Source organism: Delftia sp. ASV31 (assembly GCF_016428765.1).
Taxonomy (GTDB): Bacteria; Pseudomonadota; Gammaproteobacteria; order Burkholderiales; family Burkholderiaceae_C; genus Comamonas; species Comamonas acidovorans.
Genome location: NZ_JAELTK010000019.1, coordinates 1 through 56,152, shown reverse-complemented (window position 1 = coordinate 56,152; position 56,152 = coordinate 1). Strand labels below are relative to the sequence as shown.

Annotated in this window: 49 protein-coding genes and 1 tRNA gene (1 of these 50 cut by a window edge); 23 read left to right on the top strand and 27 right to left on the bottom strand. The window is 67.7% G+C overall.

The genetic code is table 11. The annotated features are described in order from the left end of the window. Together JHD82_RS09420 and JHD82_RS09415 are read left to right on the top strand one after the other, a co-directional pair. On the top strand, positions 1–472 hold the end of the coding sequence (locus JHD82_RS09420; protein WP_199136170.1) for a DUF3426 domain-containing protein. 929 nt of this gene lie to the left of the window's left edge; 472 of the gene's 1,401 nt are visible here — the last part of the coding sequence; its start codon lies off the left edge, out of view; the stop codon is at positions 470–472. Positions 473–507: 35 nt separating this feature from the next. Beyond that, a complete protein-coding gene (locus tag JHD82_RS09415) occupies positions 508–1,410 on the top strand; it encodes a carbohydrate kinase family protein (RefSeq protein ID WP_199136168.1) in 903 nt (300 codons plus the stop codon). A 182-nt stretch (positions 1,411–1,592) separates the two neighbouring features. On the opposite strand, the gene JHD82_RS09410 is transcribed toward JHD82_RS09415, so the two are convergent. From JHD82_RS09410 to JHD82_RS09365, 10 genes are all read right to left on the bottom strand, one after another. After that, positions 1,593–2,585: a hypothetical protein gene (locus JHD82_RS09410; protein WP_199136166.1), complete on the bottom strand. Its 993-nt coding sequence runs from the start codon at positions 2,583–2,585 to the stop codon at positions 1,593–1,595. A 177-nt stretch (positions 2,586–2,762) separates the two neighbouring features. Then, entirely contained in the window at positions 2,763–3,854 is a 1,092-nt protein-coding gene (locus JHD82_RS09405) for a ribonucleotide-diphosphate reductase subunit beta (RefSeq protein WP_012203430.1), read from the bottom strand. A 206-nt stretch (positions 3,855–4,060) separates the two neighbouring features. Continuing rightward, complete coding sequence (locus JHD82_RS09400) at positions 4,061–6,982, bottom strand: ribonucleoside-diphosphate reductase subunit alpha (protein ID WP_199136164.1); 2,922 nt, start codon at positions 6,980–6,982, stop codon at positions 4,061–4,063. A 530-nt stretch (positions 6,983–7,512) separates the two neighbouring features. Continuing rightward, the gene (ampD, locus tag JHD82_RS09395) at positions 7,513–8,148 is read right to left on the bottom strand and encodes a 1,6-anhydro-N-acetylmuramyl-L-alanine amidase AmpD (RefSeq protein ID WP_199136162.1); all 636 of its coding nucleotides are present in this window, start codon (positions 8,146–8,148) and stop codon (positions 7,513–7,515) included. Continuing rightward, positions 8,135–9,682, bottom strand: coding sequence for a sigma-54 dependent transcriptional regulator (locus JHD82_RS09390; protein WP_199136160.1), 1,548 nt, complete (start codon positions 9,680–9,682; stop codon positions 8,135–8,137). The genes ampD and JHD82_RS09390 overlap by 14 nt, the downstream gene beginning before the upstream one ends. Continuing rightward, entirely contained in the window at positions 9,682–11,445 is a 1,764-nt protein-coding gene (locus tag JHD82_RS09385; protein WP_063327208.1) for a PAS domain-containing sensor histidine kinase, read from the bottom strand. The genes JHD82_RS09390 and JHD82_RS09385 overlap by 1 nt, the downstream gene beginning before the upstream one ends. A 2-nt stretch (positions 11,446–11,447) precedes the next feature. Further along, positions 11,448–11,708, bottom strand: a complete 261-nt coding sequence (locus tag JHD82_RS09380) for a PP0621 family protein (protein WP_012203435.1) — start codon at positions 11,706–11,708, stop codon at positions 11,448–11,450. Continuing rightward, positions 11,705–12,520, bottom strand: coding sequence for an inner membrane protein YpjD (locus JHD82_RS09375; protein ID WP_012203436.1), 816 nt, complete (start codon positions 12,518–12,520; stop codon positions 11,705–11,707). Before JHD82_RS09375 ends, JHD82_RS09380 begins: the two co-directional genes overlap by 4 nt. An 83-nt stretch (positions 12,521–12,603) precedes the next feature. Continuing rightward, a complete protein-coding gene (locus JHD82_RS09370; RefSeq protein WP_199136158.1) occupies positions 12,604–13,530 on the bottom strand; it encodes a diguanylate cyclase domain-containing protein in 927 nt (308 codons plus the stop codon). Next, positions 13,523–17,362, bottom strand: coding sequence for a response regulator (locus tag JHD82_RS09365; RefSeq protein ID WP_199136156.1), 3,840 nt, complete (start codon positions 17,360–17,362; stop codon positions 13,523–13,525). The genes JHD82_RS09370 and JHD82_RS09365 overlap by 8 nt, the downstream gene beginning before the upstream one ends. Positions 17,363–17,619: 257 nt before the next feature. Between JHD82_RS09365 and ffh the strand changes: the two genes are divergently transcribed. The 3 genes from ffh (at position 17,620) to JHD82_RS09350 (ending at position 20,142) form a co-directional block, all read left to right on the top strand. Then, positions 17,620–19,014: a signal recognition particle protein gene (gene ffh / locus JHD82_RS09360; RefSeq protein WP_012203439.1), complete on the top strand. Its 1,395-nt coding sequence runs from the start codon at positions 17,620–17,622 to the stop codon at positions 19,012–19,014. A 106-nt stretch (positions 19,015–19,120) separates the two neighbouring features. Further along, positions 19,121–19,675, top strand: a complete 555-nt coding sequence (locus JHD82_RS09355; protein ID WP_199136154.1) for a C40 family peptidase — start codon at positions 19,121–19,123, stop codon at positions 19,673–19,675. A gap of 62 nt (positions 19,676–19,737) precedes the next feature. After that, a complete protein-coding gene (locus JHD82_RS09350; protein ID WP_199136152.1) occupies positions 19,738–20,142 on the top strand; it encodes a helix-turn-helix domain-containing protein in 405 nt (134 codons plus the stop codon). A gap of 48 nt (positions 20,143–20,190) precedes the next feature. Here JHD82_RS09350 and JHD82_RS09345 read toward each other — a convergent pair whose 3' ends face one another. From JHD82_RS09345 to modA, 9 genes are all read right to left on the bottom strand, one after another. Next, positions 20,191–20,865, bottom strand: coding sequence for a DUF1266 domain-containing protein (locus JHD82_RS09345; protein WP_199136150.1), 675 nt, complete (start codon positions 20,863–20,865; stop codon positions 20,191–20,193). After that, entirely contained in the window at positions 20,862–22,082 is a 1,221-nt protein-coding gene (locus tag JHD82_RS09340; RefSeq protein WP_199136182.1) for a hypothetical protein, read from the bottom strand. The genes JHD82_RS09345 and JHD82_RS09340 overlap by 4 nt, the downstream gene beginning before the upstream one ends. After that, the gene (locus JHD82_RS09335) at positions 22,079–24,367 is read right to left on the bottom strand and encodes a hypothetical protein (protein WP_199136148.1); all 2,289 of its coding nucleotides are present in this window, start codon (positions 24,365–24,367) and stop codon (positions 22,079–22,081) included. Before JHD82_RS09335 ends, JHD82_RS09340 begins: the two co-directional genes overlap by 4 nt. Before the next feature lie 203 nt (positions 24,368–24,570). Further along, positions 24,571–25,899: a tRNA (N6-isopentenyl adenosine(37)-C2)-methylthiotransferase MiaB gene (gene miaB / locus JHD82_RS09330; RefSeq protein WP_199136146.1), complete on the bottom strand. Its 1,329-nt coding sequence runs from the start codon at positions 25,897–25,899 to the stop codon at positions 24,571–24,573. Positions 25,900–26,066: 167 nt separating this feature from the next. Continuing rightward, positions 26,067–26,465, bottom strand: coding sequence for a hypothetical protein (locus tag JHD82_RS09325; protein ID WP_043783237.1), 399 nt, complete (start codon positions 26,463–26,465; stop codon positions 26,067–26,069). A 73-nt stretch (positions 26,466–26,538) separates the two neighbouring features. Further along, the gene (gene fdhD, locus JHD82_RS09320; protein ID WP_199136144.1) at positions 26,539–27,477 is read right to left on the bottom strand and encodes a formate dehydrogenase accessory sulfurtransferase FdhD; all 939 of its coding nucleotides are present in this window, start codon (positions 27,475–27,477) and stop codon (positions 26,539–26,541) included. A 52-nt stretch (positions 27,478–27,529) separates the two neighbouring features. Next, the gene (gene modC / locus JHD82_RS09315) at positions 27,530–28,660 is read right to left on the bottom strand and encodes a molybdenum ABC transporter ATP-binding protein (protein WP_199136142.1); all 1,131 of its coding nucleotides are present in this window, start codon (positions 28,658–28,660) and stop codon (positions 27,530–27,532) included. Next, complete coding sequence (gene modB, locus JHD82_RS09310) at positions 28,657–29,337, bottom strand: molybdate ABC transporter permease subunit (RefSeq protein ID WP_013804076.1); 681 nt, start codon at positions 29,335–29,337, stop codon at positions 28,657–28,659. Before modB ends, modC begins: the two co-directional genes overlap by 4 nt. Positions 29,338–29,488: 151 nt before the next feature. Then, positions 29,489–30,250: a molybdate ABC transporter substrate-binding protein gene (gene modA / locus JHD82_RS09305; protein ID WP_199136140.1), complete on the bottom strand. Its 762-nt coding sequence runs from the start codon at positions 30,248–30,250 to the stop codon at positions 29,489–29,491. A 103-nt stretch (positions 30,251–30,353) separates the two neighbouring features. Between modA and JHD82_RS09300 the strand changes: the two genes are divergently transcribed. From JHD82_RS09300 to JHD82_RS09290, 3 genes are all read left to right on the top strand, one after another. Further along, positions 30,354–31,181, top strand: coding sequence for a TOBE domain-containing protein (locus tag JHD82_RS09300; protein WP_099734613.1), 828 nt, complete (start codon positions 30,354–30,356; stop codon positions 31,179–31,181). Between the two features lie 190 nt (positions 31,182–31,371). After that, positions 31,372–31,647, top strand: a complete 276-nt coding sequence (locus tag JHD82_RS09295; protein WP_034390552.1) for a hypothetical protein — start codon at positions 31,372–31,374, stop codon at positions 31,645–31,647. Positions 31,648–31,745: 98 nt separating this feature from the next. After that, positions 31,746–32,156 carry a hypothetical protein gene (locus JHD82_RS09290; protein WP_123693103.1) on the top strand — a complete coding sequence of 137 codons (411 nt, stop codon included), beginning with the start codon at positions 31,746–31,748 and terminating at the stop codon, positions 32,154–32,156. Between the two features lie 94 nt (positions 32,157–32,250). On the opposite strand, the gene JHD82_RS09285 is transcribed toward JHD82_RS09290, so the two are convergent. Next, complete coding sequence (locus JHD82_RS09285) at positions 32,251–33,408, bottom strand: MFS transporter (RefSeq protein ID WP_224986381.1); 1,158 nt, start codon at positions 33,406–33,408, stop codon at positions 32,251–32,253. Positions 33,409–34,135: 727 nt separating this feature from the next. On the opposite strand from JHD82_RS09285, the gene JHD82_RS09280 reads away from it, so the two are divergent. The 4 genes from JHD82_RS09280 to JHD82_RS09265 all read left to right on the top strand — a co-directional run bounded on the left by JHD82_RS09280 (position 34,136) and on the right by JHD82_RS09265 (position 39,216). Then, positions 34,136–35,332 carry an imelysin family protein gene (locus JHD82_RS09280; RefSeq protein ID WP_071954426.1) on the top strand — a complete coding sequence of 399 codons (1,197 nt, stop codon included), beginning with the start codon at positions 34,136–34,138 and terminating at the stop codon, positions 35,330–35,332. A 104-nt stretch (positions 35,333–35,436) separates the two neighbouring features. Further along, the gene (locus JHD82_RS09275) at positions 35,437–36,936 is read left to right on the top strand and encodes a di-heme oxidoredictase family protein (protein ID WP_199136138.1); all 1,500 of its coding nucleotides are present in this window, start codon (positions 35,437–35,439) and stop codon (positions 36,934–36,936) included. Next, complete coding sequence (locus tag JHD82_RS09270) at positions 36,936–38,030, top strand: imelysin family protein (RefSeq protein ID WP_199136136.1); 1,095 nt, start codon at positions 36,936–36,938, stop codon at positions 38,028–38,030. Before JHD82_RS09275 ends, JHD82_RS09270 begins: the two co-directional genes overlap by 1 nt. Continuing rightward, the gene (locus JHD82_RS09265) at positions 38,014–39,216 is read left to right on the top strand and encodes a DUF1513 domain-containing protein (RefSeq protein WP_141830178.1); all 1,203 of its coding nucleotides are present in this window, start codon (positions 38,014–38,016) and stop codon (positions 39,214–39,216) included. Before JHD82_RS09270 ends, JHD82_RS09265 begins: the two co-directional genes overlap by 17 nt. A gap of 94 nt (positions 39,217–39,310) precedes the next feature. Here JHD82_RS09265 and JHD82_RS09260 read toward each other — a convergent pair. The 5 genes from JHD82_RS09260 to JHD82_RS09240 all read right to left on the bottom strand — a co-directional run bounded on the left by JHD82_RS09260 (position 39,311) and on the right by JHD82_RS09240 (position 44,435). Next, positions 39,311–39,387, bottom strand: a tRNA-Met gene (locus tag JHD82_RS09260). A 130-nt stretch (positions 39,388–39,517) separates the two neighbouring features. Continuing rightward, positions 39,518–40,297: an enoyl-CoA hydratase gene (locus JHD82_RS09255; RefSeq protein WP_012203459.1), complete on the bottom strand. Its 780-nt coding sequence runs from the start codon at positions 40,295–40,297 to the stop codon at positions 39,518–39,520. A 74-nt stretch (positions 40,298–40,371) separates the two neighbouring features. Beyond that, positions 40,372–42,297: a M61 family metallopeptidase gene (locus JHD82_RS09250; RefSeq protein WP_199136134.1), complete on the bottom strand. Its 1,926-nt coding sequence runs from the start codon at positions 42,295–42,297 to the stop codon at positions 40,372–40,374. Between the two features lie 129 nt (positions 42,298–42,426). Then, positions 42,427–43,143: a DsbC family protein gene (locus JHD82_RS09245; RefSeq protein ID WP_034390564.1), complete on the bottom strand. Its 717-nt coding sequence runs from the start codon at positions 43,141–43,143 to the stop codon at positions 42,427–42,429. Positions 43,144–43,289: 146 nt separating this feature from the next. Further along, a complete protein-coding gene (locus JHD82_RS09240; protein WP_170962085.1) occupies positions 43,290–44,435 on the bottom strand; it encodes an FAD-dependent monooxygenase in 1,146 nt (381 codons plus the stop codon). Positions 44,436–44,609: 174 nt separating this feature from the next. On the opposite strand from JHD82_RS09240, the gene JHD82_RS09235 reads away from it, so the two are divergent. From JHD82_RS09235 to JHD82_RS09195, 10 genes are all read left to right on the top strand, one after another. Continuing rightward, the gene (locus JHD82_RS09235) at positions 44,610–45,476 is read left to right on the top strand and encodes an MOSC domain-containing protein (RefSeq protein WP_199136132.1); all 867 of its coding nucleotides are present in this window, start codon (positions 44,610–44,612) and stop codon (positions 45,474–45,476) included. Between the two features lie 69 nt (positions 45,477–45,545). Then, a complete protein-coding gene (ychF, locus tag JHD82_RS09230; protein ID WP_012203464.1) occupies positions 45,546–46,640 on the top strand; it encodes a redox-regulated ATPase YchF in 1,095 nt (364 codons plus the stop codon). 159 nt (positions 46,641–46,799) lie between these two features. Then, on the top strand, positions 46,800–47,342 hold the full coding sequence (locus JHD82_RS09225) for a CbrC family protein (RefSeq protein WP_199136130.1): 543 nt from the start codon (positions 46,800–46,802) through the stop codon (positions 47,340–47,342). Further along, positions 47,339–47,461, top strand: a complete 123-nt coding sequence (locus JHD82_RS30285) for a hypothetical protein (RefSeq protein WP_269848137.1) — start codon at positions 47,339–47,341, stop codon at positions 47,459–47,461. The genes JHD82_RS09225 and JHD82_RS30285 overlap by 4 nt, the downstream gene beginning before the upstream one ends. Before the next feature lie 27 nt (positions 47,462–47,488). Then, complete coding sequence (locus JHD82_RS09220; protein WP_233174678.1) at positions 47,489–48,226, top strand: SMI1/KNR4 family protein; 738 nt, start codon at positions 47,489–47,491, stop codon at positions 48,224–48,226. A gap of 288 nt (positions 48,227–48,514) precedes the next feature. Continuing rightward, positions 48,515–48,661, top strand: coding sequence for a hypothetical protein (locus tag JHD82_RS09215; RefSeq protein ID WP_199136128.1), 147 nt, complete (start codon positions 48,515–48,517; stop codon positions 48,659–48,661). Next, complete coding sequence (locus JHD82_RS09210; protein WP_012203469.1) at positions 48,658–49,806, top strand: YhcG family protein; 1,149 nt, start codon at positions 48,658–48,660, stop codon at positions 49,804–49,806. Before JHD82_RS09215 ends, JHD82_RS09210 begins: the two co-directional genes overlap by 4 nt. A 198-nt stretch (positions 49,807–50,004) precedes the next feature. Continuing rightward, positions 50,005–50,955: a membrane protein gene (locus tag JHD82_RS09205; RefSeq protein ID WP_034390572.1), complete on the top strand. Its 951-nt coding sequence runs from the start codon at positions 50,005–50,007 to the stop codon at positions 50,953–50,955. A gap of 124 nt (positions 50,956–51,079) precedes the next feature. Then, on the top strand, positions 51,080–51,961 hold the full coding sequence (gene nadC / locus JHD82_RS09200; RefSeq protein ID WP_199136126.1) for a carboxylating nicotinate-nucleotide diphosphorylase: 882 nt from the start codon (positions 51,080–51,082) through the stop codon (positions 51,959–51,961). A 10-nt stretch (positions 51,962–51,971) separates the two neighbouring features. Continuing rightward, positions 51,972–52,967, top strand: a complete 996-nt coding sequence (locus JHD82_RS09195) for a tripartite tricarboxylate transporter substrate-binding protein (protein ID WP_199136124.1) — start codon at positions 51,972–51,974, stop codon at positions 52,965–52,967. 48 nt (positions 52,968–53,015) lie between these two features. Here the strand turns inward: JHD82_RS09195 and JHD82_RS09190 are convergent, their stop codons facing one another. Further along, the gene (locus JHD82_RS09190; RefSeq protein ID WP_012203473.1) at positions 53,016–53,798 is read right to left on the bottom strand and encodes a 3-hydroxybutyrate dehydrogenase; all 783 of its coding nucleotides are present in this window, start codon (positions 53,796–53,798) and stop codon (positions 53,016–53,018) included. 178 nt (positions 53,799–53,976) lie between these two features. Then, a complete protein-coding gene (locus JHD82_RS09185; protein ID WP_199136122.1) occupies positions 53,977–54,906 on the bottom strand; it encodes a LysR family transcriptional regulator in 930 nt (309 codons plus the stop codon). 130 nt (positions 54,907–55,036) lie between these two features. On the opposite strand from JHD82_RS09185, the gene mdlC reads away from it, so the two are divergent. Beyond that, on the top strand, positions 55,037–56,152 hold a 1,116-nt coding region (mdlC, locus tag JHD82_RS09180), incomplete at its 3' end, for a benzoylformate decarboxylase (RefSeq protein WP_269848136.1).

The window sequence follows — 56,152 nt, the reverse complement described above, 5'->3', positions numbered from 1 at the left end:
CCGGCCTGCTGTGCGCGTGGCGCTTGTGCTGGGCAGCCTGCTGGGCGTGGGCGCCTTGGCAGGCCAGGTCATGTGGGGCCAGCGCGATGCGCTGGCCGTGCAGCATCCTTCGCTGGCGCCCGCGCTGCAGGCCCTGTGCGCCATGGCGGGCTGCGAGCTGCAGCCACGCCGCCAGATCGGCGACGTGGTGATCGGCAGTTCGGGCTTTCGGCAGTTGCCGCGCAGCGGCCAGTACCAGTGGAGCCTGAGCCTGGAGAACCGTTCCGACTTCCCCGTGGCCATGCCCGCTGTCGAACTCACGCTCACCGATGCCCAGGACAAGCTGCTGCTGCGGCGCGTGATCCGGCTTGACCAGTTCGGCGCGCCCGCGCAGATCGAGGGCCATGGCGAGTGGAGCGTGACGGCCCCGGTCGAAGTGCAAGGCCTGGAGGCGGCCGTGGCCGGCTATCGCGCCCTGGTTTTTTATCCCTGAATCCCCCTGACTTTTCAAGAAAGCCGAGACACACCATGGCCGCTCTCATCTGCGGATCGCTTGCGTTCGACAACATCATGACCTTCGAGGGAAGGTTTGCCGACCAGATCCTGCCTGACCAGTTGCACATCCTCAATGTGTCCTTCCTGGTGCCCACGCTGCGCCGCGATTTCGGCGGCTGCGCCGGCAACATCGCCTACGCCCTGCGCTTGCTGGGCGGCGATGCCTGGCCCATGGCCATGGTGGGCAGCGACGGCGCCGACTATGTGCAGCGCCTCGACGAACTGGGCGTGCAGACCGCGCACATCGGCCAGCTGCAGGACACGCACACGGCCCAGTGCATGATCATGACGGACCGTGACAACAACCAGATCACGGCCTTCCACCCGGGCGCCATGATGCAGGCCCACGGCAACCGCATCACGCCAGAGCTCAAGGAGCAGGTGCGCGTGGGCATCATCGCGCCCGATGGCCGCCAGGCCATGCTCGAGCATGCCCAGCAGTTCAAGGCGGCCGGCATTCCCTTTGTGTTCGATCCGGGCCAGGGCCTGCCCATGTTCGATGGCCAGGAGCTGCGCAGCTTCATCGAGCAGGCTGACTGGGTGGCCGTGAACGACTACGAGGCCCGCATGCTCAGCGAGCGCACGGGCTGGAGCCTGGAGCAGATTTCCAGGCAGGTGCAAGGCCTGGTGGTGACGCTGGGGGCAGAGGGCTGCGAGGTCTGGGTGCAAGGCGCCAAGACCCTGGTGGCGCCGGTGCAGCCCGCCGCCGTGGTCGATCCCACGGGATGTGGCGACGCATGGCGTGGCGCCATGCTGTTCGGCCTGGAGCGTGGCTGGGACCTGGTGCGTTGCGCCGAACTGGGCAACCGCCTGGGCGCGCTCAAGATTGCCAGCCGTGGCCCGCAGAACTACGTGCTGGACTTCGCCCAGCCCTGAAGCCGGGATCGCCAGGCGGCGGCGCAGCCGCCGTCTTCACAATGAAAGATGGCCCCCACGCTTGCCTCGCTGCGCAAGGACCGCTGCCCCCCGAGGGGGCACTTTTCATCTTGGGGCGGCCCGGCGATGAAAAAAGCCCGACTCCAAAGAGCCGGGCTTTTTGCTTTGAGACCGGAAAAGTCTCAGGGCTTGTTGCCTGTGGGGAAGGGCCATGCGGCTTGGGGAGCCAGGCGGGTTTGCGCGATGGGCGCGGGTGCGGCAGCGGGAGCTGCAGGCGCGGCAGCGGCGGGAGCTGCTGCGGCCTTCTTGGGGGCAGCGGCCTTCTTCGGGGCTGCAGCCTTCTTGGCGGGAGCGGCAGGAGCTGCTGCGGCCTTGGCGGGCGCTGCGGCAGGCTTGGCAGCTGCAGCGGGCTTCTTGGCAGCATTCTTGGCAGCAGCAGGAGCGGCAGCCTTCTTGGCGGGAGCAGCGGCCTTCTTCGCGGCAGGTGCAGCAGCCTTTGTGGCAGCGGGAGCAGCGGCCTTCTTGGCAGCAGGAGCAGCAGCCTTCTTGGCAGGAGCAGCGGCCTTCTTTGCGGCAGGTGCAGCAGCCTTCTTGGCGGGAGCGGCAGCCTTCTTGGCAGCAGGTGCAGCAGCCTTCTTGGCGGGAGCGGCAGCCTTCTTTGCAGCAGGAGCAGCAGCCTTCTTGGCAGGAGCAGCAGCCTTCTTGGCGGGAGCGGCAGCCTTCTTTGCAGCAGGAGCAGCAGCCTTCTTGGCAGGAGCGGCAGCCTTCTTCGCAGCAGGAGCAGCAGCCTTCTTGGCGGGAGCGGCAGCCTTCTTCGCAGCAGGAGCAGCAGCCTTCTTGGCGGGAGCGGCAGCCTTCTTCGCAGCAGGAGCAGCAGCCTTCTTGGCAGGAGCGGCAGCCTTCTTCGCAGCAGGAGCAGCAGCCTTCTTGGCAGGAGCGGCAGCCTTCTTGGCAGCAGGTGCAGCAGCCTTCTTGGCAGCAGGTGCAGCAGCCTTCTTGGCAGCAGGAGCTGCAGCCTTCTTCACAGCAGGTGCAGCAGCCTTCTTGACGGGTGCTGCCTTGGCAGTGGCCGTGGTTTTCTTCACGGTTTCAGCCTTGGGAGCAGCCGCCTTTTTGGCAGTGGTTTTCTTGTCGGTGGGGGCCTTGGTGGAGGCCGTCTTCTTCGCAGTTGCCATCATCTTCTCCTTCGTTGATTTGCACAAAACACTTCGGGGTACGGGGCTCCGAAGCGATCCAAAGCGATGTGGAGTGACGCATCGCAATGAACACGGAGACGCCCCACGCCGCAACACCATCGGTATTGCAAAAGCGTGAAGCGCGTCATGGTTCGCATTGTGCCTGCAGAGAAGCGATTAATCCCAGGAAAGTGCGCCGCCGGTTTGATACTCGATGACGCGTGTCTCAAAGAAGTTACGTTCCTTCTTCAAATCGATCATCTCGCTCATCCAGGGGAACGGGTTTTCCTCGTTGGGGAACAGGGCCTCAAGGCCGATCTGCGTGGCGCGGCGGTTGGCGATGTAGCGCAGGTAGCCCTTGAACATCGATGCGTTCATTCCGAGCACGCCGCGCGGCATGGTGTCCTCTGCGTAGCGGTATTCCAGCTCGACGGCCTTGACGAAAAGCGCCGTGATTTCTTCCTTGAATTCGGGTGTCCACAGCTGTGGATTTTCGAGCTTGAGCTGGTTGATCAGGTCGATGCCGAAGTTGCAGTGCATGGACTCGTCGCGCAGGATGTATTGGTACTGCTCGGCGGCGCCGGTCATCTTGTTTTGGCGGCCCAGCGCAAGGATCTGCGTGAAGCCCACGTAGAAGAACAGGCCCTCCATCAGGCAGGCGAAAACGATCAGCGACTTGAGCAGGGTCTGGTCGGTTTCGAAGGTGCCGGTCTTGAAGGCGGGGTCCATGATCGCTTCGATGAAGGGGATCAGGAATTCGTCCTTGTCGCGGATGGAGGGGACTTCGAGATAGGCGTTGAAGATCTCGCCCTCATCCAGGCCCAGCGACTCCACGATGTACTGGTAGGCGTGGGTGTGGATGGCTTCCTCGAAGGCCTGGCGCAGCAGGAACTGGCGGCATTCGGGCGCCGTGATGTGGCGGTAGGTGCCCAGCACGATGTTGTTGGCGGCCAGCGAATCGGCCGTCACGAAGAAGCCCAGGTTGCGCTTGATGATGCGGCGCTCGTCCTCGGTCAGGCCGTTGGGGTCCTTCCACAGGGCGATGTCGCGGTTCATGTTCACTTCCTGCGGCATCCAGTGGTTGGCGCAGGTGGCCAGGTACTTTTCCCAGGCCCACTTGTACTTGAACGGCACCAGCTGATTGACGTCGGTCTTGGCATTGATGATGCGCTTGTCGGCGGCATTCACGCGCTTGTGTGTGGTGCTCGGCGCAGCCTCCGCGCCGCTGGGCGTGTTCGAGAGGGTGGCGTCGTCGTCAAAGGTCAGCATTGCAATTTTCTCCGGCATGCCCTGGGGCATATGTTCAGTTCATTCGGTGCGAAAGAGTCCTCTCTTTCTGCTCCGGTCAATGTAGGACCATGGGTGGCCTGGCGTGTTGAGCAGGCCCAAGGTCCATGGCGAAGATCCTGCGCATGGCGCTGGCTGGCGGGCAGGGCGCGGGGCCTGCGCCGTGGCGAGGCCCCGCGCTGCGCGGCTTACTGGCAGGCTTCGCAGCCGGGATCGTCGATGGCGCAGAACTTGATGTCCGTCGCCGGTGCCTGGGCGCGCGCGGCGGCTGCCGCGGCTTCCAGGGCGCTGGAGGTGTTCACGGCGGCAGGCTGTGCGGCGGCGGCCGAGGGCACGGCGTTGAGCACGCGGCTTTGCACCGTGGACTTCTCGATGTTGGTGGCGCTGGTGGTGCGCAGGTAGTAGGTGGTCTTCAGACCGCGCAGCCAGGCCAGCTTGTAGGTGTCGTCCAGCTTCTTGCCCGATGCACCGGCCATGTAGATGTTCAGGCTCTGGGCTTGGTCGATCCACTTCTGGCGGCGCGCAGCGGCCTCGACCAGCCAGGTGGGCTCGACCTCGAAGGCGGTGGCGTACAGGCTCTTGACGTCCTGGGGCACGCGGTCGATGGGGCGCAGCGAGCCGTCGAAGTGCTTGAGGTCCATGACCATCACGTCGTCCCACAGGCCCAGGCGCTTCAGGTCACGCACCAGGTACTGGTTGATGACGGTGAACTCGCCGGACAGGTTGGACTTGACCGACAGGTTGCCGAACGAGGGCTCGATGGAGGCATCGACGCCGACGATGTTGGAGATGGTCGCCGTGGGCGCGATGGCCACGCAGTTGGAGTTGCGCATGCCGTGCTGGCCGATCTTGGCGCGCAGGGCATCCCAGTCCAGGCGCGAGGAGCGGTCCACTTCCACATAGCCGCCGCGTGCCTTCTCCAGCAGGTTCAGCGTGTCCAGCGGCAGGATGCCCTGGTCCCACAGCGAGCCCTTGTAGCTGGAGTACTGGCCGCGTTCCTTGGCCAGCTCGGTGGAGGCCCAGTAGGCGTAGTAGCAGATGGCTTCCATCGACTGGTCGGCGAACTCGACGGCCGCGTCGCTGGCGTAGGCGATGCGCATTTCATAGAGCGCATCCTGGAAGCCCATCAGGCCCAGGCCCACGGGGCGGTGGCGCAGGTTGGAGTCCTTGGCCTTCTGCACGGCGTAGTAGTTGATGTCGATCACGTTGTCCAGCATGCGCATGGCCGTGGTGATGGTCTTGCGCAGCTTGCCGTGGTCGATGGCGCCATCGACGATGTGGCGCGCCAGGTTGACCGAGCCCAGGTTGCAGACGGCGGTCTCGGTGTCGCTGGTGTTCAGCGTGATCTCGGTGCACAGGTTGGACGAGTGCACCACGCCGGCGTGCTGCTGGGGCGAGCGCACGTTGCAGGGGTCCTTGAAGGTGACCCAGGGGTGGCCGGTCTCGAACAGCATGGACAGCATCTTGCGCCACAGGTCCATGGCCGGGATGCGCTTGAACAGCTTGAGTTCGCCGTTGTCGGCCTTGGTTTCGTAGGCCTTGTAGGCGTGCTCGAAGGCGGCGCCGAAGAGGTCGTGCAGGTCGCCGACATCGGAGGGCGAGAACAGGGTCCAGTGGCCCTTTTCCATGACGCGCTTCATGAACAGGTCGGGAATCCAGTTCGCCGTGTTCATGTCGTGCGTGCGGCGGCGGTCGTCGCCGGTGTTCTTGCGCAGTTCGAGGAATTCCTCGATGTCCAGGTGCCAGGTCTCCAGGTAGGTGCAGACGGCGCCCTTGCGCTTGCCGCCCTGGTTCACGGCCACGGCCGTGTCGTTGACCACCTTGAGGAAGGGCACCACGCCCTGCGACTCGCCGTTCGTGCCCTTGATGCGCGAACCCAGGGCGCGCACGCGCGTCCAGTCGTTGCCCAGGCCGCCGGCGAACTTGGACAGCAGGGCGTTTTCCTTGATGGACTCATAGATGCCGTCCAGATCGTCGGGCACCGTGGTCAGGTAGCAGGAAGACAGCTGCGAGCGCAGCGTGCCGCTGTTGAACAGCGTGGGCGTGCTGCTCATGAAGTCGAAGGACGACAGCAGTTCGTAGAACTCGATGGCGCGTGCATTGCGGTCCTCTTCCTGCAGCGCCAGGCCCATGGCCACGCGCATGAAGAAGGACTGGGGCAGCTCGATGCGCGTCTTGCGCACGTGCAGGAAGTAGCGGTCGTACAGGGTCTGCAGGCCCAGGTAGTCGAACTGCTCGTCGCGCTCGGCCTTGATGGCGGCAGCCAGGCGGGGCAGGTCGTAGTTCAGCAGCTCGGGGTTGAGCAGCTCGTTGTCCACGCCCTTGCGGATGAAGCCGGGGAAGTACTCTGCGTAGGCCGCCTGGATGTCGGCCGGCTGCACGTCGCGGCCCATGACCTCGCGCACGATCGTGTGCAGCAGCAGGCGGGCGGTGACGTAGGTGTAGTCGGGGTCTTTTTCGATCAGCGTGCGAGCGGCCAGGATGGAGGCCTTGAAGACTTCTTCGATCGGCACGCCGTCGTACAGGTTGCGCAGCGTCTCGGCGACGATGGGGGCGGCCTGGATATCGGCGTTGAGGTTGCGGCAGGACGCCTCGATCAGCGCCAGCAGGCGGGCCTGGTCCAGCGGCACGCGCTGGCCGTTGTCGGTCACATGCAGCACGGGCGCCGGTGCGGCGGCGGCGGCCGCTGCGGCCTCGGCGGCCTTCTTTTGCTCGGCACGTTCCTGGTTGCGGCGGTCGCGGTACAGCACGTAGGCGCGTGCCACGTCGTGGTGGCCGCCGCGCATCAGGCCCAGTTCGACCTGGTCCTGCACATCTTCAATATGGAAGGTGCCGCCGCCCGGACGCGAGCGCAGCAGTGCGCGAACCACGGCCTGGGTCAGCTCGTCCACGGTCTCGCGCACGCTGGCGGAGGCCGCACCTTGGGCACCGCGCACGGCCAGGAAGGCCTTGGTCAGCGCGACGGCGATCTTTTGCGGCGTGAAGGGCACCACATCGCCGCTGCGGCGGATGATCTGGTAGCCGTCCTGCACGGACAGGTGATGGGCGGAGGAAGGATTGGCAGCATCACCGTGCGCAGCGGGAGCCAAAGAATTCAGTGCTTCTTGCATGAGTTTCCTCAACGGGTGTTTGTGGATAGAACGGACGCGGACCTGCACTGGGGGCAGGCTTGCTGGGAGATGGAATCGATGGCCGGATGTGCACACCGTTTTCACAGGGTGTGCACAGCTTTTGAACACTAGATATGGTGTCCGGCGTGCTCTCAGGCACTACCTGTAGTGTATCGCCGTCTCATGTACACGGGGTACTCACGGCCGGAAAACCGCTGTTTGCGCTGCGCCAAACGGGTGCGCAACATACAAGCCAGTAGCAGCAAAGGCCCGCTGCGCCGTGGCTTGCGGGCGATGGCCCGTCGCAAGCCGCGGCAGCCTTGGCCCTGCGCCGGTCGGACCGCTGAAAGCCCCATGGACAGTGGGGCTGCGACACATGCGTGAATTTGTAAAAAATGATCAGGCAGTCGGTGCGTGCGCCCGGCGCGCCACATCGGTTGCTTTCTGGATTGACAGAGCCTTTGTCCTCTGCCTGTGGACAAGCGGGATTTTGCGCAAGACCTGGCGGTGCCTGCGATGAGGGTGTGCGCTTACGTGGAGGGCTGGCCCGCGCCGGGCGGCAACTGCCAGTTCGCCGTGGCGGGGTGATGGGCCAGCAGCCCGCGCAGCCGGTGCCAGTCGAAGCCTGCGCCCGGATCGCATTTGCGGCCCGGCGCGATGTGCTCATGGCCTGCGAGATGGGCCACGGGGTAGCGCGCCGCGATGGCGTTGCACAGGGCATCGAGCGCCGCGTACTGGGCCGGCTCGAACCGCAGGCCCTCCAGGCCTTCGAGTTCTATGCCGATGGAGTCGTCGTTGCAGCGGTCGCGGCCCCGCCAGCAGGAAGCGCCTGCATGCCAGGCGCGCGCATCGCAGTCCACAAACTGCCAGACCTCGCCCTGGCGCGTGATGAAGAAATGCGCCGACACCTCCAGGCCGCGTATCCCCTGGTAGTAAGGATGGGCGTCCCAGTCGAGCTTGTTGGTGAACAGTTGCTGGACCGCACCCGTGCCGTACTCGCCCGGGGGCAGGCTGATGGAGTGCACGACGACCAGATCGATCAGCGCCTGGGCCGGGCGCTCGCCAAAGTTGGGCGAGGGCAGGTGGCGGGCCTGCTGCAGCCAGCCGCCTTGCCAGGTCCAGGCCGGGGCCTGGGTGGCTTGCGCCTGTGGATCAGGACTCGCCATGGCCGCCTCCGTCCGCCTCGGCGCTGGCATCGCCGGGCAGGGCGATGTTCAGCCGGTCGATGCGGTAGCGGATCTGGCGCAGGCTCAGCCCCAGGCGCGCGGCGGTGGCCGTGCGGTTGAAGCCGTTTTCCTGCAGCGCCTGCACCAGGATGCCGCGCTCGCGCTCGTCCAGCCAGGCCTGCAGGTCACGGGGCAGCTCGGCATCGGCTGGCTCTGGCGATAGCGGGCCGCCTGGCGGCACGGGGCGCGAAGGCGAGAGCGAAGGAGAGGGCGAGGCGGATGCGGGCGGTGCGGGCGGTGCAGGCGGAGTGCCGCAGGGCAGCTGCATCTCGGGATCTATGCGCAGCGGCCCGTCCTCGCCCAGCGTGATGGCGCGGTGCAGCAGGTTCTCCAGTTCACGCACATTGCCGGGCAGGGGCAGGCGGGCGATCTGCTGCACTGAAAGCTCGTCGATCTCGGGCATGGGCAGGCCGGATTCCTGCGACAGCCGTGCCAGCAGGGCGCGGCACAGGGCAGGCAGGTCTTCGCGGCGCTCGCGCAGCGGGGGCAGCAGTACCTCGATGACATTGAGGCGGTAGTACAGGTCCTGCCGGAAGCGCCCCTGCCGCACATCGGCAGCCAGGTCGCGGTGGGTGGCGCTGACGATGCGTACATCGGCCGCTTCCTCCTGTGCGGAGCCCAGGGGGCGCACGCGGCGCTCCTGGATGGCGCGCAGCAGCTTGGCCTGCATGGCCAGGGGCAGGTCGCCGATCTCGTCCAGAAACAAGGTGCCGCCGCGCGCAGCCTGGAAGTAGCCGTCGCGGTCCTGGGTGGCGCCGGTATAGGAGCCCTTGCGCGCGCCGAAGAACTCGGCCTCCAGCAGGTTTTCGGGAATGGCACCGCAGTTCACGGCCACCATGGGGCCATGGGCGCGCTGGCTGCAGGCATGCAGCGCGCGGGCCACCAGCTCCTTGCCCGTGCCCGACTCGCCATGCACCAGCACCGGCGCCATGCCGCGGGCCACCTTGGCAATGCGCTGCTTGACGGCCTGCATGGCGGGGGAGTCGCCCACCATGGCATCCAGTGCGCCGCTGCCGTTGAGCACCGGGCTGGCGGCGGGAGCGGCCGAAGGGCTGCGCGCCGGCATCACGCCCGGGGCCGGCACACCGCCCACACCCTGGGCGGCAGAGGCCACGACCAGGCGGAACTGCTTGAGGTCCACGGGCTTGGTCAGGTAGTCGAAGGCGCCTGAGCGCAGGGCCTCGACGGCGTTCTCGGCGGAGCCGTAGGCCGTCATGACCACGCAGCGCTCGCGCCGCTGCTGGCTGCGCAGGTCCTGCAGCAGCTCCATGCCCATGCCGTCGGGCAGGCGCATGTCGGTGATGACCACGTCGAAGCGCTGGGTCTGCAGTTGCTCGCGCGCCTCGCCCACGCTGGCGGCGGTTTCCACGCGGTAGCCTTCACGCAGAAGGGTCAGTTCATAGAGGGTGCGCAGATCCGGCTCGTCGTCCACGACAAGGATCGATGCGGCAGCGGGCAGGGAGTTCAAAGGCATCACACCACAATCTGATCAAACAGGGAGGCCGGCAGGGCCGAGGCCGGGCCGGCACGGAACACGATGCTGAAGGCATTGCCCTCGACAGGGCCGTGCGGCGTGGGCCGCGACAGCCGCTGGTAGCTGATGCTGGCATCGTAGCGCTGGCACAGCTCGCGGCAGATATACAGGCCCAGGCCGCTGGAGCGGCTTTCCGAAGAGAAGAAGGGCTCGAACAGATGGCGCTGGACCGTGGGCTCCAGCGCGGCGCCATCGCTCCAGACCTGTAGCCAGATCTGGCCGCCGGCCGGCGCGCCGGTCAGCACCTGCAGCGTGTGTGGCTCGTGGGCGTTGCTGCGGTAGCGCCGGGCATTGTCCAGCAGGTTCACCAGGATGCGGCGCAGATGCTCGCCATCGAACACCACGGTCTTGTCCCTGGCGTCGAGCAGGAGCTGGATGCTGTGCGCGGGCTGGCCCTGGGCCTGCCATTCCTGGCAAACCTGGGCCACATGCTGGTCCAGGGCCAGCAGGCCGGCATGCGCCTCGCCAATGTGCTGCTGGGCCCGGGCGATGTTGAGTACGTCCTCGACGATGCGTGCCAGGCGCTCGGCATTCTGGCCCACGATGCGGCACAGCTGCTGCTGGGCCGGGTCCTGTGCCAGATCCTCGGCCAGCAGGGCATTGGCCTGGGTGATGGCGGCCAGCGGATTGCGGATCTCGTGGGCCACGGCGGCCGACATGCGGCCCATGGACGCCAGCTTTTCCGTGCGCAGCCGCGCCTCCATCTCGCGCAGGTCGTGCAGAAAGACCACGCACAGCTGCTGCAGCAGTGCGGGCTCGGCCGCGTCGGCGGCGTCGGATGGGGTGGCGACCTCGGTCAGCCAGGTGCGCAGGTGCAGGCCCGTCATGCCTTCCTGGCCGATGGACTGCAGATGGATGGCGGCCGAGATGGGCAGGTTCTGGGCAAAGCTCTGGGCCACGGCGTCCTGCAGCCGCTGCCAGCCGGAATGCTCCTTGAGGGCGAAGGGCAGGGCATGCGCGTCGGCCAGCCCCAGCAGGTGCAGCGCGGCCGGGTTGGCCTGCTGCACGCGGAACTGGGGATCGACCACCAGCACGCCTTCGCCCAGGTGGCGGATCACCAGGGCATTGACCTGTTCCTGCGTCTGGGCCTTGCGGCTGCTGTGCTGGGCCAGGTGGCGCTCGCGCCGCACGCGGCGTGCCAGTTCGTGCGTCAGATAGGCCACCGCGAAATAGCCTGCGCAGGCAAAGCTGGCCTGGTAGTAGGCCTGGGTGCTTTCTATGCGGCCAGCCACGTCCTGCCATGCCACCCAGCCCAGGGTCAGCAGCGTGACGCTGGCCGTGGTGGCCAGGGCCAGGGTCAGATTGCCCAGCACGGCCGAGATCAGGATGGGAATGGCCAGCAGGGCCGAGTAGTTCAGCGGCCCGGTCTGCAGCATTTGCAGCAGGCAGATGACCGCGATGTCCACGCCGATCACGGGCAGCCAGTGCACGCCGGCGCGGGGCGAGGGCGGCTGGGCGCGTGCCGTCAGCCGCAGCAGCAGCGTCAGCCCCAGGTAGCCCAGGCAGACCAGCCAGACCAGGGAATTGCCGCCAGGCTGCACGCTGAGCAGCGCCAGCTGCAGCAGCAAAAGCGCAGTGGCGATGAGCACGCGGCCGGTCAGGAAGCCCTGCCATAGCCGGACAAAGGGGGCGTTGGCGTCGTGCGGCGACTGCGCCGCGGCCTCGTCGATGGTGGGTGGCTGGGGGGGGACCGCGTCCTGCATGCTCAGCGCCGTTGCGCCAGGGTGCGGTGCTCTGCGCTGCAGTAGCTGCGGCCGGCCGCTTCGATGGCCTCGCTGCGCGGCAGGTGCAGGCCGCAGTGCGCGCATTCGACCATGTCCTGCGGTGCCGCCAGCGGCGCATTGGCAGGGTTGGCCGGATTGCGCGGCGCAGCGGCCTGGCGCCGCTCGCGGGCCTCGGCACGGCGCTGGCTGCGCCAGACGCCGACGGCAATGATGATGACGATCAGGACCAGCAGGTACTTCATGTGGTGCGCTCCAGCAGCACTTCCATGACGAAGCGCGATCCCGCATAGGCCAGCAGCAGCAGCAGGGCGCCTGCATAGAGCATGCGCACGGCGCTGCGGCCACGCCAGCCAAAGCGCGCACGGCCGATCAGCAGCACGGCAAAGGTCAGCCACGACAGCAGCGAGAACACAGACTTGTGGTTCCAGACCCAGGCCTTGCCATAGAGCTGTTCGCCGAACAGCCAGCCTGCGGCCAGCGTGGCCGTGAGCAGCACAAAGCCTGCGGACACGAAGCGGAAGGTCAAGCGCTCCAGCGTGAGAAGCGGCAGGCCGCTGTCATGGCCACCGCCGCCCAGCCGCATGTGCTGCTCGGCGCGTGTCATCAACGAGGCGTGGACCACGGCGGCCGCGAACAGTCCGTAGGAGGCAATGCCCAGTGCCAGGTGCAGCGGCAGCCAGGGCGAGGCGTTGACATGCAGGGGCGTTCCCGGAAACAGCGCGGCCATGAGCACGGCGGCCGTGCCCAGGGCGGACAGCGCCAGCTGCGCGCGCATCTTGGGGAACAGCTGCTGCTCGACGCCATAGACGGTGAGCACCAGCCAGGCCGTCATGGACAGGGCCGGTGCAAAGCCGAAGTGAGGCTGCTCCCCGAGCAGGCCCCAGGCCAGGGCCAGTGCGTGGAGCACCCAGGCCAGGCGCAGGGCAATGCGGGCGCCGGCCTGGCTGATGCGTCGGGCGCCGGCGGCTGGCACGGCATAGGCCACGGCTGCGGCAAGCGCCAGCATCCAGCCCAGGGGCGATACGTTGGCGGAAATCAGGGGGACGGAGAGCATCTTTCAATGATAGCTGTGGCTTTCCCGCCGCCGGTTGTGCAGGCTCAGAATCCGGGTGCCATGCCTTGGTTCGGCGCGCATTTTCAGGGCTCCACGGCTGCCTCGATGCGATTGCGCCCCTGGGCCTTGGCCTGGTAGAGCAGGCCGTCCGCCTTCTGCAGCCAGGTTTCCAAAGGCGCGGCAGACGGCTGCCGCACGGTGAGTACGCCGCAACTGACGGTGAGCTGCGGCGCCGTGGGAGAGGCGGCGTGGGCGATGGACAGGCGCAGCACTTCCTGGCGGAAATGCTCGGCCATGGCCGGCGCGTCGCTTTCGCCGGGGAGGATGAGCGCGAATTCCTCGCCGCCAAAGCGCGCTGCCAGGTCGTAGGGCCGGCGCGCATGGCGCTGCAGCGCGGCGGCCACGGCCTTGAGCGCCTCGTCCCCCTGCACATGGCCATAGCAGTCGTTGTATTGCTTGAAGTGGTCTATATCAATGAGAGCCAGGCCCACGGGCTCGCCCGTGCGCAGGCTGCGGCGGTAGGCGCGCTCCAGCACGTCATCGAAGTGGCGCCGGTTGGCCAGGCCGGTCAGCCCGTCCACCATGGCCAGGCGTTCCAGGGCCTGGCGCTGCAGGGCCAGCCGTATCTGGTTGCGCACGCGCACCTCGACCACGGCGGGGCGTATGGGCTTGGAGACATAGTCGGCCGCGCCCAGGCGCAGGCCGTATTCCTCGGCCTCGGCATTGCTCTGTCCGGTGATGAAGATGACGGCGATATGGGCGGTGCGCTCCTGCGCACGCAGCGCACCCAGCACCTCGTAGCCGTTCATGCCGGGCATGGCCAGGTCCAGAAGGATCAGCTGCAGGCGGTGGGCTTCGCGGTGGGCGATCACCAGGGCGCCAGGGCCATCCTTGGCCAGCAGCACTCGGTAGTGGGGGCTCAGCAGCTCGGCCAGCATGCTGCGGTTCAGCCGCTCGTCGTCCACGATGAGGACCGTGGGCAGCTCCGACCCGGTCAGGGCGTCAAGCATCAGCAGCTCCCTGTGGGGCCATCCGGTTCGCGGCCATGCTCCGCGCCAGCTGATCGAGCGCCTGCAGCGCCGCCTCGGTTTCCAGGGACTCGGTGCAGCGCTGGATGCGCTGCAGCACGGACGCATGGCGCCCGCTGACCAGGGGCCGCAGCCGTTCCAGTTCGGCCACGGCGGCATAGTCGCTGTCGGCAATCTGCCGCCGCAGCCGAGCCAGCGTGGATGAGGCTTCCTCTGCGGTCATCGGCTGCCGCTGCGGCTGCTGCGGGGGCGCAGCGCTGGACACCGTGGCCAGGGGTGGCAAGGCCGCCTGCCTGGACCGCACGGCGATTTCCGCCAGCAGGCCCTGCAGCCCATCGGCCAGCGCCTGCACCAGGGATGGCAGATCACCGCTGGGCCGGGCATTCCCGCCATTGCCGTCGCCTGACATGCAGGCATGCGCGCCGGTCTCGGCCATGGCCGACCATTGCTCCAGCAGGTTCGCGCCCAGGTAGCCCAGGCTGCCCTTGAAGGTATGCGCCAGCGACGCCACGGTTGCCCAGTTGCCGCTGCGCGCGGCGCGGCGCAGCTGTTGCGGCGCATCGGCAAAGTCCTGGGCAAAGCCTTCGATCGCATGCAGCATGCGCGGCGATTGGCTGGCAAGGCATTGCCGCAGCTGCACAGGATCCCAGGCCGGGGCAGGGGTTGGGGGCGTGGGCCGGGAGGGCGGGGCCGGCGCAGGCGCTGCCGGGGGGGCTGCGCGCAGGCAGCGCTGCAGCGTCTCGTACAGCAGCACATCGTCAACGGGTTTGGTCAGATGGGCATTCATGCCTGCGTCCTCGATCCGTGCGCGCTCCTCGACATAGGCCTGCGCAGTCAGCGCGATCACCGGAAGATGCCGCAGCGCGCTGCGCGTGCGCAGGGCACGCGTGGCACTGAGGCCGTCCATGCCGGGCATGTGCACATCCATGAGCACGGCATCGAAAGGCTGGCTGTCGAGCAGCTGCAGCGCCTGCAGACCGTCTTGCGCAGTCTGTACCGATATGCCGGCCTGCTCCAGCAGCTCGGTGGCCACCTCGCGGTTGAGCACGTTGTCATCCACCACCAGCACCCTGCGCCCAGGCAGGCCCGGGTAGCGCTGCTGTGGCGACGGGCCGGCCGCCGGGTCTTCAGGCTGGGCCGATTCGGGGTCCCGCAGCGCCTCACGGATGCAGGACCTCAGTGCCGATGCGGTCAGGGGCTTGATCAGCAGGCCCCGCAGGCCAAACTGCGCGGCACGCAGCTGCACTTCGTCGCGCCCGAAGGCCGTGACCATGAGCGCGGCCGGGGTCTTGACCAGGTCCTGTCGCTCGCGCATGCGGCGTGCCAGCTCCAGTCCGTCCATGCCGGGCATGCGCCAGTCCAGCAGGGCCAGGCCATAGGGGGATTCCTGGCGTGCGGCCTCTTGCAGCATGCGCAGCGCCTGCATGCCGTCCGCCGCCGTATCGCAGCGCATGCCCAGTCTGCGCACCATGGCGGCCAGCGCCTCGCGCGCGCTGGCGTTGTCATCGACGATGAGAACGCCGGTGCTGCCCAGGTTGTCGTGGCCGTCCAGCAGCGCATCCGTGGCAGGCCGGACCTTGGCCTTGAAGCGGAAGTCGCTGCCCTGGCCGGGCTGGCTGCACACGCCGATCTCGCCGCCCATGAGCTGCACCAGCCTGTGGCAGATGGCCAGGCCCAGGCCGGTGCCGCCGTGGCGGCGCGTGGTCTGGATGTCGGCCTGGGTGAAGGGCTGGAACAGCCGCTCGGCCCGCGATGCATCCAGGCCTATGCCGGTGTCGCGCACGCTCACGCACAGGTGGTGCAGGGGCGCTGCCGTGGTGTCCGCATCGGCATCCGCAGGCGCGTCCACCGGCGGCGCCAGATGCAGGGAGATCACCACCTCGCCATGCTCGGTGAACTTGATGGCGTTGCCGACCAGGTTGGTCAGCACCTGGCCCAGGCGCATTGGGTCGCCGCGCAAACGGGGCGGCAGCTGCGGGTCCAGCGCATAGACCACTTCCAACCCCTTTTCCTCTGCGCGCAGCGCCGTGGAGGCCGTCACGGTCTCCAGCACATCGTCAAGGGCGAAGTCCACTTCCTCCAGCGCCAGCATGCCCGCCTCTATCTTGGAGAAATCGAGGATGTCGTTGATCACGGCCAGCAGGGCGCTGGCCGAGCGCTCCACCTTCTCCAGGTAGCCGCGCTGGCGCGATGTCAGCGCGGTCTGCTGCACCAGGCGCGTCATGCCGATGACGGTATTCATGGGTGTGCGGATTTCGTGGCTCATGATGGCCAGGAAATCCGATTTGGCGCGTTCGGCCGCTTCGGCGGCTTCCTTGGCCTGCCGCAGCGCCTGCTCGGCCTCGCGTTCGCGGGTGATGTCCAGCATGATGCCGTCCCAGACCATGCCCTCCTGACAGCGCCGGGGAGCCGAGCGGCAGCGCAGCCAGCGGATCTCTCCGTCGGGCCTGATCACGCGAAAGCGGCAATCGAAGACCCGCAGCGTATCGATCGAGCGTTGCATCATCCCCTGGTAGAGCGGCAGGTCCTCGGGATGGATGGCATTCAGGTAGACCTGCCGATCGGCCATGATGGCGTGGGCCGGCACGCCGATCAGGTTCTCTATGCCGGCGCTGATGTAGCTGAGCCGCAGTTGCGTCAAGCCGCCTTCCAGGCGGTAGATGGCGCCGCTGGGCAGGTTGTCGGCCAGGGCTTCGAGGCGCATGCGTGCGTCCTCGCGTTCGGACAGGTCCTGCAGCGTGCCGCTGAGCGCGACGATGCGGCCTTGCTCGTCGCGCAGGGCCCGGCCCATGAGGCGGGCAGCGAACTGCCGGCCGTCCGGGCAGCGCTGGACCACATCGATGCTGTAGGACTGGCCGGTGCTGATGCACAGATCCACGGCAGCGGTGAGCCGGGCAAGATCCTGCGGCCCGAGCATGGCGCGCAGGGCATGGCGCGTCAGTGGCGGACCCTGGGGGTCCAGGCCGTTCATCACATACATCATCTCCGAGGCCTGAAAGTGCCCGGTGTCCAGTTCCCATGTCCAGCTGCCCAGGCGCGCCAGCTGTTCGGCCTGGCGCAGCACGTCGTAGCTTTTTTGCAGCTGGGACTCGGTCTGGCGCATGAGGGTGATGTCGCGCGCAATGCCCAGCACGCCCACGGTCCGGCCCTCGGCATCGCGATAGGGAATCTTGGTGGACTGGAAGATGCGGCGCTGCCCGTCGACCAGCAAATGATCGTCCATCACCACGGGCGCATCGCTGTCCAGCACCCGGCGGTCGCCGTCGGTGAAGCTGCTGTCGGAGAAAAGCTCCTGGTCGGTCTTGCCCACGATGTCTTCGGGCGCGCGCCCGGCAAAGCGGGCTGTGGCGGGGTTGGCGAAGGTGTAGCGGCCCTGCCGGTCCTTGGCGAAGACCAGGTCGGGCGTCTCGCGCATCACGGTCTCCAGCAGGCGCTGCGCATTGGGCTGGCCGATCGGCTCGTCCTGGTCGGTGCGCTCGCCGAGGTCGTGCCAGGTAGTGAAGAAAAGCCGCCTGCCCGACAGTGACAGGCAATGGACATGGATCTCGGCGGGCAAGCTGCTGCCATCGCGGCGGGTCAGCCGGCCTCGCAGACGGGCCTGGCTGTCCACGACCATGTCCCGCCAGAAATCACGCGGCCGTCCATCCAGGTCCAGCCATACGTCCATGATGCCCAGCCCCAGCATGGCGGCCTTGTGATGGCCCAGGCTGGCGCAGGCCTGGGCATTGGCATCGAGCAGGCCGCCCTGCTCGTCAAACAGAAGAAAACCGTCGGGCACACGGTCCAGGAACTGGCGATACGGCGTATCAGGCATGAAGACTCCCAGGCGGTAGCAAGCCAGCATTGCGGAATGTGATAGCCATAAACTATGAAAGCATTGCGCATGTTACTGCTGGCCGGTGCCTGCCGTGGGGCACTGAAGGCCGGTACTTACCCCGGCAGGGGCAGCGGGTAGAATCACCGGGATATGCAGGGTCCGTGCCGCGACCCGGCCCCACTTGGCCACCTGGCCCCGGCTGGCTCGCTGCAGCACACCTTTTCCTTTCCGACGACTCCAGTTCCTCCCCGCTTATGGCCTCCGCTCTGACCGACAAACTTTCGCGACTCGTCAAGGAGATGCGCGGCCAGGCCCGCATCACCGAATCCAACGTGCAGGACATGCTGCGCGAAGTGCGCATGGCCCTGCTCGAGGCCGACGTGGCCCTGCCCGTGGTGCGCGACTTCGTTGCGCGCGTCAAGGAAAAGGCGCTGGGCCAGGAGGTGCTGGGCTCGCTGCAGCCGGGCCAGCTGCTGGTGTCCATCGTCAACAAGGAACTCGCCGCCACCATGGGCGAGGGCGTGGCCGACATCAACCTCAACGCCCAGCCGCCGGCCGTCATCCTGATGGCCGGCCTGCAGGGCGCCGGCAAGACCACGACCACGGCCAAGCTGGCCAAGCACCTGATCGAGCGGCGCAAGAAGAAGGTGCTCACCGTGTCGGGCGACGTGTACCGCCCCGCCGCCATCGAGCAGCTCAAGACCGTGACCGCCCAGGCCGGTGCCGAGTGGTTCCCCTCCACGCCCGACCAGAAACCCCACGACATCGCCGTGGCCGCGCTGGATTACGCCAAGCGCCACTTCTTTGACGTGCTGCTGGTCGATACGGCCGGCCGCCTGGCCATCGACGAGCTGCTGATGGCCGAGATCAAGGATCTGCACGCCACGCTCAAGCCGGTCGAGACCCTGTTCGTCGTCGATGCCATGCAGGGCCAGGATGCGATCAACACGGCCAAGGCCTTCAAGGAAGCGCTGCCCCTGACCGGCATCGTGCTGACCAAGCTCGACGGCGACTCGCGCGGTGGCGCGGCGCTGTCGGTGCGACAGATCACGGGCGCCCCCATCAAGTTCGCCGGCGTGTCCGAGAAGATCGACGGCCTGGAGGTGTTCGACGCCGACCGCCACGCGCAGCGCGTGCTGGGCATGGGCGACATCGTGGCCCTGGTCGAGCAGGTCACCAAGGGCGTGGACATGGAGGCCGCGCAGAAGCTGGCCGAGAAGGTCAAGAGCGGCGACGGCTTCGACCTCAACGACTTCCTGGCCCAGATCCAGCAGATGAAGCAGATGGGCGGCCTGTCCAACCTCATGGACAAGCTGCCGGCCCAGCTCACGGCCAAGGCCGGCCAGGTGGACATGGACAAGGCCGAGCGCGAGATCCGCCGCAAGGAAGGCATCATCTGCTCCATGACCGCCAAGGAGCGCAAGAAGCCCGAGATCATCAAGGCCACGCGCAAGAAGCGCATTGCCGACGGCGCGGGCGTGCAGGTCCAGGAAGTCAACCGCCTGCTCAAGGAGTTCGAGCAGATGCAGGAGATGATGAAGAAGATGAAGGGCGGCGGCCTCATGAAGATGATGAAGCGCATGGGCGGCATGAAGGCCATGAAGGGAATGATGGGCGGTGGCGGCGGCATGCCCAAGCTCCCGTTCTGATGGGCACCGCCTGAGCCGCCGGGCCGCGCGCTCTTTCCCGCCAAGCCGCAGCGCAGCCTGCGGCTTTTCTTTTGGCCGCGAGGGCTTTGTGAGAACATGCAGCGCCATGAAGGCTGGTGTTTCGACTTCCCTTGCGGTGTCTCCAGTGACCGGGGCGCGGCTCTCGCGCCGTGACTGGGGTCTGCTGGCGGCCGCCGTGCTGCTGGCTGGCTGCTCGTCCGCACCACGCAAGGGCGCGGGCCCGGCGCCGGTGTCTTCGCCGCAGGCGCTCAATCTGGACGGCGAATTGCGCGAGGCGCTGCTTGCGCGCACCATGCTTGTGGTCAACACGCCCTATACCTATGGCGGCAATTCGCCCGAAGGCGGTTTCGACTGCAGCGGCCTGATCCAGTGGGCCGTGGGCGGCATCACCGAAAACCGCCTGCCGCGCACCACGGCGCAGTGGGCGCAGTTCAGCAATCCCGTGGGCAGCCGCAGCCTGCAGCGCGGCGACTTCGTGTTCTTCAATACCCTGGGCGCGCGCTATTCGCACATGGGCATCTTTGTGGGCAATGGCCAGTTCGTGCATGCACCGTCCAGCGGCGGCACGGTGCAGCGCGTGCGCATGGACAACATCTATTTCGCCAAGCGCTTCACCGAGGCGCGCAGCATCTTCGCCTGAACGCTGGCCGGGCGACGGGCTGATGATTCAATCAAGATTCCAGGGAAATCCAGGGTGTCGGAATGCGTAACAAGCTCGAATTCGCACTGCGCCTGCGCCAGGCCATCGAGGCTGCGGGACTGGAGCCCCGGCCCAGCGTGCTTCTGAAGCTGTTCAATTCCAGTTACTGGGGGCCGCCGATCTCATTCCAGGCGGTCTCGCGCTGGCTGAACGGCGAGGCCGTTCCCGAGCAGGACAAGCTGGTGCTGCTGGCGGGTTTGCTCGAGGTCGAGCCCGATGTGTTGCGCTATGGCGAATCAGCCCACCGGTCCCCGCCGTCCCTGCCGTCGCCGCTCCAATGCCAGGAGCCGGGCGTGGGCTATCTCGAACGCGAAACCTTCGATGCCTTTCTGAAGCTGCCCGCGCCTCAGCGCCAGGTGGTGCGGGAGGTGATCCTCACCTTCGCCAAGGTGCATGGCGAAGGCTGAGCACCGGGCAGGGCAGGCAGGGCAGGCGGCGCACCCACCTGGCGGCAGTCACCGGATGGCCTGCTGCTGCCAGGGCATGGCATGCCAGGGGTGGCGCGGATCGGCCACCCACTGCTGCACTTGCTCGGGCGTCACGCTGCACCCCAGCACGTCGGCGCGGCCACGGGCCAGCCACTGGCTGCGGCCGCGTGCGTAGGCCTGGCCGAAGGCCTGCCAGCTGTCAAAGCAGTCCCGCGCGCGGCATGCATTCAGGTGCAGGATCTGCTGGTGCAGGGCCTCGTCCACCCAGCCCAGCAGCCAGGCGCAGCGCACATGGAAGGCCACGCGCGCGCAGGCAAAGGCCATGGCGGCATGGGGATCGTCACCGGCCTGCAGGCGCTGCAGGTCCAGCGTGAACCAGCGCTGGCGCAGGCCGTCGGGCAACTGGCGTGCGATCTGGGCATCGTCCAGGTCGGTGCGCAGGCCCAGGTGGTGCAGCACCATGGGGCGCAACTGGGTGGTCAGGGCGGAGTCGGCGCCGTTGAGCTGCCGGTCCGCAAAGCCGCCCTGGATGGCGTGAAAGGCCATGGGATGGGCCAGGGCCAGGGCCCAGTCCAGTGCCGCGTCACCGCTGCGGTAGCTGCTGAAGTCGCCGCGTTGGCGCGACGCACGCATGCGCCGCAGGCCGGCGCGCACTGCCCACCAGACCAATGCAGACAGCACAACAAGGGTGAAGGCGTTCATCGCGGATTTCCTGTCCTGCCCGGCGATCCCGCCCGGCGGCGCGCCAGCTCCAGCGACTGCTGCAGGGCCGCGCTGCGCGGCATGCGCTCGAAGGCGGGCACGGGCACGGTGTCGCGGCGTGCCGCGACCAGCCATTGCATCAGGGGCGACCGGATGTCCAGCTGCTCCAGCAGCGCCGGGTGGGACTGCAGCAGCCACAGCTGCTCGGCCTCGGTGCGCAGCTCGCTGGCCGCGCACCAGGCAGCCGCGCTGCCCGTGGCCAGCAGCTGTGCCGGTCGGCGCACGATGCCCATGGCCAGGGCGTCCGCCGGCGCCTCGCCATCGGTATCGAGGTGATTGAGCAGGGCCAGCACATCGGCCAGGTAGCGAGCAATCGGCGGGCGGTTCTGCTTGCCCTTGATCTGGTCGATGCGCAGCCGCCCGTCGTCCCGCACCTGGGCGCTGACGGTGATGCGCGGCTGGGCCGTACCCGTGCGGTAGCTGAACAGCCGCAGCCGGCCCTGCTCGCAGGCTTCGGCGTAGTGCTCGCCATAGCCGCCGCGCAGTGCGCCGCGTTCGCTGAACTGGCCCAGGCAGTGGCGCATCATCTGGCTTTCATAGGCCATTTCGGCGCGCAGGTCCGGGCTTTGGGCATCGAATTCGACGAAGACACCCAGCTGGCCACGCAGCAGCGGGCGCACGGCGCCGGGCCGGTGCTCGGCCCAGCCGCTGTCGCTTCTCCGGGCGAAGGCCAGGTGCTCCAGCGTCCAGCGCGCCAGCGCCTGCGGGCAGTTGATGCGCTGCAGCTTGCCCTCCAGCGCGGTGCCGCGCCGGGTGGACAGGAACTCCAGCAGCCGGCTCTCCAGCGCCAGCAGGGGTGCGCTGTCGGGCTCCACCCACCACAGCGGCGCGCTGCCGTCAGCCGCCGGCCTGTCCGGTGACAGCGGCTGACGGGCCGCATGTTCGCGCAGGCGCTCCAGCGCCCAGGCGGCAGGCTCGGCGCGCCGGTGCAGGCGCAGCAGCTCGGCCTGCGTGGACACGGGCTGCACGGCAGGCGGATCGGCGTCGAGGTTGCCGATCACATGGCGGTAGAAGTGGTTGGCCAGCCAGGCGGCGATCTCCTCGCTGTCGCCGCGTGCAGCGCTGCGCTCGCGGATGCGCTGCTTGATGGCCGGCGCATTGACCACGTCGCGCGGCCGATAGGCACTGGCGGCGTTGGCACCGGCGCCCGGGTTCACCACAGCTTCCACCAGGGCTTGCTGTCCGAGCGCAGCTTGAGGCAGCGCTTGAGGCCGTCCTTTGCCATCCTGTGCTCGGCCTCGCTGTCGTCGGGCGTGAGCTTGGCGATGGCCTCGCGGTGCAGGGCCACGGCCTGGTCGATGGGGCCGCAGCTTTCCATGGCGCAGGCCAGGCGGCGCAGCGTGTAGCACTCGCCCAGGGCGCGCACTTCGGGCAGCAGGGCGTCCAGGCGCGGGCGCACCAGTTCGCCATGGTTTTCGGAGAAGAAGTCGAGCAGGGACATCAGCGAGGCCAGGTAGTCGCGCCGCTGTTCGCGCTGGTCGTCCTCGTCCAGTTCCTCGAACCACTGGTCCAGGCGCTCCAGCCAGATGCCGATTTCGCCTGCGCGGCCCAGCTGGTAGAGCGCCAGCGCCGCGCTGGGGAAGTAGTCCGTGGGGCAGTGGCGGCTGTAGCCGTAGTCCTGAGTGAAGTGCCACAGCTGCTCGGCCGCCGTGACGATGCCGGGTCGGTCGTCACGGCGGATGGCGCACCACAGCAGGCCGTCATGGTGTTCGGCAAAGGGGCTGCTGGACAGGCCCTTGTGGTGCAGGGCCGCCGCCTCGTCATAGCGCTGCTGCGAGCGGTACTTGATGGCCAGGTTGTTGCAGAGCATGGAGTAGACGTGCAGGTGCGCGTCCTTGTACATGCCCTGGCCGCTGGCCCAGAAGGCCTCGAAGCGGGCCAGGCCCTCTTCGTAGTAACGCTGCACCAGCGGCTCGCGCACCTCGTCGGCCGGCACCTGCCGGCCTTCGCCCATGAGGGCGGCCAGGTCGTCCTCATCATCCAGGGTCACGCCCGCCGCATAGCACCAGTGGGCGCCGTGGCACAGGGGAAAGGGGCGTGCCAGCGCCTGGCCCGCGTCAAGCACCGCAAAGCGTGCAGCCCACAGCAGGGACAGCGGTTCGTAGTTGGCGTACCGGGGCTGCTCGCAAACACCGCGTTCGAGCAGTGGCAGCGCTTGGTCCCAATGGTGTTCCCGTGCCAGGCGCCAGCCTTCGACAAGGTCCAGCATCGGATGGTTCGGCGCCTGCGAGCGTGCCAGTGCCAGGTACTCGTCGGCACCGCGCGGCGCAGCCGGGCTGTCTTCCAGAAGCTCTTGGAGCTGGGGGTGCAGGCCGGCCCACGCCAGGATCAGCGCCCACGTGGGCGCTTGCCCGGTATCGCTGTCCACCATGCGCAGCGCGAGTTCGTAGGCCTGTGCAGCCGAGCCCTGGCGATAAGGCAATATGCATTCGAGAGCCAGGTTCGCCGCATCGGCCAGGCGGCCCGCCTCTTCCAGCCACTGCAGCACCAGGCCGCTGAAGGCATCGTCGGAGTCATCCACCAGGCCGAAGCGGCCCAGCGCGGCCAGCTGCAGCGCGGCCTCGGGCTGGCCCATGGCATGGCAGGCCATGGCCTGCAGCCGGGCCGCATGGACCTTGCGGTGCGTGCGCACCGCCTGCGATGCGGCGGGGCTTTCGGTGCGGGCCAGGTGCTGCTCCGCCGCCATGAGCACGGCCGGAACGCTTTGCGGGGCCAGCGGCAGGACCTCGCGCGCAAGGTGCAGCCAGTCGTCGAAGTCCACGTTCTGCTCTGCATCGGCCTGGGTCAGCAGCGCCGTGGCAGCCTGCACCTGGCGCACGGTGGCGGGCACATCGCCGCGCAGACGGGCCAGCTCGGCCTTGCGCAGGCAGGCACGCGCGTCGCGGCGCGCGGGGGAGGCCTCGCCATCCGGGTCGCTGCGTTCGTGGCTGCGCTGCAGGTCCACGCCTTGCTCGGCCAGCTCCCAGGCCTGGGCTTCGCGGGCCAGGTAGTGCCAGCCGTTCCAGTAGCGGTAGGGCTCGCCGGTATGCGGCAGCCGGCCCATGAGATCGGCGGCGGGCGCGAGCAGGGCCACGCCGCCTTCACGGTCAAAGCGCAGCCGGCTCTGGATGTCGCTGAGCGCCAGGCTGGCCGTGGCCAGCAGGTGGTTGTCGCCCTGCAAGGGCTGCAGCGTGGCAGCGCGGTGTTCGCGCAGCAGTGCGTTGGCGGTTTCGGGCCGTTCCAGGTCCAGCCAGAGATCGTGCAGGCGCTCCAGCTCGCCCACCGTGGCCGGGGCGAAACGTTGCTGGGAGAGCAGCTCCATGACGGCCGCCTGGCGTTCGGCCGGGGCGATGGGGCTGGCATCATCCTCCTGCTGCAGCAGGTCGTGCGCCTGGTCCATGAAGGCATGCAGGGCTTCGCCCTCAAGGACGGCCTGGGCGGTGGCGGGCTGGGAGGTGTTCATGGAATCGATAGCAAGCAAGCGAAGCTGGAAAAGCCATGCAGGCCGACGGACCTCAGGGCGGCGACCCCGCGATGCTAGCGGGCCAGCCGGCACCATGCCAGAGTGGCCAGGCTGTTTTCACGTCCTGTTACATGCAAAAAAGCCCGGCATTGCCGGGCTTTGGTTCCGCAGGAGGTCGCTGGGCCGCCGGGGCCGGGTTGGGCTCAGTGGCGCACCACGACTTCGCCGCGCAGCGTGAAGGTGCGGGCCTCGGTGATCTTCACATCGATCATCTGGCCGATCAGGCGTTCGTTGCCCGGGAAGTTGACCACGCGGTTGCACTCGGTGCGGCCCATGAGTTCGCTGCCATCGCGCTTGGACAGTCCTTCCACCAGCAGGCGCTGCACCGTGCCCACGCGCTCGTCGCTGATGTCCTTGATGTTGTTGTTGATCACGGCCTGCAGCTCCTGCAGGCGGCGCAGCTTGACCTCGTGCGGCGTGTCGTCGTGCAGGTTGGCGGCCGGCGTGCCGGGGCGGGGGCTGAAGATGAAGCTGAAGCTGTTGTCGAAGCGCACGTCGTGGATGAGCTTCATCATCTTCTGGAAGTCTTCCTCGGTCTCGCCGGGGAAGCCCACGATGAAGTCGCTGCTCATGGCCATCTCGGGCCGGATGGCGCGCAGCTTGCGGATGGTGCTCTTGTATTCCATGGCCGTGTAGCCGCGCTTCATGGCCATGAGGATCTTGTCGCTGCCGTGCTGCACGGGCAGGTGCAGGTGGCTGACCAGCTTGGGCAGCCGAGCGTAGGCCGCGATCAGGCGCGGCGTGAACTCGTTGGGGTGGCTGGTGGTGTAGCGGATGCGCTCGATGCCGGGGATCTCGGACACGTACTCCAGCAGCAGGGCAAAGTCGGCGATCTCGGCCGTGTCACCCATCTTGCCCAGGTAGGCGTTGACGTTCTGGCCCAGCAGCGTGACTTCCTTCACGCCCTGATCGGCCAGGCCGGCGACCTCGATCAGCACGTCCTCGAACGGGCGGCTGACTTCCTCGCCGCGCGTATAGGGCACGACGCAGTAGCTGCAGTACTTGGAGCAGCCTTCCATGATGGAGACGAAGGCCGAGGAGCCTTCCACGCGCGCGGGCGGAAGGTGGTCGAATTTCTCGATCTCGGGAAAGCTGATATCGACCTGGGGCTTGTGCTTGGCGGCGCGTGCATTGAGCAGCTCGGGCAGGCGGTGCAGGGTCTGCGGGCCGAAGACCACGTCCACATAGGGCGCGCGCTTGATGATTTCCTCGCCCTCCTGGCTGGCCACGCAGCCGCCCACGCCGATGAGCACGCCGCGTTCCTTCAGGTGCTTGTAGCGGCCCAGGTCGCTGAACACCTTCTCCTGCGCCTTCTCGCGCACCGAGCAGGTGTTGAACAGGATCAGATCGGCCTGCTCGGGATCGTCGGTGGATTCGTAGCCCTGGGCTGCGCCCAGCACATCGGCCATCTTGTCCGAGTCGTACTCGTTCATCTGGCAGCCGAAGGTTTTGATAAAGACTTTCTTGGACATGGTGGGGTTCCGTCAGGCAGCCGCCGCACTGCAAGCGGCGGTCTGCAAAAAATGAAGGTGGCTCGGCCAGGGGGCGGCGTGCCCCATGGCCGGGCCGCTGCGCCCCGCAAGGCGCGGGCCGCGTCAGCCGTGTACGTGCTGTGCGCTTGCTGTGGTGTGCGCGGTGCTCAGTTGAAGATGCGCTGCAGCATCGACTTGGGCTTGTAGTGCTTGTCGGCCTCGGCCTTGGTCAGGATCCAGGCCTGGTGCAGCCACTGCGTCTGCGGCTCGATCACATAGCCCACCACGAGCTTGCTGCCCTGGTAATTGATGGCCTGCACCAGCGTGCGTTCAGGGCTGAACAGGCGAAAGCCCGGACTGGTGCGAATGGTCTTGCCGTCGATCTCCACCTCGGGGAACTGGGTCACGACCAGCTCGCCGAACTGGGCCTGCGGCGGGAAATTGCGCGTCTCGTTGGACGGCAGGCCCTGCGCGGCCACGCCCAGGCTGGCGCAGGCCAGGCCGGCGAGCAGGGCGCCGGCACACAGGCGGCGGACGGGAGAGAAATGGGGCTTGCAGCGGTTCATGGTGTACATCCAGGGGCTGAACCCGCGATTCTACGAACTTGCCGCCGCGCAGGCGCGGCACTCGGGCATTGGTTCAGGTGCGGCCCGGCGCATACAGCACCGCCTTGGGCGGGCGGCACAGGCCCCAGAAGCGCAGGCCGATCAGTTCGGCCATCTGCACGCCCATGGCCGTGGGCGCGGAGATGGTGGCCAGGGCGGCGATGCCGACCTTGGCGCATTTGCGCACCAGCTCATGGCTGCCGCGGCTGGAGAGCACGACAAAGCCGGCCTCGCCCAGGCGGCCTGTGCGGGAGAGGCGGCCGACCAGCTTGTCCAGTGCGTTGTGGCGGCCCACGTCTTCGAGCACATCCGTCAGTTGCCCGTCCAGCCCTGCCCAGCCTGCGGCATGCACGGCGCCGGCTTCGGCGTTGAGCAACTGCAGCGGCGGCAGTGCCGCGATGGCTGCGCAGACGGTGTCGGCATCGACACGGGCGATCCAGTCGTGCGCGGGCAGCGGATCGAAGGACAGGTCCAGCGCCGCGAAGCTGTCCACGCCGCAGACACCGCAGCCCGTGCGCCCGCTCATGCTGCGGCGCCGGTCCTTGAGGCGGGCGAAGCAGCGCGAAGCCACGTCCAGCTGCACCTCGATGCCGTCCATGCCGGCCGGCAGGCCTGCGGCCTGTGCAGCCACGGTGCGCACCTCGATGCCGTAGCAGTCGGCAGCGCTGTCCAGAATGCCTTCGGTGAGCGCAAAGCCCAGCGCAAAGTCTTCCAGGTCCGAGGGCGTGCCCATCATCACGGCGTGAGAGATGCCATTGAACACCAGGGCGATGGGGACTTCGCTGGCCAGCACCTGCGGCTCGGCCTGGATGCTGACGGCGCCGCCTTCACCGAGCCGGTGGCGCGCCACCGCATGCGTGCGCAGCGCGGCAATGGCAGGCGGGGCGGCGCATGCAGCATCTGCTGCGCCGGGGCCTGCGTCTGGGGCGGGGACGGGTGCGGGGGCGGGGGCGTGTTCGGTGGTGGCGTTCATGGCGTGGGCCGCGCAGGCGGCTTCCGCATGATATCGGCGCCGCCGCGCGTGCTCAGTCCAGCAATGCCATGCCCTTGATCTGGGCGAAGACATGCATGCCCGGCGCAATGCCCAGCTGCCGGGCGGAATGCAGGGTGATGCGTGCCAGCAGGCGGGACGGGCCCAGCTGCAGCGAGACCATGACCTGGCCCGGGCCGTCCTCGCGCAGCTCCTGCACGGTGGCAGGCAGGATGTTGAGGATGCTGCTGTCTTGCGGGTGCTGCAGGCTCAGGCTCACATCGCGTGCCTGCACGCGCAACTGCACGGTTTCGCCGACGGGGCGCGGGCAGGCCATGACAAGGCGCAGGCGCCCGCCATCGAAGCACAGCGTGCTCAGGTGTGCATCGGGATCGTGCTGCTGGACCTGTGCGCTGACCATGGCCGCTGCCGTGTCGCCCATGCTCAGGGGCAGGTCCAGCCGTGCCAGCAGCTCGCTGGTGGCGCCGGCCGCGGCGATGCCGCCTGCCTTGAGCAGCACCAGGTGCTGGGCCAGGCGCGCGACCTCGTCGATGGAGTGGCTGACGTAGAGGACGGGAATGTCGAGTTCGCGGCGCAGCTGGTCCAGGTAGGGCAGGACCTCGGCCTTGCGCTGGGCGTCCAGCGCGGCCAGGGGCTCGTCCATCAGCAGCACCCGCGGGCTGGTGGCCAGCGCCCGCGCAATGGCCACGCGCTGGCGCTCGCCGCCCGACAGGGTGGAGGGCATGCGGTCCATCAGGTGGCCTATGCCCAGCAGTGACACGGCCTGGTCCTGGGACACCTTGCGCCGCGCGGCCGGCGTGCGCCGCATGCCGTAGTCGATGTTGCGCCGCACGGTCAGGTGCGGGAACAGGCTGGCCTCCTGGAACACATAGCCCAGCGCACGGCGGTGCGTGGGCAGCCATTGGCTGGCCGCATCGTCCTGCCAGACCTCGCCGTTGACGGCGACGCGGCCGCGCGCGCGCTCCAGCCCCGCCAAGGCGCGCAGGCAGGTGGTCTTGCCGCAGCCCGAGGGGCCGAACAGGGCGGTGACGCCGCGCCCGGGCAACTGCAGCTGCACGTCAAGGCGGAAGTCGGCACGTTCCAGCGCCAGGTTTGCGATGATTTCCGAGGAGGGATGGGAGTGCGCGGCGTCGGACATCAGGGAGGGAGAGAAGGCGGTCATCATGCGCGGCGCTCCTCGCGCGGCTGCAACAGGTGCAGGGCCAGAAGAACCAGGAAGGAGAACACCACCATGCCGCCTGCCAGCCAGTGGGCGTGGGCGTACTCCATGGCCTCCACATGGTCGTAGATCTGTACCGAGACCACGCGCGTCACGCCGGGAATATTGCCGCCCAGCATCAGCACCACGCCGAACTCGCCCACGGTGTGCGCAAAGGTCAGCACGGCTGCCGTGATGAATCCCGGCCGCGCCAGCGGCAGCGCCACGGTGAAGAAGCGGTCCAGCGGCCCCGCGCCCAGGCTGGCCGCAGCCTCCATGGGCCGCGTGCCCAGGGATTCGAAGGCACGCTGCAGCGGCTGCACCGTGAACGGCATGGAATAGACCAGCGAACCGATGACCAGGCCCGGAAAAGTGAAGGGCAGGGTGCTCAGCCCCAGCGCCTGCGTCAGCTGCCCCACGGGGCCGTTGGGACCCATGGTCACCAGCAGGTAAAAACCGATCACCGTAGGCGGAAGCACCAGGGGCAGCGCCACCACGGCGCCAATCGGGCCGCGCCAGCGCGAGCGCGTATGCGCCAGCCACCAGGCCAGCGGCGTGCACAGCGTCAGCAGCAGCACCGTGGTCACGCTGGCAAGTTTCAGCGTCAGCCGTATGGCGGCGTAGTCGTCGGCGGTAAGAATCATGCGGGAAGAATTCAGTGGTTCGCAGCGCTGTTGGATCTCATTCAACGCACGAAACCGGCGCGGCCCGGCTCAGCGACGCTGAGCACGGGCCCGTGCCGGCCGACCCCTCCCCAGGAGAGAGGGAAGGCGCGCAAGCGCGCCTCAACAGGTGTCAGAAGCTATAGCCGTAGGAGCGGATGATGGCACGGGCCTTGTCGGCGCGCAGGTACTTCATCAGCTCGGCGGCGGCTTCGCTGTCCTTGCCGCTGTTGAGCACGATGCCGTCCTGGCGGATGGGCTCGTGCATGGAGCCGGGCACCTGCCAGGCCGAGCCTTCGCGCAGCTTGCCGTTTTCCATCACCTGCGACAGGGCCACAAAGCCCAGCTGGGCATTGCCCGTGGCCGCGAACTGGTAGGTCTGGGCAATGTTCTCGCCCATGACGATGCGCGGCTGCACCTGGGCCGTGATGCCCAGCTTGTTCAGCACTTCCATGGCTGCCGTGCCGTAGGGCGCCAGCTTGGGATTGGCCACGGCGATGTGCTTGTAGTCGCCGGTCTTGAGGACCTCGCCCTTGTCGTCTACATAGCCGGCCTTGGGGCTCCACAGCACCAGCTGGCCGATGGCGTAGGTGAAGCGCGAATCGGGCAGGCCGCGGCCTTCCTTGGCAATCTTCTCGGGCGTGGTGTCGTCGGCGGCCAGCAGGATCTGGAAGGGCGCGCCGTTGACGATCTGCGCATAGAACTTGCCCGTGGCGCCGAAGGACAGCAGGGCCTTGTGGCCGGTGTCCTTCTCGAACTCGGCGGCGATCTTCTGCATGGGCGCCGTGAAGTTGGCGGCGACGGCCACCGACACTTCGGCGGCCTGCGCGGCGGCCCAGCCCAACAGGGCAAGGGCGGCGAAGGCGGTGGCACGCAGGGGCTGGTTCACGTTCATGGGTCTCTCGCTATTCCGTTGGTGAATAGCGCAGTGTAACGACCTGAAAATGCGCATGCAGGGTGCAGGCGTTTTGCTTGGCGGGAAATAACGCTTGGCGGGCATGATGCTGCGCATGACTGCCGCAACCCCCGCTTCTCCCTCAGACCTGGTGCCCGCGCTGGGCCATGACCTGGCCGATCGGCGCATCGCCATCCTGCGGCATATCGCGGCAGGGCATTCGATTTCCCAGGCCGCGCGCGAGGCGGGTGTCAGCTACAAGGCGGCCTGGCAGGCGCTGGATGTGCTGACCAATCTGGCGGGCCGTGCCCTGGTGGAGCGCTCGGTGGGCGGCGCCGGCGGTGGTGGCGCGCGCATCACCGAGGCCGGGCAGTCCCTGCTGGCCATGGCCGATGCGCTGGAGCAGGCGCGCGCGCAGGTGCTGCAGCGCTTTGGCGGGCCCGCTGGCGTTTCTTCGGCGGCTCCCGGGCTGGGGCTGGGCCTGCGCACCAGCATGCGCAATCTGTGGCCTTGCCGGGTTGGTGCCCTGCAGGCGCAGGGCGCCCAGGTCCGCGTCTGGCTGCTGCCCGACGGCGGCGGGGATGCATCAGGCATTGCCGCACGCATCACCGAAGAAAGCGCCCAGTTGCTGGGCCTGGCGCCGGGCCTGCCCCTGATGGCGCTGTGCAAGGCCGCAGCCGTGCAGGTGCTGCCTTCGGCGCCACGCTCCGATGTGCATGCCCAGGCCAATGCCTGGCCCGCCCAGGTGCAGCGCGTGGCCCGGGCCGACAGGGCGGGGCCGCGTGAAGTGGTGGCACAACTGCCCTGGGGCGGTAGCGGCGTGGGTTACGCGGCCGAGCCGGCAGAGGGCGAGTCCTGGACCTTGCGCGCAGGGCGCAAGGTCTGGCTGACGGTGCCGGAGTCCGCCGTGGTGCTGGCCGTGGCTGATTGAGCGGGTGGAACGGATGGAGCGTTGAAGCAGCAGCAGCGCGTTGCGCATGCGCAGCAGTGGCTGCAGATTCGGACGGGTCTGATGGCGCATTCAGGGCGGTATACGAAGAATTGCGCCGCTGTGAAACCTGCGCGCTCTGGCGGCGCGGGCTTTTCTGGCGACCGAATCATCGAAACCTCCCTGGCCCTCCATGAGCATCCTGAAATTGCGCAGGCAAGAGAAAGTGGCGGTCTACACCGCCTTGCTGTGTTCCTTCATCGCGGCATTCATCTTCTTCGCGTCCGAAGGTGTTGCTGAAAGTTTTCGGCAGCGGCTGGATGCGCTGGCCATCTGCGCCGTCATCGGTGCGCTGGTGACCTGGTTCAATCACTGGTGGTTCCGGGTCTGGGGCTGGCATCTGGTGCCTGTGACCCTGCTGCTGTTTTATGCCGGCACGCTGGCCGCAGGGTGGCTGTTTGGCGGATGAAGGCGGTGAAAGCGGTGGTGTGGGAACCTGCTGCCACGCTTTGCATCGAATGTCCTTTTCGACTGCCTCACCAGGCCATCCACGGCCTTGCCCCTGCCATGAAGACCACCCTGTCCGCCGCCCTGATCTGCCTGCTCCTGTCCACCCCGGCCATGTCCCGTCCGCTGGACCCGGCTCCTCTGGATGCCTCGCAGTTCAACCTGGGGCTGGTCGGGTTCGCGGGCGAGATCTCGCCTGCGGAGCGGCACCTGGAGGCCATGCTCAGGCGGCCCGAGGCCAATGCCGTCCTGCTGTCGGTGATCGACGATCCGCGCCGATCTCCCGTGGCCAAGCTCTATGCGCTGTGCGGCCTCAAGCGCATGGGCAGCGGCGGCTACGAGGCCGCGCTGATCAAGCTGCGCGGCTTTGAGGGCCAGGTCTCCGTGATGCTGGGAGACCAGATGTTCCAGGAAGACATCCGCGAGGCGGCAGACCGCATCGAAAACCTGGAGTGCAGCGAAGGCGGTTGAGCCTGGGCACGCCGGTTGCCGGACAAAAAAAGAGCTGCCATCGGCAGCTCTTTGCATTGTGGGGCATCGTTCTGAGCCGGAGAATCTGAGCCGCTCAGGACAGCTCGCGTCCCTTGAGTTCAGGGATCAGGAAGGCCGTGGCCAGCATGTCCAGCACATAGATGGCCGCCAGCAGTGCGATCGCCACCTGGAACGAATAGCTCATGGCCAGCGCACCGATCACCACCGGGCCCAGTCCGCCCACGGCGCGGCCGATGTTGAACAGCACGTTCTGCGCGGTGGCGCGGGCCTCGGTGGGGTAGGCCTCGCTCATCACGGCGCCGTAGCCGCCCATCATGCCGTTGACGAACAGGCCCATGAGGGCCCCCGCCCAGAGCATGGCCGTGGGGTCGGACAGCTGCGAATAGAGCACGACCATGATGACCGAGCCCAGCTGGAAGATCAGGAAGCTGGGCTTGCGTCCGATGCGGTCGGCCAGCTGGCCGAAGACCCAGATGCCGACCATCATTCCCACCACGGTCACGGCAGTCCATATCGAGGACTTGGTCAGGCTGAAGCCCAGTTGCTTGGACAGGAAGCTGGGCATCCAGATCATGATGCCGTAGTAGCCGAAGTTCTGGACCGAGGTCAGCACGATCACGCCCAGGCTGACCTTGGTCGTGGCGCGGTCCTTCACCAGCAGCTTCAGGCTTTGCAGCACCGGCACGCGGGCCGAGGGCGTGGCGGACTGCTGGCGCTTCACGAAGACTTCGGGCTCGTGCAGCTTGTTGCGGATCACCCAGGCCACCACGGCCGGTATCACGCCCACCAGGAACATGCCGCGCCAGCCGATGAGGGGCAGCAGCAGCGGCGTCAGCAGCGCCGCACCCAGCACGCCCATTTGCCAGCCCAGGGCCACGTAGGACGAGACGCGGGCGCGGTGGCGTGCGGGCCAGGCCTCGGCGGCCAGTGCCATGCCGATGCCGAACTCGCCGCCCAGGCCGATGCCCGCAATCGTGCGGTAGGCCAGCAGGTCCCAGTAGCCCTGCGCGAATGCGCACAGGCCCGTGAAGACTGCGAACAGCATGATGGTCCAGGTCAGCACGCGGATGCGCCCGTAGCGGTCGCTGAGCAGGCCGAAGAAGATGCCGCCGAACACGGCACCGATCAGCGTCCAGGTCACCAGCGAGCCGGCCTGGCCCGGCGTGAGGTGCAGGTCGGCCGAGATGGCCGACAGCATGAAGCCCAGGATCAGCAGGTCGAAGCCGTCCATGGCATAGCCGACGGCCGAGCCGGCCAGGGCCTTCCAGCTGTAGCCATTGACCTGGGTGGCATGTGTGCCGACATGCGTGTCTGTGCTGGCGCCGGCAGCATTGGCTGCGAGCGCCCCGGAGGAAGTGGTGGTCACGTGAAAATCCTTGAAAGCCAGGACGGCGCGCGCTCTCGCTGGGGTGCGGCACCACGCGAAACGCCTGCGCCGCCGGCTGGGCCGGCGTGCGGGCACGCTGCGCGTGTGCGGCATCCTGGAGTGGCGATGGGCACGGGAAATCCTGGTGGGAAAACAAGCTGGGCGGCCGGCATGCCGGGGCATGGCAGGGGCTGCGCGCAAAGACAGAGCGCAAGGTGCAGCGCCAAAAGACCGCTTCTGCAAAAAGCGAAAGCCCTGAAATCGGCCGGGCGATCAGGGCTTGGAGGCGGTGGGCAGGCCCTGCGAGGAGAGGGCGGCCCATGCGAGCGGGCGCAATGGTAAGGCAAGTCGCCAGCCAAGGCAAGCTGCGGGGCTTATGCCAGGGCGCTGGGTCTTTGGCCGGGGCGCCAAGGGGGCTCGTGCTAGGCTGGCGCCCGCTGCGGCCATTGCGCCGCTGGCGCGCCCCATTTCTGCCCGGGTCCGTCTATGACCTTGCGGTGCAGTGCGGCGATATCTCGCAGGTTTTGCCAATAAAAACAATTCTCATTACAGTTTGGCATTCCGAGTTCTCCAACCTCCGATCCTTTCTGCCATGCATCCCATCCTGATTGCAGCCGCCCTGGCCCTGGGCGCGGCCGCCCCGATGAGCCAGGCCGCAGCCGCCGGCACCGTTCAACAGCCCGTGAAGAAGAGCCTCTCCGTTGCGGAGGTGGTCAAGCATTACGGCACCCTGGTGCACGCCAATTACTCGGACTCCATCAGCTCCGCCAAGACCATGCAGAAAGCCATTGCGGCCTTTCTGGCGGCGCCCAGCGAGCAGGGCCTGAACCAGGCACGCAAGGCCTGGCTGGATGCCCGGGAGTACTACGGCCAGACCGAGGCCTTCCGCTTCTACGCCGGCCCCATCGACAACGATGAAGGCCCCGAAGGCCAGATCAACGCCTGGCCCATGGATGAGTCCTATGTGGACTATGTGGAAGGCAACCCCAACGCTGGCATCATCAACAACCGCAAGGAAGCCATCACCAAGAAGCGCCTGGCCGAGCTCAACGAGCATGACGGCGAGGAAAACGTTTCCACCGGCTGGCACGCCATCGAGTTCATGCTCTGGGGCCAGGACCTGAACGACAAGGGGCCGGGCGCGCGTCCGTACACCGACTTCGTCGATGGCAAGAAGTCCAATGCCGACCGCCGCCGCGAGTACCTGAAGGTGGTGACCGCGCTGCTGATCGAGGACCTGCAATCCGTGGCCGACCAGTGGAAGCCCGGCTCGCCCAAGAACTTCCGCGCCCAGTTCGAGAAAAAGCCCGATGACGCGCTGCGCCGCATCTTCGTGGGCCTGGGTTCGCTGTCGCGCGGCGAGCTGGCCGGCGAGCGCCTGGAGGTGGCCCTGGCCAGCCGCGACCAGGAAGACGAGCACTCCTGCTTCTCGGACAACACGCACCGCGATGCGGTGACCAATGCCCAGGGCATCCTCAACGTCTGGCAGGGCAGCTACAAGCGCCTGGATGGCAGCGAGCTGCAAGGCCCTGGCATCAAGGACTGGGTGGCCTCCAAGGACAGCGCGCTGGCCGACAGGACCACGCGCCAGATCATGCAGTCGGTGCAGGCGGCCCAGGCCATTCCCGCGCCGTTCGACCAGGCCATCCAGGGCGCACGCGACTCGGCCTCGCGCGCCAAGATCCAGGCCACCATCGACAGCCTTGTCCAGCAGAGCAAGGACCTGGTGGAGGCGGCCAATGCCGTCGGCATCACCCAGCTCAACCTGGTGGACCCCAAGGCCAACTAAAAGAACATCCACGCCAGCGTCCATCCATTCCTGCGCCCATGTGCCAAGGCCGCCGCCCCCGAAAGGGTTCGGCGGCCCTGGCTTTTCCAGGGACGTCCCCACCCATGAATCTCTCCCCATCGCTGCTGGTCGCTGCCTCCCTGGTCCTGATGGGCTGCTCGGCCCAACAGCAGGACACGGTGGCTGCCGCGCCAGTACCGCAGCCTGCTCCCGATCCAGCTCCTGATCCAGCTCTTTTGTTCGCGGCACCCGGCGAGCCCCTGCCCCCGGGCGGCCAGACCACGGTCCACGCCACGGGCCGCAACGCCTTCTCGCTGCCCGCCGCCAACCTGGAGGATGCAGAGCGCACGCGCTTCGTCATCGGCAACTCCTTCTTCAAGCGCAACTGGGTGCAGGCCCCGGCCTCCACCACGGCGCGCGATGGCCTGGGCCCGCACTTCCTGGCGCGCTCCTGCGGCGGCTGCCATGTGCAGGACGGCCGTGCCCAGCCGCCCGACTTCCACAACCCGCTCAAGCCCCAGCCCTTCGCGGGCCTGCTCATGCGGCTGTCCATTCCGGGCGAAGGCCCGCACGGCAGCCCGGTGCCGGACCCGGTCTATGGCGACCAGTTCAACACCGAGGGTGTGCTGGGTGTCAAGGGCGAGGGCCAGCTGCGCATCCGCTATGAACAGGTGCATGGCCGCTTTGCCGACGGCACGGCCTACACGCTGGAAAAGCCGGTCTACGAGCTGGCTGCGCTCAACTACGGCCCCCTGGCCGCCAACCTGATGACCAGCCCGCGCATTGCGCCCCAGGTCATCGGCCTGGGCCTGCTGGAGCACATCCCGGAGTCCGAGATCCTGGCCAACGCTGCCGCCCAGGCGGCCCTGGGCGGCCCCATCAAGGGCCAGCCCAACTATGTCTGGGATGCCTACGGCGAACGCATGATGCTGGGCCGCTTCGGCTGGAAGGCCAACGTGGCCTCCATTGCCCACCAGACGGCCTCGGCCTTCCTGGGCGATATCGGCATCACATCGAAGCGTTTCCCGCACCAGACCTGCACGCCAGCACAAAAGGACTGCCTGGCCGCGCCCAACGGCAACGGCGCCGAGGGCGTGGAGATCGAGGACCGCGTGCTGGACGACGTGATCTTCTACCAGGCCACGCTGGCGCCGCCTGCACGGCGCAACGCCAGCGACCCGGCCGTGCGCCGTGGCGAGGCACTGTTCCACCAGGCCCAGTGTGCGCAGTGCCACCGGCCCTCGTACAAGACCGGCGGGGAGCTGTTTCCCGCGCTGTTGCCGGCACTCAGCAGCAAGGGGTTGTCGGGCCAGACCATTGCGCCCTACACCGACCTGCTGCTGCACGACATGGGCGATGCGCTGGCCGATGGCCGGCCCGACTTCAAGGCCTCAGGCCGCCAGTGGCGCACGCCGCCGCTGTGGGGCATAGGCCTGCTGCCCGATGTCAACAACCACCAGCGCCTGCTGCACGACGGCCGTGCGCGCGGTGTGCTGGAAGCCATCCTCTGGCACGGCGGCGAAGCCGAAGCCGCGCGCGAACAGGTGCGCCAGTTCAGCGCCGAAGACCGTGAAGCCCTGGTCAAATTTGTGGAGTCCCTCTGATGCAAGACATGCGCATGACGCCTCGCCAAATCCTTTGCGCCGCCGCGCTGGCGCTGCTGGCCGCCGCCCCGGTCCATGCCCAGGAAGTGGATGCCAACATGGCCATTCCCTTCTACAACACGGCCCACGCCGTGCAGGGGCTGTACGGCCAATGGTTCGCACCCCAGGCCAAGGCCGCGCAGGCATCCGCCCAGGCGCTGAGCCAGGCGCTGCGCGCGCACTGCGCAGCACCTGCGGCCCCTGCGGGATCGGCCGCTGCCACGCTGCAGACGGCGCGCCAGGCCTATGTGCAATCGTCGCGGCAGTGGAGCAGCCTCTCGGCCGTGGCCCTGGGTCCGCTGGTGGAGCGCCGCTCGGCACGTCTGGTGGACTTTCGCCCCATGCGCCCGGCCCTGCTCAAGAAGGCCATACAGTCGGCCCCCGCCGATCTGGCTGCCATGGAGCGCATCGGCGCACCCGCCAAGGGATACCCGGCGCTCGAGAACCTGCTGTGGACCCAGCCCGTGGAGCCGCAGACGCCGGCCTGCGCCTATGCCACCCTCGTGGCCGAGGAAATCGGCGCCGAGATGGGCATCCTCAGCAAAGGCTTTGCCAAGCTCGCGGCCCAGGATTGGTCCGAGGACGGCGATGCCACCACCGAAGCCATGGCCGAGTTCATCAACCAGTGGGTGGGCGGCCTGGAGCGCCTGCGCTGGGCGGACATGGAAAAGCCTTTGCGCAGTGCGGGCAGTGCGGGCAGCAAACCGCCTGCCTGGGAGCATCTCGCCAGCGGCAGCACCCTGGAGATCTGGCGCGCGCACTGGCAGGGCCTGCGCACGCTGGCCGTGAGCGTGGACCGCAAGGTGCCCCAGCCCGGCGTGGACATCGTGCCCATCGAGTCCTACCTGCGCGGCCGTGGCCTGAACCCGCTGGCCGACCGCTGGCTCAAGGCCGTCAACGAGGCCGATGCCGGCATGCGCGCCCTGACCGAGCCGACCGCCAAGGCCGTCGATGCCGCGACCAAGCCGCTGTCGCGCCTCAAGCGCCTCATGGAAGGCGAGGTGGCGCCTGCGCTGGAAGTCAACATCGGGTTCTCGGATGCCGACGGGGATTGAGCAGGCGCTGAATCGCCGCCGCTGGCTGCAGGGCATGGGGCTGCTGGCTGCCATGCCGCTGGCAACTTCCCATGCGGCCAGGCCGTCTGGCCCGGCACGGTCGCTGGCTGCGGCCTGGATGCAGGGCGAGCAGATGCGTGTCGGCATCGTGCAGGCCAGTGCGCAGGTGGACAGGCCGCTGCAGGTGCTGCAGGCCCTGGATGTGCCCACGCGCGCCCATGGCATGGCCGCGCTGCGCGACGGCTCCGTGGTCTTCGCCAGCCGCCGCCCCGGTGACTGGCTGGTGCGCTTGAAGCCTGGACAGGCCGCCGAGGATGCGCAGTGGCAGTGGATAGAGCCCGACCGCTTCTTCAACGGCCATGTCATCGAAAGCGCCGATGGCCGCCATCTCTACACCACCGAGACCGACCTGGAAGATGCCCAGGGACTGATCGGCGTGCGCGATGCCATCACCTTGGAGAAGATCGCCGAATGGCGCACGGGCGGCATGGATCCGCACCAGTTGCTGCTGGACGCCGACGGCACGCTCATGGTCGCCAATGGCGGCATTCCCACGCAGTCCGAAACCGGCCGGCGCAAGCTGCAGCTGGACCACATGGATTCGTCCATCGCACGGCTGCTGCCGGCCGAAGGCGGCGCCCGTGCCGGCCTGTGGAAGCTGGACGACAACCGCCTGAGCCTGCGCCACCTGGCCTGGGGCCCGCAGGTCGCCCACGCGCCCGCGCGCCGCTGGCTGGGCATTGCGCTGCAGGCCGAGCACCGCGACACCGAAGCGCGCGCCGCCGCGCCCGTGCTGGCCCTGTTCGATGGCCACCGTTTGCATGCCGTGCCCCTGCCCGAAGGGCGCGAGCCCCTGGCCGGCTATGGCGGAGACATAGGCTGCGACGGCCAGCTCTTTGCCGTCAGCTGCCCGCGCGTGAACACCGTCACCTGGTGGCAGGTGCCCGACAGCGGCCAGGCCAGTGGCCGCTGGCTGCGCGGCGACGCCATGCCGGGTGTGTACTGCGTGGCCAACGCAAGTGTCTCGCTGGATGCCAAGGGCCGGCCCCTGCCTGCCGAGCCCGCGCTGTGGATGGGCGGCGCACGCCAGGCCCAATTGCGCCAGCGCGGCCAGGTGCTGCGCACGGTGCCGGTTCCCGGCATGGCGCTGGACAACCACTGGATTGCGTTGGAGCGCGGCAGCTAGCAGCCGGAGGCGGCGCCGCAAACGGCGCGCTCTGGCGGAGTGCAGCACCAACGGAAAAAGGGTCTACGTTTGCACGTAGACCCTTTTCTTTGTTTGGTGGCGCTTCACGGATTCGAACCGCGGACCTGTGGATTATGATTCCATCGCTCTAACCGACTGAGCTAAAGCGCCGTAAGACCTAAATTATATGCAGAATTTTCGGCCCGTCCGGCAAGTTGTGCAAATTTCTCGAAATTTCTTTGCGAGAGGCTTGCTGCGCCTTGCCGGAAGACGCGCATTGTAGCGCGACTTTCAGCCCGGCTCAGAGATGCTTGAAGCTGGCGGGACGCTTGTTGACGAAGGCGTCCATGCCTTCCTTCTGGTCCTGCGTGGCGAACAGCGCGTGGAACAGGCGGCGCTCGAACATGACGCCGTCGGCCAGCGAGCCCTCGAAGGCGCGATTCACCGATTCCTTGGCCGCCATGACGGCGATCTGCGAGAAGCCGCTGATGATGATGGCGGCGCCCAGGGCTTCGTCCATGAGCTTGTCGAAGGGCACGACACGGCTGACCAGGCCGGCGCGCTCGGCTTCGGTGGCGTCCATCATGCGGGCCGTGAGGGCCATGTCCATGGCCTTGGACTTGCCCACGGCGCGCGGCAGGCGCTGCGTGCCGCCGGCGCCGGGGATCACGCCCAGCTTGATTTCCGGCTGGCCGAACTTCGCGTTGTCGGCGGCGATGATGAAGTCGCACATCATGGCCAGCTCGCAGCCGCCGCCGAGGGCAAAGCCGCTGACGGCGGCGATCACGGGCTTGCGGATGGAGCGGATGGCTTCCCAGTTGCGCGTGATGTAGTCGCCCTTGTAGGCATCGGCAAAGCTGTACTTGGCCATGGCGCCGATGTCGGCGCCAGCCGCAAAGGCTTTCTCGCTGCCGGTGATGATCATGCAGCCGATGGCCTCATCGGCATCGAAGGCCTGCAGGGCCTGGCCCAGCTCGTCCATGAGCTGGTCATTGAGCGCGTTGAGCTGCTTGGGGCGGTTGAGCGTGATGATGCCGACCTTGTCGGCTTCGACGCGAACTTCAATCATTTCGTAGGCCAAGGGAGTCTCCTGCTGGGGTTGTCGTCGTGATCCTCAAGAATAACCGGCCGGCGGCGCGGGGCGGCATGCGCTGTTCAGGGTGTGGCAGGCGCCTGCGCGCTGCCCGTGTGCCCGGCCAGCCAGCGTCCAGCGGTCTCCTCGTCCGTGATTTCCAGTCCGAGATTGCTGGGGGCGGGCGCCGCCAGGGTGCCGGATGTGGCAGCTTTTGCATCGCCGTTGTCCGTTTTCTCCACCATGGCGGCGGCCTCGGACAGCAGGCCCGAGCCCCAGGGCAGGGTCAAGGCCAGGATCTGCCGGTCGCGGGCCACCCAGGCGACGATATCCAGGGCCGTGCCTGCATAAAGCGCCACGTCGTCCAGCCGGGTGATGCGCCAGCGCGCGGGCTGTACGTCCTCGGCGCCGGTGGGCAGCTCGATGGCCAGCCATTCGTCGCCCGCCATGAAGCCGGCGCGCTCGGCCAGGCTGCCGCGCAGCACGGTCTTGATGGTGATGCCCTGGCTTTCCTGCACGCGCAGGCCCAGGCGCTGGGCAGTCTGCGCCGGTTCGGCCTTGGCCTGCACGCCGTGCGCGGCCAGCAGCTCGGCCAGCGGCAGGTCGTCGGTGCCGTGCACCCATTGCGTGATCTCGGGCGCGAAGCTGCGCCCGCCCAGGTCCTGCAGCACGGCCAGCACGTCGGCCTCGCGCATGGGGCCGCCCTGGCAGCGCTGCCACAGCGCGCGCATCACGTCGTCCAGCGTGCTGCGGCCTTCGCGGCGCAGTTGCAGGTCCAGGGCCAGTGCGACCAGGCAGCCCTTGGTGTAGTAGCTGACGGTCTGGTTGGGCGTGTTCTCGTCCTGGCGGTAGTACTTGACCCAGGCGTCATAGCTGGCCTGGGCCACGGACTGCAGGTGTCGGCCCGGCGTCTGCATCACCTGGTTGATGGTGCGCGTGATGAGCTTGAGGTACTGGGCGTTGTCGATCAGACCGGCGCGGCGCAGCAGCAGGTCGTCGTAGTAGCTGGTGAAGCCCTCGAAGAACCACAGCAGCTCGGTGTAGTTCTCCTGCCCGTAGTCGTAGCGTGCGAATTCTGCGGGGCGCAGGCGCTTGACGTTCCAGGTGTGGAAGTACTCGTGGCTGATCAGGCCCAGCAAGGTGGTGTAGCCCTCGGCGGCCTTGCGCTCGCCCACGCGCGGCAGGTCGCGCCGGCCGCAGATCAGGGCCGTGGAATTGCGGTGCTCCAGGCCCCCATAGCCGTCATCGACCACGTTGAGCATGAACACGTAGCGCTGCATGGGCGCGGGCGTGGCCTGCTCGCCCGTACCGTGCCAGAAGGCCAGCACGGTCTCGCAGATCTTGCGTGCATCGGCAATCAGGCGCGCGCCGTCGAAGCTGGGCGCGGCGCCCGCGACGACGAAGCTGTGCGGCACGCCCGCGGCCACGAAGTCGCCACGCCAGAAGCTGCCCATCTCCACGGGGCAGTCCACCAATTCGTCGTAGTGGGCGGCGCGGTACAGGCCCCAGCCGCGCGCATCGGTGTCCACGGCGTCCAGGCCGGTCGCCACCTGCCACGATGCCGTGGCATCCGACGCAAGCAGTTGCAGCGTGTGCGGCGTATCTTCCTGGCCGTGCACGCGCAGGCACAGGCTGGTGCCGTTGAAAAAGCCGCGGCGGCGGTCCAGCCAGGCCGTGCGCACCGAGCTGTCATAGGCGCAGAACTGGTAGCTGAGCACCAGCGGCAGGCCGGCTGCGCAGTCGGCCTGCCAGAGGTTCTTGCCCTGCTGGGTCAGCGTGACGGGGCGGCCGTCCTGCTCGGCAGACAGGCCCTGGAGGTTCTTGGAGAATTCCCGCACCAGATAGCTGCCGGGAATCCAGACCGGCAGCGACAGGGTCTGGCCAGCGGCCGGGCGGGCGATGTGCAGTTGCACGCTGAACAGGTGCGCGTCCACATCAAGGGCCTGCACGCGGTAGTGGATGTCCGCTGCGGCAGTGGCAGCGGCGGTGGCGGCGAGGGGAGAGGTCATTCGGGCTCCTGCAGGTGTGGCCTGGAGGCTGCCCGGGCCCGCTGCGGCGGGCTGGAGCCGGGAAGCTCCGGCCGAGGGGATCAGGTGGGCGGGCCCGGCGTCCATGGCGCCGGGCCCGCCCGGTGGCGGTCAGCGCGCGGCTGCGGCTGCGGCCAGGTTCTTCTCGACTTCCTGGGCGCTGATGGCGCCAGGCACGCGGGTGTTGTTGGTGAAGATGACGGTGGGCGTTCCCGTGATCTTGTACTTGCGCCCAAAGGCCAGGTTGCGCTGTACGGCCGAGGTGTCGCACTGGGCGGCGGCCGGCACCTTGTCGCGCAGCATGTGGTCAGCCCATGCACCGGCCTGGTCCTTGGCGCACCAGATGTTGCGCGACTTCTCGGCCGAGTCGGGGCTCAGGATGGGGTACAGGAACAGGTAGATGGTGACGTTGTCCACGGTCTGCAGGTCGCGCTCGAAGCGCTTGCAGTAGCCGCAGTTGGGGTCTTCGAACACGGCCATCTTGCGCTCGCCCTTGCCGTGGACGATGGTCACGGCGTCCTTGAGCGGCAACTGCTTGAAGTCCACCGCCGTCAGCTGGTTCATGCGGTCTTCGGTGAGATTGCGGCGCGCCTTGGTGTCGATCAGCTCGCCCTGGATCAGGTAGTTGCCCTTGGCGTCCGTATAGAACAGGTCCGTGCCGATGCGCACCTCGAAGAGGCCGGACATGGGCGTGGGGCGGATTTCGTCGATCTTTTCCAGCTGGGGAATGCGCTCGGTCAGCGTCTTGCGCAGGTTGGCGTCCTGGGCATGGACACCGAGGCTCCAGGTCAGGCTGGCGGCCGTCAGCAGGCAGGCGAAGAGTTTCATGGCAATGCGGTGGGTGGGCGGGGCCGCGTTCAGGCCGGCCGCGCCGTGGTTGAGGGGGATTGCGCGGCGCGGGGCGCCACGGAGCAGGGGTACGAGTCGCAAAACGGCAAAGGGTTCAACGGCACGGGATCGGCTTGGCTCCAGGCTCAGGCGCCGCTGCGCGGGTCCAGGCCCATGGCCTGGCGCGCCATCCAGTCCTTGAGCGGGCCGAAGCGCTCGAAGCCCTTCATGCCCCAGTTGCGCAGCATCTGCACCGGAACCTCGGAGCGGCTGAACAGCTGCTGCAGCCCGTCCATGGCCAGGCCCATGGGCGCCAGCGCGGCCTTGCGCTCGCGTTCATAGCGGCGCAGCAGGCGCAGATCGCCGGTGCTGCGCCAGTAGCCGCGCTCCTGCAGCACGCGTGCCAGCGCCTGCACATCGCCCAGGCCCAGGTTCAGGCCCTGGCCTGCCAGCGGGTGCACGTTGTGGGCGGCGTCGCCCACCAGCACCCAGCTGCGGGCCGAGCGTGCATCGCCGTCGGGCATGGAGCCGCACCAGTGGTCGGCCACGGCCTGCTGCAGCGGCCAGGCCATGCGCGGTGCGCTCAGCTCCAGCCGGCCCAGCGCGCCCTGGCTGATGGCTTCCAGCCGCGCGGTGAAATCCTGTGTGTCGGCGGCCAGCCAGCCGTCGGCCAGCTCGCGGGCGATGGACCAGACCACGGCCACGCTGTGGCCTTGCGGGCCGTCCAGCGGCAGCAGGGCCAGGATGCCTTCGGGCGTGAACCACTGTCGCGCCACCTGTCCGTGCGGCAGCTCGCAGTGCAGCCGGGTGGCGATGGCGTGCTGTGCATAGGGCGTGACGGCGAAGTCCACGCCGAACTCGCTGCGCGTGCGGCTGGCGCGGCCCTCGCAGATGGCCGTCAGCGGCGCCGCCACGGGCTGCTCCACCACCTCGACCATGGGCTGGTAGCGCACGGCCTCGGCCAGGCGCTGCTCCAGCGCGGGCACATCGACGATCCAGGTCAGGGCCTCGACATCCTGGCTGGCTGCGTCGAACAGCACATGGCCGTCCAGGTCGCCAAAGACCTCCATTTGCGTCACGGGCGTGGCGTGCTGGTCATCGGGCCAGCAACGCAGGCTGTCCAGCAGGCCGCGTGCGCTGGCATTGAGCGCATAGGCGCGCACATCGGGCGCGTTGCCGGTCGGCGCGGCCACCACCAGGGCCACGCGCAGCCGTTCCCGGGCCAGCAGGAGAGCCAGGGTCCGGCCTGCAATGCCGGCCCCGCGTATACATACATCAAAGGTTTGCGCCATGGCCGGCATTGTAGGAGTCCGGGCCATGCCGGGGATTCCAACTGGCGCAAACTCCGGCATTGGCATGACCTGCCGCAGCCTGTGGCGCCATCTGGCATATTGCCGCCCATCGCGTGGCGCCATTCGCACCATGGATGGCATACACACTCCAGATTTCCCACAAAGAGCTATCCGATGTTTGACCAAGAAAGAGACGTGCAGGGCCGCATTGCCCAGTTGTGGGTATATCCCGTCAAATCCTGCGCGGGCATCGCGCTGCAAAGCAGCGGCGTCGGCGCCACCGGCCTGGCCTGGGACCGCCACTGGATGGTGGTCGATGCGCAGGGCGAATTCCTGACCCAGCGCGACCATCCGCGCATGGCCTGGATACGCCCCGAGCTGGAGGCCGGGCACCTGGTGCTGCACTTTCCCCAGCAGCCGCCGCTGCGCATCGCGCTGCAGGCCACGGGGCCGGAGCGCCGGGCGCGCGTCTGGTCGGACTGGGTGCAGGCCTGGGACATGGGCCCCGAAGCCGCCCGCTGGCTGACGCAGGCCCTGGGCACGGACTGCTCCCTGGTGCGCTTCGACCCGGCGGCGCCGCGCCGCACCAGCGCGCGCTGGACCGGGGGCGAGGCCGCACCTGTGCACTTCGCGGACGGCTATCCGCTGCTGGTACTGAGCCAGGCGGCCGTGGATGAACTCAACCAGCGCCTGCAGGCGGCCGGCCACGCCGCGGTGGACGCACGGCGCTTTCGCCCCAACATCGTGATCGAAGGCCTGGAGGCCCATGACGAGGACCGGGTCGACGGGCTCGACGTGCTCGATGCCCAGGGCCTGCGGCTGCGCATGGCCAAGCCCTGCACACGCTGCCCCATTCCCGACATCGACCCCGTCACGGCCGTGCAGGGCACCGCCGTGGGTGATGCCATCCGTACCTACCGCCAGGACGACCGTGTCGATGGCGCCATCACCTTCGGCATGAATGCCGTGCTGGAAGGCCTGCACGACGGAGCCGAACTGGTCGTTGGCCAGTCCGTGGCCGGCGACTGGCAGTTCGCCTGAAACGACAGGAAATGCCCGGTTGACTAAAATACGGGGTTTGTCCCCAGAATCCCTGTAGAAAGCCCTGCCATGAGCCTCAAATGCGGCATCGTGGGCCTGCCCAATGTGGGCAAGTCCACTCTCTTCAACGCGCTGACGAAGGCCGGCATCGCCGCCGAGAACTATCCCTTCTGCACCATCGAGCCGAACACCGGCGTGGTGGAAGTGCCCGATCCGCGCCTGCAGAAGCTGGCCGACATCATCACGCCCGAGCGCATCGTCCCGGCCATCGTCGAATTCGTGGACATCGCGGGCCTGGTGGCCGGCGCCTCCAAGGGTGAAGGCCTGGGCAACCAGTTCCTGGCCCACATCCGCGAGACCGACGCCATCGTCAACGTGGTGCGCTGCTTCGAAGACCCGAACGTCATCCACGTGGCCAACAAGGTGGACCCCATCGCCGACATCGAGGTCATCCAGACCGAGCTGTGCCTGGCCGACCTGGCCACCGTCGAGAAGGCGCTGAACCGCTACAGCAAGGCCGCCAAGTCGGGCAACGACAAGGAAGCCGCCAAGGTGGTGGCGCTGCTGACCCCCATCCAGGCTGCCCTGGACCAGGGCAAGCCCGCACGCACGGTGCCCGTCTCCAAGGAAGACGCGCCCCTGCTCAAACAGTTCTGCCTGATCACCGCCAAGCCCGCCATGTTCGTGGGCAACGTCAGCGAAGACGGCTTCGAGAACAACCCGCTGCTCGACAGCCTCAAGGCCTATGCCGAGGCACAAGGCGCTCCCGTCGTGGCCATCTGCGCCAAGATCGAGGCTGAAATGGCCGAGATGAGCGACGAGGACCGCGACATGTTCCTGCAGGAACTGGGCCTGGAAGAACCCGGCCTGAACCGCCTGATCCGCGCCGGCTTCGGCCTGCTGGGCCTGCAGACCTACTTCACGGCCGGCGTCAAGGAAGTGCGCGCCTGGACCATCAAGGTCGGCGACACCGCCCCCCAGGCCGCAGGCGTCATCCACGGCGACTTCGAGCGCGGCTTCATCCGTGCCCAGACCATCGCCTTTGACGACTTCATCGCCTTCAAGGGCGAGCAAGGCGCCAAGGACGCGGGCAAGATGCGCGCCGAAGGCAAGGAATATGTCGTCAAGGATGGCGACGTGATGAACTTCCTGTTCAACGTCTGAGGCAACGGATGCCGCGGCAGAACTGCTGAAAAGCAGTTCTCGCCCACCTCAGGAAACCGCGCTTGTGCGCGGTTTTTTCATGCCTGGATCGATTCGGTCCCACGCACCGAACGTCCATGGACAATGGCGCCTTTCCATTGGGGAAAGAGAGACCTTGAAATGGACCGCCCGCATTTCAGATTCCATCCCGGTGCCTATGAAACCGTCTTCGAGCAGGAAGAGGGTGTGTGTTCCTGCTGCGGACAAAACCGCAGCCTCAAGTACGAAGGCCCGTTCTACAGCCAGCAAAGCCCCGACTACCTGTGTCCCTGGTGCATTGCCAGCGGGCAGGCTTGCGAGACATACGACGGCGAACTTGTGGGATATACCGATATCGAAGGCGTGTCGCCTGATCCGGCAGACCCCGAGCCCACCATCGCCAGGGAGCTGCTGCTGGAGATCGCGCAGCGCACGCCCGGCTATAGGGCCTGGCAGCAGCCTGTGTGGCTCACGCACTGCAACGCACCCTGTGTCTTCCTGGGTCACGCCGACAGGCAGGCCGTCGAGCCTTTCCTCGCAGAAGTCCTGCCCGACATCGAAGGCAGCTACAGGAACGATGCGCAGTGGATGCTGGAGCGCATGTCCATGGACGGCATGATTTCCGGCTGCCTTTTCCGGTGCGTGCATTGCGGCCGGCATCGGCTGCATATGGACGTGGGATGAATCCAATGACCACCTACGCCGACCTCTCCATCCAGACCGGCATTGCGCTGCCGCCGCTGTTGAGCGACCTCCTGGCATCGGGAAAGACCGTCTACGGTCCGGACTGGGCCGCCACCTGACGCCAGCGCTGCCTGCAGGACCCGCCCTTGTTCATGAGTTGGCAGGACTTCGAATGGATAGACGCCGAAGCCAGCCGGGAAATCATCGAGGGCTGGCTTCATCCTGGCGCACAGAACGGCCGGAGCTTTCTGCCATTTGCCCAGTCGGGTGCTGGCGATGCCTGGTGCCTGACGCCGCTGGACACGCATGGCGTGGGCGTGGCGCTGGTGTTGCACGATGACGAGGCCAGCAGTCTTTCGCACGCCTGCTTCGATGACTTTGTCTGCGCGGGATTTCTGCAGGCCTTTGCGGACCTGAGCGATCAGCTGGATGACTTCTCGCAGCCGGAGGCTTTGCAACTGTTGCGGGCCGATGTCGCACAGACCACGCGCTTCATGAAGCATGAGTTGGGTGACTATCTGCAGGATTTCTGCCGGCGTCCCTTGGAGATCAGGCCTTGGCGCGATGGGCCCCGGGCGCGTGTTCGCCAGGTGGCTTCATTGATTTCACAGGATGAACTGGCGGCCGAACTGGACCGGCTGCCTGCCGTGGACCTTTCCTTTCCCGTCGTGGCGCGCTGGGAAGTGCGTTCGGTGGAGGAGGGAGGCGCGCGGCCAGGCCCTGCGCCAGAGCCCGCAAAGATCGACTGGCGCACCCTTGCCGCCGACCCCCTGCAGAAGATGGCGGCCATCAGGGCCTGCCAGAGCGAGCATGACTGCAGCCTGGGACAGGCCAAGGCCATGGTGGACCAGTACATCGGCGGCAGTGTGAACGCGCAAGCCTGACCGGGGGCAGACCGGCGCCTTCAACCCACCATAGTCATCCATCCCGCCAACCGACCGCCTCCACCCTCCAGTTCCGCAGCCCCTCCCATCCGTGCCGAACTCTTCTGCGGGAATGCAAGGCAGATGTCCCGCGGGGTGCCTGGACATTGAGCTTCCGATCGTGCCGGATCGCTCTGCAGAGGCCCAGGCTGTTTCGGAGCGAGCGCCGTAAGATGACCCGTCGTCACCCGACAGGGTGAAAAGACAGGCCCGAGCAAGGTAACGCCAGCAAGAAAGGAATCACGTCCTATGGATAAGCAGGCGCTTGGCGAACGCGATATCTGTACCAAGTTCATCACGCAGGCTATGGAAAAGGCTGGATGTGACGCCCGGACCGAGGTGCGCGAAGAATTCTCTCCGGCCGCACTCAGGGCCACCAGCGGGGGCGAAGTATGAGTACCCACCTGCCCGCCGACTATCCGGCGCTGCTGGCCGATATCAAGCAGCGTGTCCGCCATGCCCAGACGCATGCCATGCTGGCGGTCAATGCCGAATTGATCCGCCTGTATTGGGATATCGGGGCACTGATCGACCAGCGCCAGAAACGGGAAGGCTGGGGTGCCGCAGTCATCCCTCGGCTGGCCAAGGATCTGCACAACGAACTGCCGGAGGAAAAAGGTTTTTCCGAGCGCAACATCAAGCGCATGCTGGCTTTTTATCGCGAGTATCCCTCTCTGGCCGCCACAGCCGGGAGCACGGAGAAAGTGCCACAGGCCGTGGCACAACTTGCCCCCGGCGAAAAAGTGCCACAGGCTGTGGCACAAAGCCGCCTGGCGCCGGGGGTGGCGGCAGATGGCGCACAGGTGTTTGCTGCTGATGTTCTGCTGTCCCTGCCGTGGGGCCACCATGCCGAGCTGATCGCCAAGGTCAAGGAGCCGGGCGCACGCCATTGGTACATGTGCGCAGCCATCGAAAACGGTTGGAGCCGAAGTGTCCTGCTGATGCAGATCGAAACAGCCGCGCACCTGCGACAAGGCAGAGCTGCCAGCAACTTCGCCTTGCGCCTGCCTCCGCCGGATTCCGACCTGGTACAGCAAACGCTCAAGGACCCTTACCTGTTCGACTTCCTGACGTTGGAATCAGGTTTCCATGAGCGTGAGTTGGAAACCGGTCTGATCACCCATCTGGAAAAATTTCTCCTGGAGCTGGGCCAGGGCTTCGCCTTCGTGGGGCGCCAATATCACCTGGACCTTGCCGGAGACGATTTCTACATAGACCTGCTGTTCTACCATCTCAAGCTGCGTTGCTACGTGGTCATCGACCTCAAGCGGGGCGATTTCAAGCCTGAATACGCGGGCAAGATGAACTTCTACTGCAACGTTGTGGACGACAGGTTGCGACACGCAACCGACCAACCCACCATCGGTTTGATCCTGTGCCAGAAACCCAATCACGTGCTGGCCGAGTATGCGCTGCGCGGCGTGGACAAGCCCATCGGCGTTTCCGGTTTCGAGCTCACCCGTGCCTTGCCGGAAACCCTGCAAAGCAGCCTGCCCAGCATCGAACAGATCGAGCGCGAGCTGGGAGGCGGGCATGAATGAGCACACCGCCGGGCTGCTGGAAAAGTACCCGCGACAGCTCGAACGCCGCGGGTAGTCATGCGATAGAAAAACACGCCAGCGCTCAACAGGTTGAATTTGACCGTCTGATGGCCTGTGGCGGTCTGCTGTGCCGGGCTCGAAGCTGCCCCTGCAACCCACCATAATCACCCATCCCGCCAACCGACCGCCCTCACCTTCGTGCCCCACCCCACCAGTCCCGCAGCCTCTCCCATCCATGCCGAACTCGTCGCCGTGCTGGCGGCCGTGACCCAGGGCACGCCGCGCGTGCTGACCACGGCGGACGGGCAGTTGCTGCCGGCGGGGCCGTTCGAGGTGGGGCACCGTTCGCTGCAGGCCGGCCTGCGCGCCTGGGTGGAGGAGCAGACCCATCACCCGCTGGGCTACATGGAGCAGCTCTACACCTTTGCCGATGGCGATCGCACCGATGCCAGCGGGGCGCGCGTGATCTCGGTCAGCTACCTGGGGCTGACGCGCGAATCCGCGGACCGCAGCGCGGGGCAGGCCGTCTGGCAGGACTGGTACCGCTACTTTCCCTGGGAAGACTGGCGCAGCGGCGAGCCGGCCCTGCTGCGCTCCCACATCGCTCCGCGCCTGCATGCCTGGATGGCCGAGGCGCGCGGCGCCCAGCGTGCGCTGCGGCGCCAGCGCGCGGACATTGCCTTCGGCCTGGACGGCGGGCCCTGGAACGAGGACATGGTGCTGCAGCGCTACGAGCTGCTGTACGAGGCCGGGCTGGTGCAGGAGGCGGCTCACCGCGTCCATGGCGCGGCCGCCATGCTGCCCGGCGAGGCCATGCACCACGACCACCGCCGCATCCTGGCCACGGGCATGGCGCGGCTGCGCGCCAAGATCAAGTACCGGCCCGTGGTGTTCGAGCTGATGCCACCCGAGTTCACGCTGCTGCAGCTGCAGCAGACGGTGGAGGCCCTGGCCGGGCGCGGGCTGCACAAGCAGAACTTCCGCAGGCTGATTGAGCAGCAGGATCTGGTCGAGGAAACCGGCCAGCTCACGGTGGGTTCGGCGGGCCGGCCGGCCAAGCTGTTCCGCTTTCGCAGCGATGTGCTGCTGGAACGCGCCATCTCCGGCAGCAAGCTGCCCCTGGCCAAGGGCATCGACGGTTCCCCCTGAGCCGCACGGCACTTGCCCGATTGTGACAATGGCTTGACAGCACTTATGCTCGTATCTAGCATAAGTTCCTCGCTCAAGCCCGCAAGGCCGCGCGCCACATTTTTTTGACCTACATATACTCAAAATGAGCATTAATATTGCCACTGCCCTCAGTGCCCGCCTGCCGGTACCGCCGCTGCCCGACCTGATGCTGGAGCCGCTGGTGCGCTCGGCCCTGCTGGAAGACCTGGGCCGCGCGGGCGACCTGACCACGGATGCCATCGTCCCTGCCGACGCACAGGCCGAACTGCGCCTGGTGGCGCGCCAGGAGGGCGTGCTGGCCGGGCTGGACATGGCGCGGCTGGCGTTCCGTGCGCTGGATGCGCAGTCGCGCTTCGAGCCGGTGCTGCGCGATGGCAGCGAACTGGCGCCCGGCCAGGAGATCGCGCGCATCCACGGCAGCGCGCGCGCCATCCTCACCGCCGAGCGCGTGGCGCTCAACTACCTGTGCCACCTGAGCGGCGTGGCCACGGCCACGGCATCGATCGCGCGGGCCATCGCCGACACGGGCGCACGCGTGACCTGCACGCGCAAGACCATGCCGGGCCTGCGTGCGCTGCAGAAATACGCCGTGCGCGTGGGCGGCGGCAGCAACCACCGCTTCGGCCTGGACGATGCCGTGCTGATCAAGGACAACCACATCGCGCTGGCCGGCGGCGTGGCCGAAGCCCTGGCCCGGGCGCGCGCGGGCGTGGGCCACATGGTGCAGATCCAGCTGGAGGTGGACACGCTGGAGCAGCTGGAGGTGGCGCTGTCCCTGGGCGTGGAAGTGGTGCTGCTGGACAACATGGACCTGGACACGCTGCGCACGGCCGTCTGCATGGCGCGCGGGCGCGCGGTGACCGAAGCCTCGGGCCGCATCACGCCCGAGACGGCGCGCGCCGTGGCCGAGACCGGCGTGGACCAGATCGCCGTGGGCTGGATCACGCACAGCGCCCGGGTTCTCGACATCGGCCTTGACACCTGAGGACTCGGCCATGGCATTTTCTTTGCGCGGGCGGGGGCTCTGGACGCTGGCGGCCTGCGCGCTGCTGGCGGGCGCATCGGGGCTGTGGTTGGCGGCGCCCGGCAAGGCCGGCACGCGCTTCGAGCGGCCCATCACCATCGTCGTGACGTTTCCGCCGGGCGGCGGCACGGACTTGCTGGCGCGGCGCCTGGGCGAGCAGCTGCAGCAGCGCCTGGGCCAGCCCGTGGTGGTGGAGAACCGGCCCGGCGCCAGCGGCAACATCGGCGCCCATGCCGTGGCCCAGGCCGCAGCGGACGGCAGCACCTTGCTGATGGCCAACAGCTCGTTCGCCATCAACCCCGGTGTCTACGAACGCCTGGACTTCGACCCGCGCAAGGACTTCACGGCAGTGTTCAACGCAGGCTCCATCGCCTCGGTGCTGGTCGTGCCTGCGGACAGCGCGCTGCAGACGCTGGAGGATGCGCTGGCCCAGGCGCGCCAGGAACGGCCGCTGCTGTTCGCCTCCTGCGGCAACGGCACGCCCCAGCACCTGGCCGGCGAGATGCTGGCCCGCGACGCGAAGCGCTTTGTGCAGCATGTGCCCTACAAGGGCTGCGGCCCGGCCATCACGGCCGTGGCCGCAGGCCAGGTGGCGGCGGGCATGGTCACGGCCAGCAGTGCTGCGACCATGATCGCTGCAGGCCGCGTGCGCGCCCTGGCCGTCACGGCGCCGCAACGACTGCCGCAGCTGGCCGGCGTTCCCACGGTGGCCGAGCGCGGCCTGCCGGGCTTTGCGGTGGAGCAGTGGCACGGCCTGCTGGCACCTGCCGCCACGCCCCGGGCCACGGTGCAGGCATTGCATGACACGCTGGAGCAGGCGCTGGCCGATCCCGCCGTCAGCGCTGGCTTGCGCGATCAGGGCTACACCCTGGCGCGGCAGACACCGGGCCAATTCCAGGCGCTGATCGCGGCCGACATCGACCGCTATGCCGCCGTGACCCGCGCGCTGGGCCTGAAGGCCGATTGAGGGCCAGAGAAGAGCCAGAGAAGAGCCAGAGAAGGGCCGGCTGGCGACTTACTGCATGAACCAGCCGTGGCTGACCACCAGCGACTGGCCGGTCAGCGCATTGCTGGGAAAGCCCGCGAACAGCAGGGCCACGCGGGCCACGTCCTCGGTGGTGGTGAACTCGCCATCCACGGTTTCCTTGAGCATCACGTTCTTGATGACTTCGTCCTCGCTGATGCCCAGCGTGCGGGCCTGCTCGGGAATCTGCTTGTCCACCAGCGGCGTGCGCACGAAGCCCGGGCAGATCACATTGGCGCGCACGCCGTGCTTGGCGCCTTCCTTGGCCACGGTCTTGGCCAGCCCGATCAGGCCGTGCTTGGCCGTGACATAGGGCGCCTTGAGCAGCGAGGCTTCCTTGGAGTGCACCGATCCCATGTAGATCACGCTGCCGCCCCGGCCCTGCGCATACATGTGCTTGAGGCACGCGCGCGTGGTGAGGAAGGCCCCGTCCAGATGGATGGCCAGCATCTTCTTCCAGTCGGCGAAGCTGAATTCCTCCACCGGATGCACGATCTGTATCCCGGCATTGCTGACCAGGATGTCGATGCCGCCGAAGGCCCGGGCGGCCTCCTCGACCGAGGCGTTGACCTGGGCCTCGTCGGTCACGTCCACGGCCACGCCCATGGCCTGCGCTCCCGTGGCGCGCAGCTCGGCCGCCGTGGCATCGGCCGCCTCCTTGTTGAGGTCGGCAATGACGATGCGCGCGCCCTCGCTGGCGAACAGCGTGGCGATCTCCTTGCCGATGCCGCTGGCCGAGCCGGTGATGAAGGCGACCTTGTCCTTGAGTTGCATGGTGAGTCTTTCCTGGAGAGTGGATGAAACAGGCCGGTGCCCATCTTCGGCGGGCCGGCCGCGTGCCCTTGTCGGCGCAGGGACCAGTCTGGCGCCGGTTTCTTAGACGAAACTGAGTCGGCAGGCCCCGCTCCCCAGTGTTGGCAGCCCGCAAGTCATGGCCGTGACGGCCGGCCCTTCAGGGCGCGGCGGCCTCGCGGTGCCGGGGCTGCTGGAACAGCTCGCAGACCAGTTCGCGCAGCCAGCGCTTGGCCGGTTCCTGCTCGAAGCGCCAGCTCCAGTGCAGCGACACGTCAAAGCGGTGATCGGGCAGGTCGGCATCGCGCACCGCATAGCCGCCGCGCTCGACAAAGCCGGCCGCGATCTCGGCCGGCATGATCACCGCCAGGTCGGTCTTGCCCACGATGGAGGGCACGGCCATGAAGTGTGCTGCCGACAGGCGGATGCGCTCGTCGAGCCGCAGCGCCTGCAGGATGCGCAGCGTCTCCGAATGCGAGCGCACCGCCGCGAAATCCAGCTGGCGCAGCGTGGCCAGCGCCAGTGGCGCGTCTTCGGGCAGGTGCGCCAGCGCGGGGTGGCCGCTGCGCAGCAGCACTCCGTAGTGGTCGGACAGCAGCACGGTCTGCCGGGTCCGCGTGCCACCCGGCAGAAAGCCGATGGCGATGTCCAGCGTGCCCCGGTCCAGCGCATCGGCAATGCCGTCCAGCGGCATGGGCAGGGTCTCCAGCTGCACATGCGGGGCGCGCTGGTGCAGCGCCTGCATCAGCGGCGGCAGAAAGCGCGCCTCGCCGATGTCGCTCAGGTGGATGCGAAAGCGCTGGCGCGCCTGCAGCGGCTCGAAGCTCTGGGCCTCGGACATGGCCACTTCCAGCGTCTCCAGTGCCTGGCGCACGGCCAGCGCCAGGCGCTCGGCACGCGGCGTGGGCCGCACGCCCGCATGCGCGCGCTCGAACAGCGGGTTGCCCAGCAGCAGGCGCAGCCGCGTCACGGCCTGGCTGGCGGCGGGCTGGGACATGCCCAGCTCCTCGGCCGCGCGGCTGACGCTGCAGTGGCGGTACACGGCGTCAAAGACGCGCAGCAGGTTGAGGTCCAGGTTCTTGATATCCATTTGGTGAATATCTCTTAGATGGTTTATTCAATTGCTGGAAATCATAAGCGCCTGCACCATGGGCACCGACTTCCATGGCCACCGCGCGGCACGCACCGGGCGGCCGGCCCATTTCCCAGGAGACCCCATCTTGCAAGCACCCACCACACCGCGCAGCCAGCCCGCCGAGGCATCCTCTTCCACCGCGACCTACACCGTGCGCCATGCCGTGATCGCCATGCTGCGCGAGCTGGGCATGACGCGTATCTTCGGCAACCCGGGCTCGACCGAGCTGCCGCTGTTCCGCGACTACCCCGAAGACTTCTCCTATGTGCTGGGCCTGCAGGAAACCGTCGTCGTGGGCATGGCCGACGGCCATGCCCAGGCCACGCGCAATGCCAGCTTCGTGAACCTGCACTCGGCCGCGGGCGTGGGTCATGCCATGGCCAACATCTTCACGGCCTTCAAGAACCGCACGCCCCTGGTGATCACGGCGGGCCAGCAGGCGCGCTCGCTGCTGCAGTTCGATCCCTTCCTGCACTCCAACCAGGCCGCCGAGCTGCCCAAGCCCTATGTGAAGTGGAGCTGCGAGCCCGCGCGCGCCGAAGACGTGCCCCAGGCGCTGGCGCGCGCCTACTACATCGCCATGCAGGAGCCGCGCGGCCCCGTGCTGGTCTCCATTCCCGCCGATGACTGGGACAAGCCGGCCGAGCCCGTCACGCTGCGCCATGTGGGCTTCGAGACGCGGCCCGATCCGCGCACGCTGGACCTCATCGGCCAGGCGCTGGACGCCGCGCGTGCCCCGGCCCTGGTCGTGGGCGCGGCCGTGGACCGGGCCCAGGGCTGGGATGCCGTGGTCGCGCTGGCCGAGCGCCACCAGGCCCGCGTCTTCGTGGCCCCCATGAGCGGGCGCTGCAGCTTCCCCGAGGACCATCCCCTGTTCGCCGGCTTCCTGCCCGCCATGCGCGAGCGCATCGTGCAGCTGCTGTCCGGCCATGACGTGGTCTTCGCCGTGGGCGCGGCCGCCTTCACCTACCACGTGGAAGGCGAGGGCCCGCACATCCCCGAAGGCACGGCGCTCTACCAGCTGATCGAAGACCCGGCCATTGCCGCCTGGGCCCCTGTGGGCACGGCCGCCGTGGGCAATGTGCGCATGGGCGTGGAGGAGCTGCTGCAGCGCCCCGCGCCCGCACCTGTCTCTTATACACATCTAAAAGGGGGGGGGGGGGGGGGGGGGGGGGGGGGGGGGGGGGGGGGGGGGGGGGGG

What these genes read in the sequence shown, in the direction of transcription:
- JHD82_RS09415 (WP_199136168.1), top strand. Translation starts at nt 508, where the DNA reads ATGGCCGCTCTCATCTGCGGATCGCTTGCGTTCGACAACATCATGACC.
- JHD82_RS09410 (WP_199136166.1), bottom strand. Translation starts at nt 2,585, where the DNA reads ATGGCAACTGCGAAGAAGACGGCCTCCACCAAGGCCCCCACCGACAAG.
- JHD82_RS09405 (WP_012203430.1), bottom strand. Translation starts at nt 3,854, where the DNA reads ATGCTGACCTTTGACGACGACGCCACCCTCTCGAACACGCCCAGCGGC.
- JHD82_RS09400 (WP_199136164.1), bottom strand. Translation starts at nt 6,982, where the DNA reads ATGCAAGAAGCACTGAATTCTTTGGCTCCCGCTGCGCACGGTGATGCT.
- ampD (WP_199136162.1), bottom strand. Translation starts at nt 8,148, where the DNA reads ATGGCGAGTCCTGATCCACAGGCGCAAGCCACCCAGGCCCCGGCCTGG.
- JHD82_RS09390 (WP_199136160.1), bottom strand. Translation starts at nt 9,682, where the DNA reads ATGCCTTTGAACTCCCTGCCCGCTGCCGCATCGATCCTTGTCGTGGAC.
- JHD82_RS09385 (WP_063327208.1), bottom strand. Translation starts at nt 11,445, where the DNA reads ATGCAGGACGCGGTCCCCCCCCAGCCACCCACCATCGACGAGGCCGCG.
- JHD82_RS09380 (WP_012203435.1), bottom strand. Translation starts at nt 11,708, where the DNA reads ATGAAGTACCTGCTGGTCCTGATCGTCATCATCATTGCCGTCGGCGTC.
- JHD82_RS09375 (WP_012203436.1), bottom strand. Translation starts at nt 12,520, where the DNA reads ATGCTCTCCGTCCCCCTGATTTCCGCCAACGTATCGCCCCTGGGCTGG.
- JHD82_RS09370 (WP_199136158.1), bottom strand. Translation starts at nt 13,530, where the DNA reads ATGCTTGACGCCCTGACCGGGTCGGAGCTGCCCACGGTCCTCATCGTG.
- JHD82_RS09365 (WP_199136156.1), bottom strand. Translation starts at nt 17,362, where the DNA reads ATGCCTGATACGCCGTATCGCCAGTTCCTGGACCGTGTGCCCGACGGT.
- ffh (WP_012203439.1), top strand. Translation starts at nt 17,620, where the DNA reads ATGGCCTCCGCTCTGACCGACAAACTTTCGCGACTCGTCAAGGAGATG.
- JHD82_RS09355 (WP_199136154.1), top strand. Translation starts at nt 19,121, where the DNA reads ATGAAGGCTGGTGTTTCGACTTCCCTTGCGGTGTCTCCAGTGACCGGG.
- JHD82_RS09350 (WP_199136152.1), top strand. Translation starts at nt 19,738, where the DNA reads ATGCGTAACAAGCTCGAATTCGCACTGCGCCTGCGCCAGGCCATCGAG.
- JHD82_RS09345 (WP_199136150.1), bottom strand. Translation starts at nt 20,865, where the DNA reads ATGAACGCCTTCACCCTTGTTGTGCTGTCTGCATTGGTCTGGTGGGCA.
- JHD82_RS09335 (WP_199136148.1), bottom strand. Translation starts at nt 24,367, where the DNA reads ATGAACACCTCCCAGCCCGCCACCGCCCAGGCCGTCCTTGAGGGCGAA.
- miaB (WP_199136146.1), bottom strand. Translation starts at nt 25,899, where the DNA reads ATGTCCAAGAAAGTCTTTATCAAAACCTTCGGCTGCCAGATGAACGAG.
- JHD82_RS09325 (WP_043783237.1), bottom strand. Translation starts at nt 26,465, where the DNA reads ATGAACCGCTGCAAGCCCCATTTCTCTCCCGTCCGCCGCCTGTGTGCC.
- fdhD (WP_199136144.1), bottom strand. Translation starts at nt 27,477, where the DNA reads ATGAACGCCACCACCGAACACGCCCCCGCCCCCGCACCCGTCCCCGCC.
- modC (WP_199136142.1), bottom strand. Translation starts at nt 28,660, where the DNA reads ATGATGACCGCCTTCTCTCCCTCCCTGATGTCCGACGCCGCGCACTCC.
- modB (WP_013804076.1), bottom strand. Translation starts at nt 29,337, where the DNA reads ATGATTCTTACCGCCGACGACTACGCCGCCATACGGCTGACGCTGAAA.
- modA (WP_199136140.1), bottom strand. Translation starts at nt 30,250, where the DNA reads ATGAACGTGAACCAGCCCCTGCGTGCCACCGCCTTCGCCGCCCTTGCC.
- JHD82_RS09300 (WP_099734613.1), top strand. Translation starts at nt 30,354, where the DNA reads ATGATGCTGCGCATGACTGCCGCAACCCCCGCTTCTCCCTCAGACCTG.
- JHD82_RS09295 (WP_034390552.1), top strand. Translation starts at nt 31,372, where the DNA reads ATGAGCATCCTGAAATTGCGCAGGCAAGAGAAAGTGGCGGTCTACACC.
- JHD82_RS09290 (WP_123693103.1), top strand. Translation starts at nt 31,746, where the DNA reads ATGAAGACCACCCTGTCCGCCGCCCTGATCTGCCTGCTCCTGTCCACC.
- JHD82_RS09285 (WP_224986381.1), bottom strand. Translation starts at nt 33,408, where the DNA reads ATGGACGGCTTCGACCTGCTGATCCTGGGCTTCATGCTGTCGGCCATC.
- JHD82_RS09280 (WP_071954426.1), top strand. Translation starts at nt 34,136, where the DNA reads ATGCATCCCATCCTGATTGCAGCCGCCCTGGCCCTGGGCGCGGCCGCC.
- JHD82_RS09275 (WP_199136138.1), top strand. Translation starts at nt 35,437, where the DNA reads ATGAATCTCTCCCCATCGCTGCTGGTCGCTGCCTCCCTGGTCCTGATG.
- JHD82_RS09270 (WP_199136136.1), top strand. Translation starts at nt 36,936, where the DNA reads ATGCAAGACATGCGCATGACGCCTCGCCAAATCCTTTGCGCCGCCGCG.
- JHD82_RS09265 (WP_141830178.1), top strand. Translation starts at nt 38,014, where the DNA reads ATGCCGACGGGGATTGAGCAGGCGCTGAATCGCCGCCGCTGGCTGCAG.
- JHD82_RS09250 (WP_199136134.1), bottom strand. Translation starts at nt 42,297, where the DNA reads ATGACCTCTCCCCTCGCCGCCACCGCCGCTGCCACTGCCGCAGCGGAC.
- JHD82_RS09245 (WP_034390564.1), bottom strand. Translation starts at nt 43,143, where the DNA reads ATGAAACTCTTCGCCTGCCTGCTGACGGCCGCCAGCCTGACCTGGAGC.
- JHD82_RS09240 (WP_170962085.1), bottom strand. Translation starts at nt 44,435, where the DNA reads ATGGCGCAAACCTTTGATGTATGTATACGCGGGGCCGGCATTGCAGGC.
- JHD82_RS09235 (WP_199136132.1), top strand. Translation starts at nt 44,610, where the DNA reads ATGTTTGACCAAGAAAGAGACGTGCAGGGCCGCATTGCCCAGTTGTGG.
- ychF (WP_012203464.1), top strand. Translation starts at nt 45,546, where the DNA reads ATGAGCCTCAAATGCGGCATCGTGGGCCTGCCCAATGTGGGCAAGTCC.
- JHD82_RS09225 (WP_199136130.1), top strand. Translation starts at nt 46,800, where the DNA reads ATGGACCGCCCGCATTTCAGATTCCATCCCGGTGCCTATGAAACCGTC.
- JHD82_RS30285 (WP_269848137.1), top strand. Translation starts at nt 47,339, where the DNA reads ATGAATCCAATGACCACCTACGCCGACCTCTCCATCCAGACCGGCATT.
- JHD82_RS09215 (WP_199136128.1), top strand. Translation starts at nt 48,515, where the DNA reads ATGGATAAGCAGGCGCTTGGCGAACGCGATATCTGTACCAAGTTCATC.
- JHD82_RS09210 (WP_012203469.1), top strand. Translation starts at nt 48,658, where the DNA reads ATGAGTACCCACCTGCCCGCCGACTATCCGGCGCTGCTGGCCGATATC.
- nadC (WP_199136126.1), top strand. Translation starts at nt 51,080, where the DNA reads ATGAGCATTAATATTGCCACTGCCCTCAGTGCCCGCCTGCCGGTACCG.
- JHD82_RS09195 (WP_199136124.1), top strand. Translation starts at nt 51,972, where the DNA reads ATGGCATTTTCTTTGCGCGGGCGGGGGCTCTGGACGCTGGCGGCCTGC.
- JHD82_RS09190 (WP_012203473.1), bottom strand. Translation starts at nt 53,798, where the DNA reads ATGCAACTCAAGGACAAGGTCGCCTTCATCACCGGCTCGGCCAGCGGC.
- JHD82_RS09185 (WP_199136122.1), bottom strand. Translation starts at nt 54,906, where the DNA reads ATGGATATCAAGAACCTGGACCTCAACCTGCTGCGCGTCTTTGACGCC.